Here is a 57671-nt window from a genome sequence, read left to right as displayed (position 1 = left end):
CTGATCCTGCGGGACTTCGCCGCGGAATCCTTCGGCATGGTGGTCCTCGCGTCGGTGACCTCGTCCGTGATCGGCAGAGCCGCGTTCGGCAACACCCCGTTCCTGGCCCTGCCCTCCTTCACGGTCCACCACCTGACGGAGTACCTGCTCTTCGCCCTGCTCGGGGTCCTCGCGGGCGCGGTCGGCGTGGTGTTCACACGGATCCTGTACCTGGTCGAGGACGGCTGCGACGCCGCGTGGCGGGGCCCGGAGTGGGCGAGGCCGGCGGTGGGCGGACTGCTGCTGGGCGGCTTGCTGCTGCTGCTTCCCCAGATGTACGGCGTCGGTTATCCGGTACTGGAGGACGCGGTGGGCGGTGCCTACGCCACCGGACTGCTGCTGGTCCTGCTGGTGGGCAAGATCGCGGCGACCAGTCTGACCATCGGCATCGGGGGTTCGGGCGGTGTCTTCGCCCCGTCGCTCTTCATGGGGGCCATGCTCGGCGCGGGGTACGGCAACGTCCTCCACCAGGTGCTGCCCGGCACGGCAGGCCCGGTTGGAGCCTACGGCCTGATCGGCATGGGGGCGGTCTTCGCCGGCGCCGCACGTGCACCCATCACGGCTGTGATCATCATGTTCGAGCTCACCGGCGAGTACTCGATCATCCTGCCGCTGATGGCCGCCATCGCCCTGGCCACGGGCGTGAGCAAGCTGCTCTCCCGGGACACGATCTACACCCTCAAACTCAGCCGACGGGGCGTCGACCTCGGCGAGGGCCCACCACGCTCGCCGTTCGCGGGGGCCACCGTGCAAACGGTCATGGAGCCCGTCCCCGACCCACTCGTCGGCACCATGCCGCTGGCCACCGCAGCGGACGCGCTGGTGCGCGCGCCGCACGGGGTCCTGCCCGTCCTCGACGCGTCCGGTGCCTATCTGGGCACGGTCACCGCGCGCTCGGCTGCAGAGACCCTCGCTGACACGGCCGACGCGATGCTCACCGTCAGCGATGTCGTCCACCTGCCCCGGCCCATCACGACGGAGACCGACCTCGACGAGGCGCTCTCGGCCCTGATGGCCGCCGAAGGCGCGGGACTGCCCGTCGTGGACGAGGACCGGAGCCGGCTCGTCGGCTGGGTCACCCACCAGTCCGTGCTGCACGCTCTGCACCGCACGAACACGGAGAGGCCCATCAGGCCGGCATCCGCCACGGGCCACCACCCCTGACCTGATGCGGTCCCGTACCCGGCCGGCTCTCGCCCCCTGCACACAGATCGGTTGAGTAGTGTGCGGCATTCACGGCGCGCCGACACCGGTCGCGGACATCGCCTACGCGCCGAAGGAAGTGCAGGGGCCGTCATAAAGGGGAGGCGGGTGTTGTTGGTGGAAAGAACGACCTGGCTGTCCAGGGCACCGGCTCGACGGGAACCGCACACCCCGGCCCCGGACGCTCGGGAGCGACGGGCGACAGGAGCCGCGGTGCTGGCCCTGCGACTGCTCCCGCCGGGCATGATGGCGCTCGTCGCGGCCGTCGACCTCGCCACCGGCCCCGGAACGGGTTTCCTCCCCCTCATCTCTCTCGGACCCGCTTTCGCCGGACTCGCCGGAGGATGGCGGCGTACCGCTGTCCTCGGTGCCGTGGCGCTCGCCCTGTGCTGTGTGCTCGGGTACTACGACGGGCTGCTGCAGTCCCGGCGCGGTTTCACGGCCATCGGCTCGGTCGCGGGGGTCACCGTGGCGGGGACGCTCGCGGGAGTCGCGCGCCGCCGGCACGAGGCCGAGCTGGCGAGTGTCCGCAGTGTCGCCGAGGCCGCCCAACGAGTTCTGCTGAGACCTGTGCCTGCCGCCGCCGGCCACCTACGGGCCTCGGTCACCTACACCTCCGCGACCGCCGAGGCACGGGTCGGCGGCGATCTCTACGAGGTCGTGATCACGCCCCACGGCGTGCGCGTCATCGTCGGAGACGTCCAGGGCAAGGGGCTGGAAGCCGTCGGAAGGGCCGCCGTCGCGCTCGGCGCGTTCCGCGAGGCGGCCCACGACGAGAAGGACATCGTCACGGTCGGCCAGCGGGTGGAACGCGCCATGGCCAGGGAACCGCACGACGAGAAGTTCGTGACCGCCGTGATCGCCGAACTGTCCCCCGCAGGCGGGGCCCTCTTCCTCAACTACGGGCATCCGGCTCCCATGGTGGTGAGGGCCGACGGCAGTGTGGAGTTTCCCGAACCCGTCCGCTTCGCTCTCCCCCTCGGCCTCGCGGCCCACGGGGCCGAGGGGCCCGCGCCGTTCACGGTGCGCTTCGGGCCCGGCGACCAGATCCTGCTCTACACGGACGGGGTGACCGAGGCCCGCGACAGGCACGGCGCCTTCTACCCGCTCGGGGCCCGCGCGGGGCTCCTGGATGACGCCGACCCGTCCGCCGCCCTCGCCCGGCTCAAGGCAGACCTGCAACGCCACATCGCGGGTCCGTTCCGCGACGACGCCGCCATGCTGCTGCTGCGCCACGAGCCGGACGGCAGCAAACGGGACGAGGGATTTACCGGTTCCTGACCGGTGCGGGTAAAAAGGAGTCATGACTGAGCGCGAGCAGGCGCCTGAGCCTGTGGACGACGTCGACGCCGTGACGCAGGCGGTGCTCACCGCATCCCGGCTCCTGGTGGCAGTCTCGGCACGGTCGCTGGCGACCGCCGAGGACCGGGTCACCCTGCCGCAATTCCGGCTGCTCGTGGTGCTGTCGACGCACGGGCCGGCGAAACTGGTCGCCTTGGCCGACCGACTGGGTGTGAACCCCTCCACCGCCATGCGCATGATGGACCGGCTGATCGCCTCGGGCCTGGCCGACCGGCAGGTCAACCCCGCCAACCGCCGCGAGACGGTACTGCGCGTCACCGATGACGGCGCCCGGCTGGTCGACGAGGTCACGGCCCGGCGCCGCGCCGAGATCGCCGCCGTCGTCGCGCGGATGCTCCCCGAGCAGCGCACCGCGATGGTCGAGGCACTCACCGCCTTCAACCAGGCCGGCGGCGAGCCCAAGGTGACCGAGACCGAGAGAGTCCTCTATCCCCTGGGCTGGACCGACGGCCAGGCCCAGGAAACGCGTAGCTAATAAACGCCCTTCGCACCCCCACGGGGTCATTGGGAGGTGTTCAAGCTGAAGTTGCTGGACACGGGGCTGGTGTGCGTGGGCATCGGGATGCTCGTGCAAGTCGTCGCCAGGTGGCTTTGGTGTCGGTCATCAGGCGACTTGGTGGTTCGTGAGGACTCGCAAGGCCCTGACCAGTGCGGTCGCCCAGGCGGGGGCGGTGCGCACCTTGCCGACGACGCGCCAGTTCCTGAGGTGGGCAAAGCCGTGCTCGCCGGACGCCCGGACGGCCGCCAGTGCCGTACTGGACGGCCTCCGGCCTCGCCTCAGGGGCCGGCAGCGGGCGGCCTTGTCATCGCAGATGTGACGCACCGGAATCGGACCAGGCCGGCGATACAGCAGCCGTGACGCACGGGATCCCTTGCCGCTCCTGCCAAGATCCTTAACAGCAGCCCTGGCCCGAAAACGCCAGCGGGGCTCCCCGCCGACAAGAACGGGAAGCCCCACCTGCCTGCCTGCGCCGGTCAACCGGCCATGGCCGCCACGACCAACGCAACAGCAGCACCGCACAGCAGCACCACGAGCGGCCATGCCAGCCGGCCGCGCCCGGTACGCCTGCGCCACAGCACCAGCCACAGCGCACACGCCGCCACGAACACGACCGTCACACCGCTCAGCTCGCCCTCCCGCCACGCCACCCGCACGGCGCCAGGGTCAGCACCCCATACAAGGAGCGCAACGAGGACGCCCACGGTCAGCGCACACACCGCTTCCAGCACCCTGCTCATACGGTGCCCTTCTTCTCCCGCGTGTCCGTCAGGTCAGTGCGCGGGCGGCACGGACGGCCTGACCTCGACGGTCTCCGTCCTGCGGCCTTCTGCATCCGTGCTCGTGGACCGCTTCTCCCCGGCCCGGGGACCCGCCACGGGCGCCTGCGGCGCACCGGACTGCACGAACTGGACCTGCGTCTTGACCATGAAGGTCTTGCCGTTTGCATCCCCCCGCGCACTCCCGCGTTCTCACGGCGTGTCGACCTGCTGACGGATCATAGGCGGGGCCGGTCATGGGCGCAGCCGAACCCGGCATCCCGCCAGAGCCGGACCCGCCCGAGGATCTACGCCATGGTCATCGGCCGCAGACCGGCACGAGCATCCGACTCGCCATCACACCCCACCTGTGAACTGCGACTTCACGATGCACCCCGCTCATTGTGCAGGCGCCGCGACCAACCGGACGAAGGGGATCAGCTCACCAGCCTGGCGGAACGACTCCACCGAGCCGTCCACCTCGAAGCCCATGAACGCGCACAGCCGACCGGCGACGCGCGGGTGCAGCGGTGCGTACCGGGCCATGATCGCGCCACCGTCCTCCGCGGCGAGGAAGTGCGCCGTCACGGCAACGTACCGGTTGCCGACCTGGATCGTGGTCTGCGGCTCACGCCTCAGGTTCTGGTACCAGTCCGCTTTCGGCCCGAATCCCGAGGCCAGCGTCCACGACGCAGGGCCGTTCTGATCGAAGGCGACGACTTCGAGAACCACCGTACGGTCCAGCCCCGAGATGCGGCCGGTGTGGTGCAGCAGGAGGAACCGCTTACCGAGGAGCGGCCCCAGACCCACCCGGTACAAGTGGACCGGCAAGCGCGCCAGACGCCGGCGCCAACCGGTCGGACGCGAGGGCCGCCAACCCTCTGGGTGTACGTGCGCCATCCTCGCCCTCTCCCTCCCGGATGCCCCACAGACCCACACCCGCACGAGTTCGACATCTTTCGCGGAGTCCGTCAGCCTGCCTACTGAATCGAACCTTTGCACAGAACAAACTTCGATGGAAGGCCAGGTGCAGCCGAGGGGGGCGCACGCCCGACCGCCGGAGAAGCCCGGCGCGCAGGACGCACCTGCGGCTCAGCCGTGCGTCACCCGGGCTTGGAGATGGACCAGGCCCACCACTGCGAACTCCAACACGATCGGCAGCGTCCCCGCCCGCGTCACCCCATGGCTGTGCACGAGGCGTATCCGCGGCCCACGGCCGGTACCGAAGCTGGTACGGCCTCCCGGCAGGAACGCGATGCCGGCGGTCGACAGAGCCCCGTTCCCACTGCCGCTCCCCCCGCTCAGGGTGCCCCTGCCACCTCCCGGTGTGCCCACCATGTCCAGGTGTTCCGCGACGCTGCCGGAATTCTCGACCGTCATGGACAGGCTGCCCGAGCCCGAACGGTCCAGATGCGCCACGGCACGGCCGACCCGCACGTCGACGCCGTTCGCCGCGACGTGCACCCCGCCGCGCGGCCCGGATCCAGCGCCGGAGGGCTCGGGCACGGAGGTGCTCGTCGGGTGCCCGCAGCCCGCCAGCAGGGCGGTCAGCGCGACCACGCCCGTCACGGTCCTGCAGGCACGGCCGCCCCGCGAGGTGCGGTGGGAGAAGCTGTCTGCACTCATCTTTGCATCATGCAACATTACGGTCTGCGCTCGGCAGGCGGGGCACCCACCACGGGTCTGTACGCAGTGCACGACCTGGAGCACCGCCGCCTGGACCGGCGCCCTCACATGGCTTCTTTGATGCCCTTGCGGATGAGCCACGTGTTGACGGGCCAGGCGGTGAAGAATCCGGCGATCATGCCGATCTGCATCAGGAACCAGTAGACCGGGCTGTCGGGACGGAGGTGGTGCGGCGCGGGGAAGAACACGAAGAACATCAGCGCCATCCAGCCGAAGAGCCCGACCTCAAAGGCCGTCAGCGACAGCACATCGGCCTTGCCCGCCTCGATCAGCCCCCTGCGCACGCCCAGCCCGCGCATCGGAGCGATGGCGAAGTACTGGAAGAGAACACCGAGGACCAGGGCGAGGACGTAGTCGCCGATGTACTCGGCGGGCAGCGCCAGGCCGGCGACAGAGGCGCCCAGGCCGAAGACGGTGAATTCGGCGATGACGTCCCCCAAGGTGCAACCCGCGCCACAGTGCGAGACACCGATCGCTGTGGTGGCGTACCCAGGCTTCTCGGGTGGAGCATCGTCCCCGCCTTGTCGACGGTCGGGACTCGGTCGACCCCAGGCACGGTAGGCGGCGAGAGCGACGGGACCGAAGTAGAGGGCCGTGATCGGCCACACCGCTTCCATCACGGCCATCTGCTGGCGGTGCCCGCGGACGTACATGTCGAACATGATCCAGCCCGCGCAGACGAAGGCGATGCCGAGGAATGTCCAGGCCAGAGCGGTCAACCAACTGGGCGGCATCGCGCGATCGAGCTCCTCCCGCCTCCGGCCCACCGGCAGAGCCACGGGCGGCGTGATGGGGCGGTCTCCTCCCAGTTACCCGCTCCACCTCGCGGATAACAGCCCCTGCCCAGACGGGCTCACCTCGGCCTCCTCCGCGCCTGACCCGCGAACGCGGCCCGGTCACCGATGATGTCCGTACGTCCATCCACCGACACCAGGAGGCTCCCGGATGTGCCCTGCTCAGCGCGAGCGTTCCGTCTTCCTGGGCCTGCTGCCGTGGCCCGAGCGGGTGCAGGTGGCCCGGGCCCTGCGCACGGAGACGGTCGGCGGGCTGGCGCTGCTCGTGGCCGCGACGGTGGCGCTGGTGTGGGCGAACACCCCATGGAGCGTCGGGTATGAGCACGTCAGCGACTTCCACTTCGGCGTCCCCCAGCTCGGCCTCGATCTGTCGGTGAAGCACTGGACGGCCGACGGTCTGCTGACGATCTTCTTCCTGGTCGCCGGGATCGAACTCAAACGTGAGCTGGTGCTCGGCGAGTTGCGCACCCCGGCAGCGGCGGTCCTGCCGGTGGTCGCCGCCGTCTGCGGCATGGCGGTACCCGCCGGGCTCTACCTGACCACGATCGCACTCGGTGGTGGCAGCACGACGGGATGGGCGGTGCCGATCGCCACCGACATCGCCTTCGCGCTCGCCGTCCTCGCCGTGCTCTCCACCCACCTCCCCTCGGCACTCCGGGCATTCCTGCTGACCCTTGCCGTGGTCGATGACCTCGGCGCGATCCTGGTGATCGCCATCTTCTTCACCGCGGACCTCAACCCCCTCGCACTCATCGGGGCGCTGGCCGGACTGATCGTCTTCTACCTGCTCCAGCGGCACCGGATCCGCGGCTGGTGGTGGTACGTGCCACTGGGTGTGGCCATCTGGGCTCTGACATACAACGGCGGAGTGCACGCCACGGTAGCCGGGGTGGCGATGGGCCTCATTCTGCGCACCACGCGTGACGCTGGTGAGGAGGCGTCGTCCGCAGAGCGGACCGAGCACCTGTTGCGGCCGGTCTCCGCTGGTGTGGCCGTCCCACTGTTCGCCCTGTTCGCCGCGGGAGTGAGCATCTCTGCCGCAGTGCTGGCAGAGGTCTTCACACGGCCGGAGCCACTGGGGGTCATGCTGGGGCTCGTCGTCGGCAAGACAGCGGGAATCTTCGCGGGCACCTACCTGGCGGCCCGGTTCACCCGGGCCCGGCTCAACCCGGAACTGGCCTGGGCAGACGTCCTCGCCCTGGCGGTACTGGCCGGAGTCGGCTTCACCGTCTCCCTGCTGATCGGCGAGCTCGCCTTCCCCGACCCGACCGAGGCAGAACACATCAAGGCCGCCGTTCTGCTCGGCTCGCTCATCGCCGTGGGGGTGGCCGCACTCCTGCTCAAGCGCCGTGACGCCATCTACCGCCGCCTGTGGGAGGAGGAGCAAGACGAGGGCACCGACCGCTACCAGCCAGACAGCCGAGGCGGTATCGCGGGCGACAAGTGATGACGATCGTCCTGCGCCGCCGAATGGGGTGGAACAGGTTAGGCGACGTGCACCCAGACGGCCTTGGACGGGGTGCCCTGCTTGTCCGTGGCGAAGACCATGTACCAGCCGGACGGCACCAGGGAGCGGTCCTCGGGAACCGTCACGGTCAGCCGACCATCGCCGTGCTGCACACGCAGCGCGATGGACCGCTGGTCGAAGTCGGTGACATGGGTGGCGGACCCGGGCCGCATCAGCCGCACCGTGGCCACGTCCCCTGCGTCCGGACTGCGCAGGACGAGCCGACCGCCGCGCCGCACCTTCGCCGTGCCGTCGAGAGCCAGCCGGGGCCGGTGGCCGTGGTACAGGTACGGCGGTGAGTAGACCTCCACGCGCTGCTCGAACCGGCCGAGCCGGGTGTTGGCCTTGTCCGAGTAGAGCGGGTCGGAGCCGAACACCGCCACACGCCCGTCCGGCAGTAGCAGCGCCTCCGTGTGGTAGTCGCGGCCCACGGTCGGCGCCGCCGCGGTGGTGAAGCGGTTGCGCACCGGGTCGTAGAACTGCGCCCCGAGGATGTTGCTGGCGCCCCGCCCCCGGTAGTCCCGGCTGCCGCCCGTGGTGAAGAGCGTGTCGTCCGGCATGATCACGCTGTTCAGGTAGCGGGTCTTCACCGGCAGCGAGGGCCCGTCCCGGAAGGCGGGGGTGCTCGACCTGAGGTCGATGATCGCCGTGCGCGCCGTCGCCTTCGACGACTCGCCGACGCCGCCGCCGCCGAGCACCATCACCCGCCGGTCCTGGGCGGGCGGCAGCAGCACGGAGGACGACGTCTCCATGATGTCCGGGTGGCTGAGGCCCTTCACCGGTGTGAACGCGTTGTCGGCCAGGTTCCACAGGCCGGGCCTGCGGCCCACGTCCGCGGGCCCGTATCCGGCGTTGGAGCCCGTGTAGAAGATCGTGTCACGGCCCGTCAGGAAGAAGGACGGGTACGTGGGGAAGAACCTGGTCGGCGCGGCCGACCAGGTCTTGGTCCACGGGTCGTAGATCTCGTTCTTGCCGGGCACCACCTGGCCGATGTCGTCCAGGCCGGAGACGGCCAGGACGCGGCCGTCGCTGAGCGTGGTCAGCGTCGGGTACCAGCGGGCCTCGCGCATCGGGGCGACCCGCTCGTACTTCTCGGTGACCGGGTCGAACTCGTAGGCATCCCTGATGCCCTGGAAGTCCTTCTTGTCGAGGCCGATCTTGTTCGCGATGCCGTAGACGTTGCGGGCGTCCTCGGCTTTCAGGCCGCCGATCGAGTACTGCTCGGTGGTGTTGGTGATGCCCCGGGGGCCGTCCTCGGTGGCCTCCACATAGACGCGGGACTCGCTGGCGCTGACGGTCACCGCACCGGCTCGCCCGCTGACGGCCTTGGTCGCGGGCGGCACCCGGATAGCGGTCTGCGTGCGGTACGCCACCCCAGAGGGCGACCGGAAGACAGTGCCCTTCGGCAGCACCCGTGCTCTGTCCGGATCCTCGTTCTTGACCAGCATCGCGCCCCCGGCCCGCTTCACGTCACCCTTCAATGTCTCGTACCGCCCCGTGCCGCCGGCGAACAGGATCTTGCCGTCCGAGAGCTGGACGTGCCCCGCGCAGAACATGTCGTCCGGCGTGTCGATCTTCCGGAAGCTGTTCTTCACCGGATCCCACAGGGTGCTGCGGAAGCTACCGCCCTTGAAGTGCTTGATGTCGTTGCCGGACCCCGCCACCAGCAGCACCTTCCCGGTGTGCAGCAGCACCGCGTGGATCGAGTTGAGCTGGTACGTCTTCGGCATCGACGCCAGCGCCCAGTGGCCGCGCGCCGCCTTGTACGCGGGCCGGTTGATCGCGTACTGGTGGTACTCCTCCTCCGCGAAGCCGATCACCGCGGGTGCGTTCAGCCCGAGCAGCACCAGCACCACACCGGTGCCCAGCCACGTCTTGCGAGCCTTGAGACGGGACGGGCGCGGTGTCATCGGCTGCCTCCGGTAGCGAACGGGCCTGACTACCGACGACTACCGCACCGACCGAACGGCTGGGCGCAGACACTCTGGGCGCCCCGGCGGCAATGGCCCGAAACGGGCAACAGGCTCCGGCCTGATGACCCGCTGTCCCAGGCGGGCGACCCCGGTGGCCGGTCGCCCTGCTCGACGACAGCATCCACGACGCCGCCGACGCCCTGACCGCGGTTCTGCTGAGGTGGTGTTCCTCCTCGGCCGGACGGCGGCGAACCGACGTTACGCCACCGGTACGGCCGAGCCGAGGACCTCGCCGGAGTCATGATCGGCTCACCATCGCGGCCTCGTCCGCGCTCCTGTCTACGAGCGTCGAGCGCCTGCTCAGTCCGCGCGGTATCGGCCATCCGTCGACGGTCGCGTGCACCGCCGTGGTCGTCTTCGCCGCCAATGAATGGGTGGCCCGCAGCATCCGCATCGGTCGCGCGATCGGCTCGGCCGCACTGGTCGCCGGCGGCTGCACGCACGCACCGATGGTCTCACCTCGCTGGCCGTCCTCCTCGACGACGGCGTGGACCGAACTCGGCTGGCGTCCGGCCGATCCGGTCATCGGCCTGCTCATCACAGCGATGATCCTCTCGATGCTGCACGACCCCGCCCGCGAGGTCCTCCGCCGGGTATGGACGCGGTGGCCCCGCATCTCGTCCGATCGGCCGAGGCCGCGCTGAAGGCGGCGGACGGGGTGCGGGGGGGGGCAGGTCCGCATGCGCTGGATCGGCCATGCGCTGCGCGCCGAAGCGGGCATCGTCGTCGACCCACACCTAACCGTGGCCCGGGCCCACTCCCCGGCCGTCGGCTGCTGCTGACGGGCTGCGGAGGCGATTCGCCCGGCGACGGCCGCCCGGCTGTCGTGACCTCGCCGTCCGCGTCGGCGCCGGCCGGCCCGGTCGCGTTCGACACCCCGTTCGCCAAGCCCCGGCTGGTCCTTACCGACCAGGACGGCAAGCCCTACGACCTGGTCCGGCGGACAGCCGGGCGGCCCCTGCTGCTCTACTTCGGCTACACCCACTGCCCCGACGTCTGTCCCACCACGATGGCCGACCTCGCGGGCGCGCTCCAGCGGCTCCGGCACGGCACCGCCCGGCCCCAGGTCGTCTTCGTCAGCACCGACCCGGACCGCGACACCCCGGCCGCGCTGAAGAAGTGGCTGGCCTCCTTCGACCCCCGCTTCATCGGACTCACCGGCGACTTCACCGCCGTGCAGAAGGCCGCCAGGAGCGTCGGCATCGGCGTGCCCCCTCCCGAGCGGCACGCCGACGGCACCGTCACCGTCAGCCACGGCGCCGAGGTCCTCGCCTTCTCCCCCGGAGACGACAAGGCGCACGCCATGTTCCCCTCCGGCACGTCCATGCGGACGTACACCGCCGATCTCCCCCGCATCCTCCGAGGAGCCTCGTCATGAGCCGCCGTACCGCAACGACCGCGACCGTCGCCGCCCTGGCCCTCGCGGGAGCCGCCGCGCTCAGCGGCTGCTCGGGCACGTGATGATGGCCGGCTCGCCTCTCGTCGGCTTCTTCAGGCACCCGCCCGCGGGCTGGCACGTATCCGTCCTCGGCGACCAGAACGCCGCCGGCGGCATCGCCTGGGCGTTCAGCGAGGTCCCCACCCTCCTGGTCCTGCTGGCGCTGGTGGTCCAGTGGGCCCGTGCCGACCGGCGCACCGCCACCCGCCACGACAGGCGGGGCCGCCGCGACGACGACGCCGAACTGGCCGCCTACAACGCCTACCTCGCCCGCCTCGCCGCCGCCGACCGCGCCACGAGCCGGTGAGAAGGACCGGACGGCCCCCCGTTCCGCAGCCCGGCGGCGCGCACCGCCTCCGGTGCGGACGCGGGGGCGGTGCCCGCCGGCCGGGGCGCCGGCCGCTTACGTGGCCTGATCTTCAGGCCGCATCCGCGCGGCGCCGCCCGAGGGGACGGGTTCGTCACCGTGCAGCAACCCGTGACGCAGCACCAGCCGGCGCCGTACGAAGGACCACGTCCTCGGCATGTGTGATCAGCAGCAGTACCGTCCCGTACGGTCGCCCTCCCGTCCCACATGGGTGAGGACCGGCGGGCGGTCACGGCGTCGAGGGCTAAGGTCACCTCGTCACAGACGAGCAGGGCCGGCCGGGCCGCCAGCGCGCGGGCCAGCGAGGCGCGTTGCAGTTGACCTCCGGAGAGTGCGCCCGGGCGCCTGCTGAGGTCGCCGGGGTCCAGGCCGAGGCTCCGGGCCAGGGCGGCGGCCTCGGCGAGCGCCTCTTCGTGCGGGCGGCCCCGCAGGTGGTGGGCGGTGTCCGCGATCTTGGCCAGCACGTCGCGGAACTCGTCGAAGGTGGCCCGGCGAGCCGGCCGTCACGTTCTGCTGGGTCCTTCTCGCCGTCGTCGGACCCGGAGCCGTCGCACTCGACGGGATCCTGCCCCGGCGATCGGCCCGGCGGACCTCAGAACGTCGCGAGCTGGCCACCGCCCGGGACTGACCTGGACCAGCCAGCGGATCCCCCGGTTCCCGCCCCCCCCCGCCGGGCGGGAACCGGGGCCCCCTTGACCACCCCGCGCACACCCGATGGTCCGACCGGCTCCCCGTCACACCCTTCAGAGGGTTCTGAGAGGTTGCCGTGCCAGGCTGACCGCGCTGCCACGGCGGCCATCAGGCCGCCGACCCCCCATGCGCACCGCACAGCGCACATCCCCTGGAGACACTTTCCCATGACCGTATTCAACGGCCTGCCTGCCCATGTCCTGTTCGTGCACGTCGTGATCGTGCTGGTGCCACTGAGTGCGCTCGCGCTCGTGGTGTGCGCCCTCTGGCCCCAGGGGGCCCGACGGCTCGGTGTGGTGCTTCCCGTGCTGGCTCTCGTAACGTTGTTGAGCGTGCCCGTCACGACGCACGCCGGGGAGTGGCTGGAGGCTCATGTCGCCAGCAACCCCCTGATACGCAGGCACACCCAGCTCGGTGACGGACTGCTGCCCTGGGCAGGTGGCCTGTTCCTGCTCGCAGTCGCCGTCTGGTGGACGGCGGGCCGCCGGTCCGACGGTGGGGAGCAGTCCTCCGGTGCTGCGGCCTGGGCGGCCTCGGTGCCGGTGCGGGTGGTCGCGGTGGTCCTCTCGATCGTGATCGCGACCGGGTCGGTGGTTGAGGTCTACCGCATCGGCGACTCGGGGGCGAAGGCCGCCTGGCACGGCAGCTTCTCCAAGACCGCGCTGCGCCACGGAGGCGACGACTGACCACACACCGGTGCCCCGGACACGGCTCACCCCACCGGCGGTGTCCTGTTCGGGCCCGGCAGGCTGATCCGGAATTCGGTGGCCCCCGGCCCGCTCTTGAGCGCGACGCCACCGCCGTGCACCGCGACCACCGCCCGCACGATGGCCAGCCCGAGGCCGCTGCCTCCGCCGGCCGCACGGGAGCGGCTGTGGTCGGCCCGGGCGAAACGCTCGAACACCTCGTCCAGGAACTCCACCGGCACGCCCGGGCCGTCGTCCGACACCGTCAGCTCCGCGCCCCCGCCGGGCCCGGTAGTCAGCCGGACGACGACCTCAGTGCCGGGCGGGGTGTGGACGCGGGCGTTGGCGAGCAGGTTGCCGATCACCTGGTGCAGCCGGTTGGTGTCCCCCGTGACGGTGACCGGTTCCTCAGGCAGGTCCAGCACCCAGTGGTGGCCGGGGGCCGCCGCCCGGGCGTCGTCACCGGCGTCCAGTACCAGCCGGGTGAGGTCCACGCTCCGGTGTTCCAGGGGCCGGCCCGCGTCCAGCCGGGCCAGCAGCAACAGGTCGTCGACGAGCGTGCTCATCCGCTCGGACTCGGCCTGGATCCGCTCCAACGCGCGCGCCACCCCCGCGGGGACGGGGCCGGGGTGGCGCAGCGCCAGCTCGGCGTGGCCGCGGACGGTGGCCACCGGGGTACGGAGCTCGTGGCTTGCGTCCGCGGCGAAGTGCCGCAGCCGCTCCTCACTGGCGTGCCTGCGGGCCAGCGCGTCGCCGACATGGCCGAGCATGCGGTTGAGCGCGGCGCCGACCTGGCCCACCTCGGTGCGCGGATCGGTGTCCGGTACGGGCGCCGGCATGGCCACCTCACCGCTGGCGAGCGGCAGCTCGGCCACGCTCGCGGCGGTCGCGCTCACCCTGCGCAGGGGGCGCAGCGACAGCCGCACCCACAGGGCGCCGGCCACGCCGCTGACGGCAAGTGCCGAGCCGAACACCACGGCCTCCACCATCTCAAGACGGTGCACGGTCTCGGCCACCGGCCGCAGCGGAAGCCCCGTGATCAGGACGTCACCGTCGTCACCCCGCACAGCGACGACCCGGTAGTCGCCGAGCGCGGAGAGTGTGATGCTGCTGCCGCGCCCGGTCAACGGCACATCCGCCAGCAACTGCCGATCGCCCCTGGTCAGCGGCACGGACCGGTCGTACTGGTCGTCGACCACCGCGGCCCGGGTGGGCCGGCCGGGCAGCAGCCGGGCGCCGAACGTGTGGTCGGCCTGGCCCCGGGTATCGGGTGCGTTGTCGGCGTCCGGGCTCTCACCGCGTTCGAGGCTGGAGGCGAAACGCCCTTCGGTGGCCGTCAGCTGCTGGTCCATGCGGTGCTCAAGAAAGCTCCGCAAGGCGAGGACCGTCGTCAGCCCCACCGCCAGGCTCGCCACAGCGAGCAGCACCACGAGCCCCGTGGTGAGCCTCGCGCGCAGGGTGCGAGGCAGCCGGTGCCGCGGTATCACGGCCCTCACCGGGGCTCCGGCTTGAGCACGTACCCCACACCGCGCATGGTGTGGATCATCGGGACGCGCCCCGCGTCTATCTTCTTCCGCAGATAGCTGACGTACAGCTCGACGACATGAGCGCGGCCACCGAAGTCGTAGGACCACACCGCGTCCAGGATCTGCGCTTTGGACAGCACCCGACGGGGATTGCGCATCAGGAACCTGAGAAGTTCGAACTCGGTCCTGGAGAGCTCCACCGCCTCGCCGCCCCGGGTGACCTCCCGGGCATCCTCGTGCATCACGAGATCACCGACCACGATCCGCGTCCCGTCCTCGGACGGTCGTGCCATCCCCGCCCTGCGCAGCAGGCCGCGCAGCCGCGCCAGCACCTCCTGGAGGCTGAACGGCTTGGTCACGTAGTCGTCGGCCCCCGCGGTGATTCCGGCGATGCGGTCCTCGACGGCGTCGCGTGCCGTGAGAAAGAGCACACAGACCTCCGCCAGCTCGGCACGCAGCCCACGCAACACCTCAAGACCGTCGGCGTCCGGCAGCATCCAGTCGAGCACCACCGCGTCCGGGCGGAACTCCCGTGCGAGGGACAGTGCCGTCGTGGCGTCGCCCGCGGTGCGGGCCTGGAAGCCCTCGTAGCGGAGGGCTCCGGACAGCACCTCCGCCAGGTCGGGCTCGTCCTCCACCACGAGAACCCGGACCGGGGGGACGGCACCGGCGGGGGCGTCGTCGGGCCGGTGCTGCGGGCGGCCCGTGCTGTGCGTGTCCATGATGCGTCCAGCATGCCTCGCCGCCGACGGCTCCGGTCGCTCCCTTCCTCTGAGTTCCCTCTGAGTCTGCCGGTCCCCTCGGCTCTCAGAGGATCCTCAGAGGGAGGTTTGTCACGCTGTGCGGGACCTCCACAGAAAGGAAGGTCTCGTGACGATGACGACGGCGGGGCCCGTCACACCCCACGAGCAGCGGCCCGGCGGGCGCCTGCCGGGCCTCGTCCCGGCGCTGGTCCGGCTGCTGATCGCGGTGGGCACGGCGGCGGTCCTGGCGCTGTGGTGGCGGCACACCGGATCAGTGACCGGAGCCGGCGACTGGATCACCGGCGCCGGCCAAATCACCGGGCTGCTGGCCGGATACGCCTGTGCCGTGCTCCTCCTGCTCATGGCGCGCGTGCCGCTGCTCGACCACGCGATCGGCACCGACCGGCTGGCACGCTGGCACGCCATGGGCGGCCGCTACACCGTCTGCCTGGCCTCGGCCCACGTGCTGCTCATCGTGTGGGGGTACGCGCTGACGTCCGGTACGGACGTCGTGAGCCAGGCCACCACGCTGATCCTGGACTACCCCGACCTCCTGAAGGGCGCGGCGGGGTTCCTGCTCCTGCTCGCGACCGGATGGCTGTCCGCCCGTGCCGTGCGCCGCCGGGTCTCCTACGAGACCTGGCACCACCTCCACCTGGCGACCTATCTGGCTGTCTTCCTCGCCTTCTGGCACCAGTTGTCGGACGGCGCCGACTTCGTGTCCGACCCTCCGGCGCGGTTCGCCTGGTACGGCCTGTACGGCGCGGTGGCCGCGGCGCTCGCCTGGTACCGCTTCGTCGTACCGGTGCGCCAGGCGCTGCGCCACCGGCTGCGGGTCGCCGAGGTGCGTCCCGAGGCGCCGGGCGTCGTGTCGGTCTACGTGACCGGTCGCCGGCTGGAGGCGCTGCGGGCCCGGCCGGGCCAGTTCTTCCGCTGGCGGTTCCTGACCCACGGGATGTGGTGGGCCGCCAACCCGTACTCGCTGTCCGCCCCCGCCCACCCCACCCACCTGCGGATCACGGTGAAAGCTGCCGGTGCGCACAGCGCGGCCGCGGCACGGCTGGCACCCGGCACCAGAGTGCTGGCCGAGGGGCCGTACGGAGCCTTCACCGCACGCCGTCGGCGCGACCGGAACGTCCTGCTGCTGGCCGGCGGGGTGGGCATCACACCACTGCGTGCGCTCTTCGAGACACTCCCGGGCGAGGTCACACTCATCTACCGGGCTCGACGGCCCGAGGACCTGGCCCTGCGGGGCGAGCTCGACGCGGTGGCGGCGGCACGGCATGCGACGGTGCACTACGCCGTCGACGAGCCCGGCGGCCCTGCGCTGCCCATGACGGCCCGGTCGCTGCGCCGGCTGGTCCCGGACATCGCCGAGCGCGAGGTGTACCTGTGTGGCCCACCCGGCATGACGCACGCCGCTCATCAGGCGCTCCGCGGCGCCGGAGTGCCGCGGCGGCGCGTCCACCACGAGTCCTTCGCACTGTGACGCCGCATCCCCGGACCGGCCCCACGAAAGGTGACACCAGCCCCCATGACGCAGACGCCGAGAAGGCCGACCATGCGCAGAGCCGTTCTGACCACGGTGACGACCGTGGCGGGCGTGATCGTGCTGCTCTCACTGAAGCCGCACGACTCCACACCGGCGACGGGGGCCCCAGCACCCCCTTCGCCGCCGGGTGCGGGCCCGTCGTCGGGGTCGTCGCGGGCCTCCCGCAGTCCCGTGACCGGCACCGCCACGGGCAGGGTGAGCAGCACCCCCTACGGGCCGGTCCAGGTGGCCGTGACGATGGTGAAGGGCAGGATCACCGGCATCAGGGCGCTACGGACCCCCACCGATGCCGCCCGGTCCCGGCAGATCGCGGCGATGGCCGTGCCACGGCTGACCCGGGAGGCCCTGGATGCCCAGGGCGCCGGGATCGACGCGGTCTCCGGAGCCAGCTACACGAGCCAGGGATACGTCCAATCCCTCCAGAGCGCGCTGGACCGGGCCGGTGCCCGAGCACACTGAACGCACACCGGGTCCCAGCCGCCCGGGTCTGCGCCACGTCGAACACGTCATGGGAACCGCCTTCTCCTTCGATGTCCGCGACCCTGTCACCCTCGCCGTGCGCCGCGCCCTGGCGGAGTCGGTCGCCTGGCTGCACCACGTGGACGAGGTGTTCTCGACCTACCGCCCTGACAGCGTGATCAGCAGGCTCGGCCGCGGCGAACTGCCCCGGCAGCGGTGCGGGCCCGAGGTGGCCGAGGTGCTGCGCCTGTGCGAGGCGGCAGAGCGCGCCAGCGGCGGGTGGTTCAGCCACACGGCCGGCGACCGGCTCGACCCGTCGGGCCTGGTCAAGGGCTGGGCCGTCGACCGGGCCTCGGACCTCCTGCACGAGGCCGGTGCGCACCGCACCTGTGTCAACGGCGGCGGCGACATCCGGCTTCGCGGCGAGCCGGCACCCGGCATGCCCTGGCGAATAGGGATAGCCGACCCGCTCCGCCCCGGCAGGCTGGTGGCCGTCGTCACCGGCCGGGACTGCGCAGTGGCCACATCCGGCACCGCGGAGCGGGGCCACCACGTGCTCGACCCACACACCGGCAAAGCCGCCACCGGCCTGCTCTCGCTGACGCTCACAGGACCCGACCTCACGCTGACGGACGCCTACGCGACGGCGGCCTTCGCGATGGGGGACGCGGCACGTGCCTGGACCACGTCCCTCAGCGGACACCAGGCCCTGGCGATGACACGCGCGGGCCACGTCTGGCGGACCCCGGGCTTCCCCGGTCCTCCGGTCATCAGCACCGACCGCGAGAGCGATCGCACGACAGGGCCCGCCTCGCTGCCACGGTCGTACCCCTGAGAATCCCCGGCATGGGTGTCGAGGGGGGTGGGCCTCGGCCGTGCCGGGGACGGTGACGGCCCCCTACTCCCATCGACGAGGTGCCGGCGGGCCGGGCCGTCTCACCTCCGCTCGACGGTGAGGTCCGGGAAGTGGGCCGAGCAGGAGATGCACGGGTCGTGGTTGCGGATGGCCTTCTCGCACAGGGCGGTCAGCTCGGCGTCCGTGGCCGAAGCGTGGTCGCGGCGCTGCTGGACCTGGCGACGCAGGTCGTCCTCGATCGCGCCCTGGTTCTGCGATGTCGGTGGGACGAGGCTCGCCTCGTTGACCGTGCCGTCGCCGGTGATGCCGTAGCGGTGGTAGTGCAGTCCGCGTGGCGCCTCGGTGGCGCCATGACCGGTACCCGCCCGCGGGGCGACGGCGGCGTGCGGCCACGGTGGTGGCCGGTAGGTGTCGATGAGGCGTAGGGCCTCGTCCACCGCGTAGAGCACCTCGACCGCCCGGACGATGATGCTGCGGTACGGGTTGCGGCACACCAGTCCCTCTCCCGGGTCGCCCAGTCCGGCCTCCGGGCGGCCTCGCGGGCGACCGGGGAGAGCCAGCGGCCGCTGATGGCGTACCGGGGAGCGGGCCGGTGAGGTGCCTGCGGCCGTCCAGCAATGCGTGCAGAGCTGTGGAATGCGGTTCCTGCCGTTCCACGACGTGGTCGCCGAATTCCCGGACGGGAAGGATGCGGGTGGGCAGCGCACGGTCGGAGTCGGAGGGAAGTCCCACGGTGCCGGGCGCGGTCATCACGGTCGGGATGCCCGATTCGATGGCGTAGCTGCCGGGTTCGGCCAGGGCGAGCAGTTCGTTGCCGCAGCCTGCCTCGGGGAAGTCGAAGCCGGCTACCCAGCGCACGGTCTCGTACGCGTCGTCGCGGGCGGTGCGCAGCTTTTCGGCAGGCCTTGCCTGGTGCGGCACTACAAGGCGAGCAGCAGGTCATTCGCCGCCCGTGTGCCGTGAGCACAGCCACCGCCGGAGCCGGGAGAGGCCGACCGCCAACGAGGTCGGGGCTCACCGCCTCACTCCGCGTCGAACACCTCCGGATGCCGGGAAAGCTCCTCGCGGGTCCGGCGGATGTGCAGTGTCAGCATGTGTTCCGCGGAGGCCGTGTCGCGGTCTCGCAGCGCTTCGACGAGCAGGCGGTGTTCGGCGTTGATGACCCAACTGCGGCGGGTCATGGTCAGCCGCGTGAAGGCGCGCCGGTAATGCTGGGTGGTGTCCCACAGCCGGGCGACGATGGCGGCGAGGTCCTCGGCGTCGTGGTGGCGGTAGGTCAGCCAGTGCAGCCGGCGGTCCAGAACGAGGAACTGCTCGACGTCGTCTGTCTGTTCGATCCGCTGTTGCAGGTCACCCAGCCGGGCGAGGTCGTCATCGGTCAGGCGAGGCGCGGACTCGCTCAGCAGCAGCGGCTCGATCCGCTCGCGGATCTTGTAGCTGAGTTCACAGTCGCGCATGTCCATGCTGGTGACCCAGGCGCCCTGGTTCGCCCGCAGCGTGACCAGGCCGGCCGACTGCAGAATCCGCAGCGCCTCGCGGACCGGCAGCCGACTGGCACTCAGTTCGGCGGCGATCTCGTCCTGCTTGATCCGCGTACCAGGCGGAAGGGCGCCCGACAGGATTCGGTCACGCAGCCCGTCGGCGATGCGCTGGCTGGCCACGGCGGCCCGCGTTCCGTCTCTGTCGGGCACCTCGCACACTCCCGTCCCTGTCAGGCGAAGGCGTCCGGGTCGCGGTCGTACGCCTTGCCACCGGGGTAGGACACTAGCTCAAACTGCATCCCCCACGGCGACAGGAAGTACACCCAGCGCTGTCCGGCATGGGCGCCGGTGCTGGCTGTCGGCGCGCCCAGGACGCGCAGGCCGCGCCGGCGCAGGTCGGTCACCGCCGTGTCGAGGTCCTCGACGTACAGCGCGATGTGGTGACCGCCCACGTCGCTGTTGCGCGGCGGCACCTCGTTGCGTCCGGGCGCCTCGTACTCGAAGACCTCGAACAGCGTGCGCTCGCCGAAGCGGAAGAAGCGGATGCGGTGGATCACCGCGCGGTCGTCCACGCCGAGGTGTTCGCTCATCCAGCTCCCGGCGTCGTCCCGGTGGGGGCCGAGCTCGTACAGGTAAGTGCACCCGAGGACGTCCACGAGGAAGTCCTGCGCCTGATCCAGGTCGGGAACCGTGAAGCCGACGTGATCGAGGCGGGTCAGTCCGGGAATGGGCACGAAAAATCCTCCAATGGATCCATTGCCTTGCCTTCCATGATGCCAGAGTGCATAGTTTACGGGCATTGGACCCCGTCAAGCGATGTGTCCTTGTAGAAAATGGATCCATAGCCCTAGCAGCATCAAGGAGTGCCATGCCCAGCCGTGAACATCTGACCCCGAGCGCGCCCTGGGTCGAACTGCGCACCTCGGCCGACGACTGGGACGCGGCGGATCCGGGCCTGCTGCTCGGCATGCTCGGCCAGGGACTGTGGATCCGCGCGTTCGAGGAGTACGTCCTGGAACTGGCCGGGCAAGGCCTGGTGCACGGTCCTGCGCACTCCAGCGTCGGCCAGGAGGGCGGCGCGGTCGGGTCGCTGATCTCCCTGCGCAGCGACGATTTCGTAAACGGCTCGCACCGCGGCCATCACCAGTTCCTGGCGAAAGCATTCGGTCATGTCCTGCCCGCGAAGAGTGACCGGCTACCCGAGCTGACGGATGAGGTCCGCACCGTGCTGCGCCGCACACTCGCCGAGATCTGCGGCCTCGCCGACGGCTTCTGCCGAGGCCGCGGCGGATCCATGCACCTGCAGTGGGCCGAGGCCGGCGCCATGGGCACCAACGCCATAGTCGGCGGCGGTGTCCCGCAAGCGGCCGGCTTCGCCCGGAACCAGCGCGCCTCCGGAACCGACGCGGTCACCGTCACCTACTTCGGCGACGGCGCGGTCAACATCGGTTCGGTCCTGGAGACCTTCAACCTGGCGGCCGCCTGGAAGGTCCCCCTGTGCTTCTTCATCGAGAACAACCAGTACGCCGTCTCCACGCCGGTCGCCGCCGCCACCGCCGAAACCCGGCTGTCCGCGCGCGGCTCCGCCTTCGGGATCCCGGCCTGGCGGGTGGACGGCATGGACCCGCTCGCCGTCCATCTGGCCATGGACGAGGCGCTGGAGCATATGCGCTCCGGCGGCGGTCCGGCCATCGTCGAGGCCGACCTCTACCGCTACTTCCACCAGAACGGCCCGTATCCCGGAAGCGCCTTCGGCTACCGGGACAAGGCCGAGGAGAAGGCGTGGCGCGACCGCGACCCGCTGGAGTTGCTGCGCTCCCACGTCCTGCGCCGCAAGCTCGCCACCGCCCGCCAGCTGACCACCGCGCAGAAGCAGGTCTCCGCGGTCATGCGTGAACTCGGCGACGACATCCTGGAACCCAAGCCCGGCGGCAAGCCCGGCGAACGGCGGATCAAGGCCTCGGCCTGGCCCGACACCGCGTTCGTCGACGTCGGCATACGCGGCGACCTGACCGAGCTCGACGGCAGCCGCTACGAGGAGGCCGACACCTTCTCCGGCGAACTGGCCGACCGCAGGTTCATCGACGTCGTCAGCGACGTCATAGGACGCCGAATGGAGACGGACGAGCGGATCGTCGTCCTGGGCGAGGACGTCGACAGACTGCGCGGCGGCACCAACGGCGCCACCCGCCGGGCCCTCGAACTTTTCCCCGACCGGGTTCTGGGCACCCCGATCAGCGAGAACGCCTTCGCGGGCCTCGGCGGCGGCATGGCGCTCGACGGCCGCTTCCGCCCCGTCGTGGAGTTCATGTACGCCGACTTCATGTGGGTCGCAGCCGACCAACTGTTCAACCAGATAGCCAAGGCCCGGCACATGTTCGGCGGCCGCAGCGCGGTGCCGTTCGTGCTGCGTTCCAAGCTCGCGGCCGGCACCGGCTACGGTTCCCAGCACTCCATGGACCCGGCGGGCATCCTCACCACCGCGCCCGGCCTGCGGGTGGTCGCCCCTTCCAATCCGTTCGACTACGCGGGCCTGATGAACACCGCGCTGGCCTGCGACGATCCGGTCGTGGTGCTCGAACACGTCGACCTGTACGCCTCCACTGGCACCGGTCCCGCCACCGATCTCGACTACCGCATACCGGTCGGCAAGGCCGCGCTGCGCCGCGAGGGGCGCGACCTGACCGTCATCTCCTACCTGTCGATGGTCAACCACTGCCTGGAGGCACTGGACCAGGTCGGGGAGATCGACGCCGACGTCATCGACCTGCGATGGCTGGACGCGGCCAGTCTCGACTGGGAGACCATCGAGGCCAGCGTCAAGAAGACCAACCGCGTCCTCGTCGTCGAACAGGGCGCTTCCGGCACGTCCTACGGGGGCCGGCTGGCCGACGAGATCCAGCGCCGCCTGTTCGACTGGCTGGACGCCCCCGTCGAGCGGGTGCACGGCGGCGAGGCCTCGCCCAGCATCAGCAAGGTCCTGGAGCGGGCGGCCATCGCCCGCACCGAGGAAGTCGTCACCGCCCTGCGCCGCATCGCCGCGTCCTCCTGAACGCACACCAGTCACAAGGAGCAAGAACATGGCAACGCTGCTGCGCGTGCCGGAGGTCGCCGCGGGGGCGACCGAAGCCGTCCTGGCCGAATGGCTGGTACCGGAGAAGGGCTCCTTCTCCACCGGCGACCCTCTCGTCACTCTGGAGACCGACAAGGCCCTGGTCGAGGTGGAGGCCGAGAACGATGCGATCCTGCTGCGCGTCCTCGTCCCCAACGGCACCACCATCGAGGTCGGAGCGCCGATGGCCCTGCTCGGCGACCCTGCCGAACGCGACGCCGACCCCGACCACCTGCTCGCGGAGCTCGGCGTCACGTCCGCGACCACACCGCCGGCGATCGAGCCGCCCGCCACCGGCCCCCTGGCGCAGGAACCGCCCACCACCCCGCCCACGCCGGTCCCGCCGGCCGCCCCTGCTGGCGGCGACCGTGTCTTCAGCAGCCCACTGGCCCGCCGAATCCTGCGGGAGGCCGGGCTGAGCACCGACCACGTGCGCGGCACCGGTCCCAACGGGCGGATCGTGCGGCGTGACGCCGAACGCGCCGTCGAGGAGGCGAGGCGGGCCAAGGCCACATCCGAGACGCAGGCGGCGCCCCCCTTGGCGGTGCCGACGGGGCCGTCGGCACCGCCCGTGACGCCCACCGCGGTCGCGGTGCCGACGTGGTCTGCCGGTGTCGAGCAGGTCCCGCACAGCCGGCTGCGCCGGGCCGTCGCCGAGCGGCTCACCGCGAGCAAGCGGGAGGTGCCGCACTTCTACGTCAGGCGTACCGTCGTCATCGACGACCTGCTGGGCCTGCGCCGCCGCCTCAACGAGGTCGCACCGCGCAAGGTCTCCGTCAACGACCTCGTGGTCAAGGCCGCCGCCTGCGCCCACGAGGCCGTGCCGGAAGCCAACGCCGTCTGGACCGATGAACACATGCTGCGCTTCACTTCCAGCGACGTCTCAGTGGCCATCGCGTCCGGACGCGGTCTGGTCACCCCGGTCCTGCGGGACGTCGGGGCGCTGGCGCCGAGTGCGATCGCGCGGCAGGTCAGGTCGTACGCCGAACGGGCCGACGCCGGGACCCTGCGCCAGGAGGACCTGGAGGGCGGCTCTCTGACGGTGACGAACCTGGGCATGTTCGGCGTCGAGGAGTTCTCGGCCATCATCAACCCGCCCCAATCGATGATCCTGGCGGTCGGCGCTGCCCGGCCCGAACCCGTCGTCGTGGATGGCGAGGTCACCGTGGCCACCCGGATGGCGCTGACCGTGTCGGTCGACCACCGCGCGATCGACGGCGCCCTCGCGGCTCGCTGGATGACCGCCTTGGTCGAGAACCTTGAGCAGCCGCTGCGTCTGATGGCCTGACGGGCGACCCCTCAAAGGCGGCGTCGGCCGGGGCGGCCCCTACCCGCCGGTGGACGTTCCCATGCGGACCGCGCATCGCGGTACGTGGCCCGACCCTCGCAGCGGTCGGAGTCGACTCCTCGCCGGCGTCTGCGCCTCAGGCTGTCACCGGTGAAGGCGCTGGCCCTGCTGCGCCAGTCGTCGTCGGCGAACGTGGTGTTCTCGTCAAAGCGGCCGGTCTACAGCCCGCTCCCCAGCGGGCTGTAGACGGGTACGCCGATAGCGTCACACGTCGCCAGGAGCCGCGGTCGAGGCTCGGACGATCAGCCGCACCGGCAGCAGGACGGTCTTGGGCAGCACCGGCGGCGAGTCGGCTCCGTCCGCAGCCTCCAAGCCGGCGAGAAGCAACCGGGCGGCCTCCGCACCAAGTGCGTGGTGCGGGACTCGGACTGTGGTCAGCGGCGGCTGAAACTCGTCGGCGAAGCGCATGTCGTTGAATCCAACGAGGGAGACGTCTCCCGGACAGTCCATGCCGCGGCGCCGCATGGCGCGCAGCGCCCCAAGGGCGATGAGGTCGTTGCCGGCGCATATCGCCGTGACACCGGGGTGCCTGTCGAACAGTGCATGGGCGGCACGTTCCCCGGCCTGTGCGGTGTAGGCGTCGGCGGCCACCACCGGAGCCCGCAGCGGGGGCAGTCCCGCGGCATGCATCGCCTCCCTGAATGCCCGCTCCCTGGTGGCGCTGGTGGACATCGTCTGCGGGCCGGCCAGGTGGGCCAGGGTGCGGTGCCCAAGCCCGGTCAGGTGTTCGACGGCAAGGCGCACGCCGTCGGCGTCGTCACCGGAGACCCAGGGGTGGAGCCGGCGGTCCGTCGTGCGGTTCACCAGGACCACCGACACCCCGGCAGCGTGGGCCTCCTCCAACAGCGGGTGCTCGCGCCGCGCGGTACCCACGATGAAACCGTCGACCTGGCGGCCCCGCAGCGCGTCGAACCGGGTGCGCTCCTTGGCCGGGTCATTGTCGGTGTTGGCCAGCAGCGCGGTGTACCCGGCGGCGGTGAGCACGTCCTCTATACCGCGCACGACCGGCGGGAAGAGCGGGTTGGTGAGGTCTGGGAGCAGGACGCCGACGGTGAAGGAGCGGTTGGTTCGCAGGCTGCGTGCCGCCGTGTTCGGGGTGAACCCCAGATCGGCGGCAGCGGCGCGGACACGTTGCGCGGTGTCGGCGTTCACCATGCCGCTCGTGCTCGGATTCAGCGCACGGGAGGCCGTCGCCTTGTGGACTCCCGCGAGTCGCGCCACATCGGACATGGTCGGGCGTCTGCTCACCCCGAGAGTCTAGGCAGTCCTGGCGACGAAGACAACAACCGATTGCAGTGGGCCTTGACACGCCTGCACCTCCGAGACAAGCTGATGCGATCGGTTGCAGAGGAGAACTTCACTCATCCGGCCGAAGTTTTACGCTGCGTCACTAAATCTCTCACATTCGGGCTTAAATATTTTTCCATGCGGACGATCCGCTTACGAATTTATGCAATCGATTGCACCATCAACCTGCCATGATCAAGGAAAGAACGATGACCTACACCACACTGGACCGTCCCCGCATCGGCTGGATCGGCACCGGCCGGATGGGATACCAACTCGCCGCACGGCTCCTGGCGGCCGGGCACGACGTGGCGGTCTACAACCGCACCCGCGCCAAGGCGGAACCGCTGGCCGGGCAGGGGGCCACCGTCGTCGACCGCCCCTGCGAGCTGGCCGACCGCGACGTCGTGTTCATCATGGTGTCCGCGTCCGCCGACCTGGAGGCGGTCACCACAGGTGAGGGCGGCGTGCTCACCGATCCCGACGCCTCCCCCAGCGTGCTGATCGACAGTTCCACCGTCTCCGCCCAGGTCTCCGCTCTCGTGCGCTCCCGCGCCGCCGACCGGGGTACCGGCTTCCTCGCCGCGCCGGTCAGTGGTAACCCCAAGGTCATCGCGGCCGGCAAGCTCACCGTGGCCGTCTCAGGACCGCGCCCGGTCTTCGACCAGGTCGAACCCCTGCTCGGCCTGCTGGGGCGCGGGGTCACCTACGTCGGCCAGGGCGAGGTCGCCCGGCTGGTGAAGATCGCTCACAACGTCTTCCTCGGCGTGGTCACCCAGTCCCTCGCGGAGATCACGGTCCTGGCCGAGAAGGGCGGAGTGAGCCGGGCGGCGTTCCTGGAGTTCCTCAACGACTCCGTCATGGGCTCGGTCTTCACCCGCTACAAGTCGCCCGCGCTGGTGAACCTCGACTTCCGGCCCACGTTCACCATGCCGCTGCTACGCAAGGACTTCGACCTCGGGCTTGAGGCCGCGCGGGAGCTGGAGGTGCCGATGCCCGTCGCCTCCGCCACCGCGCAGCTCGTGGCCGGTGCCATCGGTGCCGGCCAGGTGGACGAGGACTTCGCCACCTTGATTCTCGAACAAGCCCGCCGCTCCGGGCTGGACATCGAAGCCGAGGACGCCTCCATGGACGACGGTCTTTCCGCGTCCTGAGCCGGCCGCTGCCCCGCTTTCCGAGGCCCGTTCATCCCAGCCACGAAGGACGTTCCCGCAGCCATGAACCTCGACGAACCGCGCCCCGCCCGCCCCATCCCCGCATACGGCCACAGCGCAGTCGACTACGAGCGACGCGTCGACTACGACCGCCTGCGCACATACCGCCTCGACCGTACCCGCGCGGTCCTGGAGTCCAGTGAGTGCGGGGCGTTCCTGCTGTTCGACTTCTACAACATCCGCTACTCCACGCAGACCTGGATCGGCGGCGCCCTCGGCGACAAGATGACGCGGTACGCCTTGCTGACCCGCGGCGGAGAACCGGTGCTGTGGGACTTCGGTTCCGCCGCCCGCCATCACCAGATGTACGCGCCCTGGCTGCGGCCGGAGAATTCCCGGGCCGGGATGCTCGGTCTGCGCGGGGCGATCTCCCCGGACGCCGGGCTGATGCGCGCAGCGGTCACCGAGATCAAGGGCATGCTCCGGGATGCCGGGGTGGCCGAGCTGCCGGTCGGGGTGGACATCGTCGAGCCCCCGTTCCTGTTCGAGATGGAGCGCCAGGGCCTGCGCGTCGTCGACGCCCAGCAGTTGATGCTGGACGCCCGGCAGATCAAGTCGGAGGACGAGATCGCGCTGCTGTCGATGGCCGCGGCCATGGTCGACGGGGTCTACCAGGACATCACCGAGGCCCTCAAACCCGGCGTGCGCGAGAACGAGATCGTCGCGCTTGCCAACAAGCGCCTGTACGAGATGGGTTCCGACCAGGTCGAGGCGATCAACGCGGTTTCCGGCGAACGGTGCAACCCGCACCCGCACAACTTCTCCGACCGCATCATCCGCCCCGGCGACCAGGCGTTCTTCGACATCATCCAGTCCTACAACGGCTACCGCACCTGTTATTACCGCACCTTCGCCGTGGGCAGCTCCACCGCTTCCCAGCGTGACGCCTACGCGCGGGCCCGCCAGTGGATGGATGCCGCGATCGAGATCGTCCGCCCCGGCATCGGCACCGACCAGGTCGCCCGGGTGTGGCCGGCCGCCACCGAGTTCGGTTTCGCGAACGAGATGGCCGCCTTCGGGCTCCAGTTCGGTCACGGACTCGGGCTCGGCCTGCACGAACGCCCCGTCATCAGCCGCCTCAACAGCCTTGAGGACCCGGTGGAGATCCAGCAGGGGATGGTCTTCGCCCTTGAGACCTACTGCCCGGCGTCCGACGGCTTCTCCGCCGCCCGCATCGAGGAGGAGGTCGTTGTCACCGAGACCGGTGCCGAGGTGCTCACCCGCTTTCCCGCGCAGGAACTCTTCGTCGCCAATCGCTACTGATGATCTCGCCCACCCCACCGGTCCCGGGCCCTCGACGGCCCGCACAAGCAGGAGGACAAGACTGTGACCGCACACGCGCCGGGTTCCCCGGCCCGAGCCAGAGCCGGGACCATACCCACCGACCTGTTCGTCGGCGGTGGCTGGCGCCCTGCCGGGGACGGCGAACGTTTCGAGGTCCTTGACCCTGCCACCGGCGACACGCTGGCCCACGTCGCCGGCGCCACCCCGCAGGACGCACTCGACGCCGTCGCAGCCGCCGACGCCGCACTGCCCGGCTGGGCGGCCACCCCGCCCCGCGAGCGGGCCGAAGTGCTGCGCAGGGCCTTCGACCTGATCATCTCCAGGGCCGAGGACTTCGCCGAACTCATCGTGCTGGAGAACGGTAAGACCCTCGCCGACGCCCGCGGCGAAGTGGCTTATGCGGCCGAGTTCTTCCGCTGGTACGCCGAAGAGGCGGTACGGGTCCTCGGCACCGTGCAGACCGCGCCCTCCGGCACCAACAGGATCCTCGTGCTGCGCAAGCCCGTCGGGGTCTGCGTGCTGGTGACACCCTGGAACTTCCCCGCGGCCATGGCCACCCGCAAGATCGGCCCCGCGCTGGCGGCCGGCTGCACCGTCGTCCTCAAGCCAGCCAGCGACACCCCGCTGACCGCCCTCGCTCTCGCGGCTGTCCTGGAGGAGGCGGGCGTACCGGACGGGGTCGTCAACGTCCTGCCCTCACGCCGCTCCAAAGCGGTGGTCTCCACCATGCTGGACGACCCCAGAGTGCGTAAACTGTCGTTCACCGGGTCCACCGAAGTCGGCAGGACCCTGCTGGCCGAAGCCTCCCGCACGGTGGTCAACTGCTCGATGGAACTGGGCGGCAACGCCCCCTTCCTCGTCTTCGCCGATGCCGATCTGGACGAGGCGGTGGCCGGCGCCATGGTCGCCAAGATGCGCAACGGCGGGGAGGCGTGCACCGCCGCGAACCGCTTCTACGCCGAGCGCCCGATCGCGGCGGAGTTCACCCGCCGCCTCGCCGACGCCATGGCGGCGCTGCGCACCGGGCCCGGCCTGGAGGACGGTGTCCGCCTCGGCCCCCTCGTCAACGCCGAAAGCCGCGACAAGGTCGCCCAACTCGTCGATGATTCGGTGCGGGCAGGGGCGACGCTCGTCACCGGCGGCATCCTTCCGCAGGGCGTCGGCCACTATTATCCGCCCACGGTGCTGTCCGACGTTCCGCACGACGCATCCATCCTGCGCGAGGAGATATTCGGCCCCGTGGCACCGATCGTCGCGTTCGACACCGAAGACGAGGCGATCCGCCTGGCCAACGCCACCGAGTACGGCCTGGTCTCCTACGTGTACACCTCCGACCTCGCACGCGGCCTACGCGTCGGAGAACGCCTTGACTCCGGCATGGTCGGCCTCAACCGGGGTGTCGTGTCCGATCCCGCGGCCCCCTTCGGGGGCACCCGGCAGAGCGGCATAGGCCGTGAGGGCGGCCACGAAGGGCTGCTGGACTACACCGAGTCCCAGTACACGGCCCTGAACTGGTAGCCCTTCCGGCCGCCTCGGAACTGCCTCGGAACATGACGGGCCTCCCCACCGTCCCTTCCGGGGCTCGGGGGCCGCGGCGCCTCACGGAGCCGCGGCCCCTCGTCCACGACTCCACCCAGACCGTCCCTCCCCACCCGTCGGACGCCGATGTGCCGACGAAAGGACCCTTGCAATGCAGCTGAGTCGGCTTGCCCATCAGGCCCCGGACACCCTTTATGTCAACGGAAGCGTCTGGTCGGGCCACGGGGAATGCCATGGCCCGGGCGGGCACCAGGCGCTCGCCGTCTCGCGCGGCCGAGTGGCCGCCCTCGGCACCGATCACGACGTCCTTGCCCTGGCCGGGCCGGGCACCGAGGTCATTGATCTGCGCCGGCACCGGGTCGTCCCGGGCCTCATCGACGGTCACGCGCACGCGGTACGAGCTGGTGCCACGTGGGCGGACGAACTCCACTGGTCCGGGGTCAAAACGCTGGACGAAGCCCTTTCCGCCATCCGCGACGCCACCCGCGCCTCCGCGCCCGGCACCTGGATCCGCGTCATCGGGGGCTGGCACCCCACTCAGTTCGCCGAGCGGCGCTCACCGAGCCGCGCGGAACTCGACGCCGTCGCGCCCGACCGGCCGGTTTACGTGCAGGCGCTGTACGACCTGGCAGTCCTCAACAGCACGGCAGCGGACGCCGTGGGCCTGGACGACTGGGCCGAGAATCTCCCCGGTGGGGCGGTCGAACGCGATCCCGCCACCGGCCGCGCGACCGGTGTGATTCGGGGCATGGGGGCGTTCAACCGTGTCCTGGCCGCGATGCCGGACCCGAGCCCGGAGGCCCGGCGGGCATCCACCCGCGCGATGCTCGCGGACCTCAACGCCCTGGGCCTGACCGGCGTCCTCGACCCCGGCGGGTTCGGCATGGCGCCCGAGCGCTACGACACGCTGTTCGACCTGTGGCGGGCAGAGGAGTTGACCGCCCGTTTCCGGCTGTTCGCCTCAGCGGTGGACGCCGGACAGGAGATCGCCCAGTTGGAGGGGTGGCTACGGCACACGCAGGCGGGGTTCGGCGACGCCATGGTGCGTATGACCGGCATCGGGGAGGTCGTGCACTACGGCTGCCACGACTTCGAGGGGCTGGAGCCCTTCGAACTGGACCGCACAGCCCACGCGGAGTTGTCGGCCATCACCCGGCGCGTGGCCGAACGGGGCTGGCCCATGCACATTCACGCAGTCCTTGACACGACGATCGGCCGGATCCTCGACGTCTGGGAGGAGGTCGACCGGGACATCCCGATCCGGGACATGCGCTTCTCCCTCGCCCATGCCGACACCATCAGCTCTCGCAACCTCCACCGACTGGCCACCCTAGGGGCCGGGGTGATCGCCGACGACCACCAGGTCTTCAAGGCGGCGGCCAGCGCGGAGCGGTGGGGCAGCGACGCGATGGCGAACGTGCCTCCGCTGGGCGATCTGCTGGCGGCCGGCATCCCGCTCGGTGCCGGGACCGACGCTTCGCGGGCGTCCTCACACAACCCCTGGCTCGCGCTGTGGTGGCTGCACGAGGGCCGTTCCCTGGACGGGAGTACCCGGCGGGCGCCGCACCACCGGCTGACCCGGGCGAAGGCGCTGGAACTGTATACGCGCGGTAACGCCTGGTTCTCCTTCGAGGAGGCCGACCGCGGGCACCTGGCCCCGGGCGCACGCGCCGACCTGGCAGTCCTGAGCGACGACTACTTCTCCGTACCCGCCGGGGAGATCGCCGGCATCACATCACTGCTGACCCTCGTGGGTGGCAAGCCCGTGCACGCCACCGGCCCCTTCGACGCCTGACCTCCGTCGGGCGCACGACCCTTCGGCCGACCAATCGAGATGCGAAGGCTACGAAATGAGTGACACCCTTCTGATCCGCGGCGGCACCGTCATGACCGTCGATCCACACCTCGGCGACATCGACACCGGCGACGTCCTTGTGGAGGACGGCCGCATCTCCGCCGTCGGGAAGGACCTGCGAGCTGACGGCGCGCGGCTGATCGATGCCTCGGACATGATCGTGATGCCTGGCCTGGTGGACAGCCACCGGCATCTATGGCAGTCGTCACTGCACCAGATCGCCGCCGACTGGACACTGGAACAATACGCGGAACGGATGCTGGGCCTGATCGGTCCTCGTTTCTCCGCGGAGGACGTCCACATCGGCAACCTGCTCGGCGCGCTCGAAGCGCTGGGCGGCGGGGTGACCACGGTGATGGACTGGTCACACATCATGAACACCCCGGAGCACGCGGACGCGGCCGTGCAGGCCCTGACGGACGCCGGAATCCGTGCCGTCTTCGGTTACGGTTCCCCCAGTTCGCCCGTGAACACCTGGTACGAGCAGGACGTCGAGCGGGTCGCCGCGACGTACTTCGCGACCCCGGACCGACTGCTCACCCTCGCGCTGGCGAGCCTCGGGCCGGAGTTCTCCTCGCTGGAGCAGACCGCGGCGGACATCGCGCTCGCCCGCCGCCTGGGCGTCCGCACCTCGCTGCACGTGGGTGCCGGCGCGCTCGGCGCGGTACGGGCGGTGACCCGGATGGACGAGGCCGGGCTGCTCGGGCCCGACCTCATCCACGTACACTGCTCCACCTGCACGGACGACGAGTTGCGCCGCATCGCCCGGTCCGGCGGCCATGTGTCGGTCTCGCCGCGGGTGGAGATGCAGATGGGGCACGGCTACCCGGCCACCGGACGCCTGCTTGCGGCCGGCATCGGACCGAGCCTGAGCATCGACGTGGTCAGTGCGGTCGGCGGCAGCATGTTCGCCGAGATGCGCGGCACCCTGGAGGCCGAGCGAGGGCTGCGCAACCAGCGGGCCCTCGACCGCGGGGAGCGGATCACCGAGCTGGTGCCCACGACGGCCGACGTGGTGCGCATGGCCACCATCGAGGGCGCCCGCACGCTCGGCCTGGAGGACCGGATCGGCTCCCTGACACCCGGCAAGCAGGCCGACATCGTGTTGCTGCGGGTGGACCTGCCGAACCTCGGCCCCGTCAACAACCTACCGGCGGCGGTCACTCTCGCGGCCGGTGACAACGTCGACACAGTGCTCGTCGCGGGTCGGGTCGTCAAGGCAGAGGGCCGTCTGCTGGGACAGGACACGCGCGCCCTCCACGACCGCGCATGCTCCTCTCGGGACCGCGTGCTCGCCGGTTCCCCGTTCGCCGTCGTGCCCGCCGTCTGACGCGATCGGCGAACACCCTAGTGCCGGGACCGTCCGGATGTGGCCCCGGCACTCGCGCACGCCGTCAGCCCAGGGTGAACGGGTCGCGGGTGGCACCGCTCAGTTCGATCCAGACCGCCTTCGTCTCGGTGTACTCACGCACCGCTTCCACGCCGCTCTCCCGGCCCCACCCGCTGGCGCCGGTGCCACCGAACGGCACGTTCGGGGCGACCACCCGGTAGGCGTTCACCCACACGTTGCCAGCGCGTAGTTCGTGCGCCACGCGGTGGGCACGTCGCAGGTCCTCCGTCCACACGCCCGCGCCGAGGCCGTAGCGCGTGGAGTTGGCCAGTTCGACCGCCTCCTCCTCGGTGTCGAACGTGAGGACCGACAGTACGGGTCCGAATATCTCCTCTCGGGCGACCTCCATCTCCGGGCGCACGCCGGTCAGCACCGTCGGCCGGTAGAACAGACCGCCGAGGTCGGGGTCGGGCCGCCCGCCGGTGAGCACCGTCGCGCCGTCCGCGACGGCACGCTCGACGAAGCCGTTGACCGTGGCGAACTGCGCCGCGTTGGCCAGCGGGCCCATCTCGGTGTCCGGCGCCGCGGGGTCGCCCAGCACGATCCTCGCGGCCCGTTCGGCCACCCGCTCCAACAGGGCGTCGTGGACGTCGCGGTGGACCACGAGACGGGAGCCTGCCACGCAGGTCTGCCCGGTGGCCGCGAAGACTCCGGCGATCACGCCGTTGGACGCGGCCTCCAGGTCGGCGTCGGGGAAGACCAACTGGGCTGATTTGCCGCCGAGTTCGAGAGTGGTGCGGGCGAAGTGCCCGGCCGCGGCCTGGGCGACCTTCATACCGACGCCCGGAGAGCCGGTGAACGCGACGTGCCGGACACCCGGGTGCTCGACCAACGCGCGCCCGAGGTCGGCACTCTGCCCGGTCACGACATTGAACACACCGGCGGGAAAACCGGCTTCCTCCACGAGCCCGGCGAACTCCAGTGCGGAGACCGGAGTGTGCTCGGACGGCTTGAGCACCAGGGTGCAGCCGGCAGCGAGCAGCGGCGCCAGTTTCCACATCAGGAGCATCAACGGGGAGTTCCACGGGACGATGGCCCCCACGACGCCCACCGGCTCGTGCCGGGTGTACACCATGAAGTTCGGCCGGTCAGAGGGGATGACCTCGCCCTGTAGCTTGTCGGCGACGCCTGCGAAGTAGCGCAGCCAGGACGGGAGGTACTCCATCTGCCCGCGCATCTCGCGCAGCAGCTTTCCGTTGTCGCGGGTCTCGGTTGCGGCCAGCCGCTCCGCGTCCCGTTCCATGAGATCGGCCAGCCGGTGCATCAGACGGGCCCGTTCGAAGCCGGTGGTGCGGCCCCACACACCGTACTGGGCCTTCTCGGCGGCGCGCACCGCGAGATCGACGTCCTCGGGGCCCGCGTCGGGAACGCTCGCCCAGGGCTGTCCGGTGAAGGGGCTGACGGTCTCGAACCGGGCGCCGGACAGCGCTTCGCGCCATTCGCCGCCGATCCGCATCCGCAGCCCGGCCGGCCCGGGCTCCGTCGGCTCGGGGGTTGTCACGTGGGACCTCCTGTCGTGAGGGTGACGGTGGTGGGGTGGGCAGGGCGTCACGAGCGGGCGCGCAGCGTGGGGTTGTTGAGGTGCGACTGCGGTTCGCGGACGGCGGGCAGCGGCCCGGAGGCGGCGAAGTAGCGCTGCCCGGCGACGAGGAGTTCCTCCGCGGGAAAGCGCGTGATGACCTCACAGCCGTCAGCGGTGACCACCAGTTCCTCCTCGATGCGCGCGGCCGACCAGCCGTCCCGCGCCGGCCAGAAGGTCTCCAGGGCGAAGACCATGCCCTCTTTGAGCTCCTCCGGGTGGTCCAGCGAGGTCATCCGGCTGAATATCGGCTTCTCCCAGACCGACAGCCCGACACCGTGCCCGTACTGGAGGGCGAACGCGGCCTCCTCGTTCGCGAACCCGAAGTCCTGGGCCCGCGGCCACAGCGAGACGATGTCAGCGGTCGTCGCACCCGGCTTCACCGCGGCGAGCGACTCGTCCATGATGTCCCGGGCCCTCTTGTACGCGTCGTTCATCGCCGGGGAGGCGCTGCCGACGGAGAACGTGCGGTAGTAGCAGGTGCGGTAGCCCATGTAGCTGTGCACGATGTCGAAGTAGGCGGGGTCGCCGGGCCGGACCATGCGGTCGGAGTACAGGTGCGGGTGCGGGTTGCACCGCTCGCCGGAGATGGCGTTGATGCCCTCGACCCACTCCGAACCCCCGTCGTAGAGGATCTTGCTCACCAGTCCGACGGTCTCGTTCTCCTTCACACCGGGCCGCAGGAACCCGTACAGCTCCTCGTACGCCATGTCGGCCAGGCCGCAGGCGTGGGTGAGCAGTGAGATCTCATCACGGGTCTTGACCCGGCGGGCCTCCAGGAAGACCTGCTGGCCGTCGGCGATGTCCAGACCGGCCTGCGTCAGCGCCCGGTGCACCGGCATTTCGACGAAGTCGACGCCGACTGGTTCGTTCTCCAGGCCGTGCTTGCGCAGCTCCGCCAGTACTCGGGCGGCGACGTTCTCCGCCTGCCCACCGTCGGGGTGCAGGGCGCCGCGGAGCGTGGAGATGCCGGGGTACGAGCGGGAGGTGCCGGGAACTGGAGTGCGCACCCCGGTCTCCGAGTCGGTCTCCTCGTCGCCCAGCCAGGGGTTGTAGAGCTGATGGTGGCGGGCCGCGGAGCCGAAGTCCCAGATGACCGGCTCTGCGCCACGCACCAGCAGGGCGAACCGGACCAGTTTGTCCGAACCCCACGTGCCGATGTGCGTGGCCGTCATGTACCGGATGTTGGCGAAGTCGAAGGCCAGCAGCGCGCCGAAGCTGGAGGATTCCAACTGGGCCCGCAGCCGGGCCAGCCGCTCGCGGCGCAGCCGGTCCATGTCGATGCGCGCCTCCCAGTCGACGTTGGTCGAGCCGTAGGTGGCGATACCCATAGTGGTGCTTCCTTTCACGGTGTCCGTGGTGCGGTGTGTGTGTGGGGGGACGGCCGGCATCACAGCCGCGAGGTGACCAGCGGCGCGGGCTGCCAGCCGCCCCCGGTGTGCGCGTCGGCCAGGTTCGCGGTGTGCCGGGTGCGCTCGAAGAGCGAGTCGCGGCTGGCGATCGCCAGATTCCGGGCCCGCTCGGCGACATCGCCGTGCAGGTGGCCGGCGGTCTTCACGATCCGGCCCGCGACCACGACGGTGTCCACCAGACCGGGGTGCGCCGCGTACACGACCTGCCCCACCGGGTTGTTGACCGGTGAGAGCGAGGGATTGTCGGTGCGCAGCACGACGATGTCGGCCTGCTTGCCGGGGGTCAGGCTGCCGACGCGGTCTGCGAGGCCACAGGCCCGTGCGCCGTCGACGGTGGCGAAGGACAGCACGTCGCGCGAGGTGAGGGAGACGGCGGGGCGGTCGCTGGCGCCGGGCTCCTGGTTGTCCAGTGCGCGCTGGGTGGCCAGGCAGATCTGCATGGTGCCGAACATGTGCCCGCTGTTGGAGACGCAGGTGTCGATGGACAGGCTGGGCCGGATGCCGACCCCCGTCAGCCGTCCGGTGGCGGGCCAGCCGTGGCCCATCTGCATCTCGATGTCGGGGGCGATGGACACGCTGCCTCCGGAGTCGGCGATGTCACGCAGCTCGTCGTCGGCGAGGGTGTTGCAGTGCACGTACGTGATGTCCGGACCGAGCAGTCCGCGCTCGCGCATCCGGGTCACGGGACGGCTGCGCCCCCACTCGCCGTCGCCCACGTGCAGGGTGACGGGCAGGCCGAGCTCGCGGGCGAGCCGCAGATCGGACTCGGTGACGTCCATCGTGGCGAACTGCGGTCCGCGCAGGGCCATGGCCATCGTGCAGAGCTGAGCTCCGGAGGAGAAGTACCGGTCGCGGACCCGGCGGACGTCCTCGTCGTGCGGCACGGTGCTGGGCACCTGGTACATGTCGGCGCCGCCGCCGTGCGCGAAGACCGCTCGGATCCCGGCGTCGAACAGCCCCTGCACGGCGGCGTCGCTGTGTGCGGCGGTGTTCACGTTGTGCGACCAGTCCAGCATCGTCGTGATGCCGGAATCCAGCGCCTCGACGGCTCCCAGCAGGTTGCCGGCGTAGGTGTCCTCCGGGGTGAACAGCGCGGACAGACCCAGATGCAGGCCGGTCATGTACTGGCCCAGCGTCCAGTCGGCAGCGATCCCGCGCAGTGCCGCCTGCCAGGTGTGCCGGTGTGTGTCCACCATCCCCGGCATGACGATCATGCCTCGCGCCTCGATGACGCGGGCGTCCACCGCGCCCAGGTCGGGTGCGACGGCGTCGATCTTCCCGCCGGACACGAGGACGTCGGCCCGGTCGAAGTCGCCGAGCTCGTCATCCATCGTGATCACGGTGCCGTTGCGCAGGAGGAGCCGTTCAGCGCCGTTCATGTCCACTCCTTTGTGCACGTTTTTAATAAAGTGTAGAAAAATTCCCTAATTGACCAGGGGCGCCGTCGAGCAGGCCCGAGGCACGGGGCCCCCGTCAGGTGACCGCCGCCTCACACCCGCACCACGGCCTTGCCGCGCAGCCGGCCCGCCGCAAGCGGTGCGAGCGCCCCCGCCACGACCTCCTCCAGCGGCACGACGCGGTCCACGACCAGGCCGGCGATCGGCCGGGCGTCCAGCGCCGCGACCGCCTCGGGGAGGTCACTCGCGCAGACATGCGCGCTGGTGGAGATCAGGTCGACCTCCGCCACGACCGCGCCCCGGACGTCGACCTCAGGGGCGGTGCTCGGCAGCCCCAGCAGCACGACACGGCCGCCGGCGCCGGTGACGCGCAGCGCGTCGCGCAGGCCGGCCGCCGCACCCGACGCCTCGATCACCACCGGGGCGCCGGTCCGGCCGAGCGTCCGGACGGCGTCCAGTCCGGCCGCGTCCGCGATCCGCGCCGATGCCGCACCCAGCGCGACAGCGGTCTCCAGGCGCTCCGGGTCGACATCCAGGACATGGACCGGCGTGCCCCGGAAGGCCGCTGCGGCAATCAGCAGGGTGCCGATGCCACCGGCTCCGAAGACCACTACCGGATCGCCGGGTCCGGCACCCGAGCGGTTGAGGGCGTGCAGGGCGATCGCGAGGGGCTGCGCGAGGACCGCGTCCTCGTCGGCGCAGCCGTCGGGGACCACCGCGCACATGGCGGCGGGCACGGTGACGTATTCGGCGAGTCCGCCGTCCCGGTTCAGGCCGTGCGTGTTGTAGCTGTGGCACAGGTTGGTACGGCCCCCCGCGCATGCCGGGCAGCGACCGCACCAGCGGCCGGCCCCCGCCACCACACGCGTCCCCGGTGCGATCGCCGCCCCCCGCCCGGTCGCCGTCACCACGCCCATGAACTCGTGTCCGGGGACCATCGGCCCCAGGTGCCCGGAAGCCGGGTGACGAGTGTGCAAAGGGATCATGGCCGGACCGTGCGCGAACTCGTGGGCGTCCGTGCCGCACAGCCCGCACAGCCGTACCCCGATGGTCACCTCCCCGGGCCCCGGCGCGGGGGCGTCCGGCACCGTGCCCACCCTGACGTCGCCCGGCCCGTGGTAGACGGCAGCCCTCATGCCTCGCTCCCTTCGGCGGGCCCGGTCCCCCGGCAGTCCGCCACATGTCTCATCAGCTGTGCCGCCTCCCGGTCGCCGTCGCCCGCGGCACAGACCGCGTCGAGCAGCCGCAGCGCGAGGTCCCCGGAAGGGGTGCGACCGCCGGTGCCGCTGGTGGCGTAGGCGACGTCCTTGCGGAGCTGCGCGGCGCTGGCCCACACCTCGGCGGGCTCGCGCAGCAGGAAGGGGGCGCGGTAACGCAGCATCGGGGAGGCGATGACGCTGGCGAGCATGGCCTCGGTAGCCGCCGCCCGGTCGATTCCCGCGTCCTCGGCCACCACCATGGCCTCGCCCCAGGCGACCGCCTGAAGGGCTACCTGGAGGTTGACGGCGAGTTTCATGGCCAGTCCGAGGCCGTTGTCCTCACCGAGGTGGATGATCCGCTCGGCCAGTACCTCCAGCGTGGGACGCAGCCGGTCCAGGGCGCCGGACGGTCCGCCGGCCAGCAGGACGAGGGTGCCGGCTTCGGCTGCGTCCAGGCTTCCGGAGACCGGGCAGTCGAGCATCCGGCCGCCCCGCTCCCGTACGCGGGCCGCCACCTGGCGGCTGACGTGGGGTTCGACCGTGCTGAGGTCCACCAGGACGTGCTCGCCTGTCATCCCCGACAGCAGTCCGTCGGGTCCCTCCGTCACGGCGAGCAGTGCCTCGGAGTCCCAGACCATGACGAGCACCGTCCCGGCACGCGCCGCCACCTCGCGCGGGGTGGCGCAGGGTTCGAGGCCGGCGGCGGTCAGTGGTGCCAGACGGTCCGAGGAGCGGTTCCAGCCGTGCACCCGGTGGCCGGCCGCGAGCAGCCGGGCCGCCATCCGGCCCCCCATCGCGCCCAGGCCTATGAACCCCACGGCGCGGGAGTCGGGGCTCACGCGGCCTCCTCCGGCGCCGTGGCGGACACCCCGGTGTGGGCGAGGAAGGCTCTGGCGCGTGCCACCGTGCGGTCCACGAGTGCACCGCACGAACCCAGGTACCGCTCGGGTACGAGCAGTTCACCGAGTTCGTCGAGGTCGGCGCCGGACGCCGTGACCGCCGGGCTCTCCAAGAGCAGGTCCCGCAGCGGCCGGCCGGTCTCCCAGGCCGCCATCGAGGCCTCGTACACCGCGTCGTGAGCGGCGGTCTTGCCCATGGCTCCGGCGACGTGCATCATCGCCGCCTCGGACAGCATCAGGTCTCCGAGGGTGTGCAGGTTGCGGTACAGCGCCTCGGGGTGGACGACCAGACCGTCCAGGATCCACCCGGTCCGCTCCAGCAGCCCGGCGGCCAGGCAGAACGTCTCGGGCACCACGGCCCACTCGACACCCCACAGGCTCATGTCCCGCTCGTGCTCCTGGTGCATCGCCGCGAGCATGCTCGCCGGCGCCTGCCGGCACAGGATGGCGCTGGCGATGATGTACTCGCAGAACATCGGGTTGCGCTTGTGCGGCATCGTGCTGCTGCCGACCTTGCCGGTGGTGAACGGTTCTGCCAGCTCGGCGACCTCGGTGCGCTGCAGGACGCGTACCTCGTTGGCGATCTTCCCGCATGTGGCGGCGACCATGGCGACTACCCCGACCACTTCGGCGAGGCCGTCGCGTGCGCTGTGCCAGGGCACGGGGGCACTGCCGAGCCCGAGACGGCGGGCCATCGCGTCCTGCAGTTCGGGCCCCCGCCCGCCGAAGGCGGCCATCGATCCGACAGCGCCGCCAAGTTGGCCGACCAGCACCCGCGGGCGGGCGTCCCGCAGCCGGTCGGCATGGCGTTCGCACTCGGCCAGCAGGACGGCGAACTTGAACCCGAGGGTGATCGGCAGGGCGTGCTGTGCGTGTGTACGCCCGACCATCGGCAGGTCCCGGTGGCGCTCGGCCAGATCGGCGAGCTGCCGGATCAGATCGCGCAGCAGGCGTTCGGTCAGCTCTATCGCGGCCCGTACCTGGAGGACGAGTCCGGTGTCGGTGATGTCCTGGGTAGTGGCCCCGTAGTGCACGTAAGCACCCCAACGGGGACCGGCCTCCTCGGCCAGCCGGCGTACCAACGGCACCAGCGGGTGTGCTGTCCGTCCGACCTCGTGGCCCATGGCGTCGAGGTCGAACCGTCCGGCGTCGGCGGCGTCGGCGATGTGTGCGGCGGCTTCCGTGGGGATGATGTCCAGCCCGGCCTGTGCCCCGGCCAGGGCCACCTCGGCGTCCAGCCAGGACTGCACCATGGCCCGGTCGGTGAAGACGGCCCGCATGGCCTCGGAGGTGAACAGGTCGCCCAGGACGCGTGAGTCCATCAGATGCGAGCCGGAGATGTCGGGCATGGTGGGAAGACCTTCCGTCGGGTTGGGGGGCAGCCCCTGTGCGGGTGTGCCGCCGGGGCCGGGGAGTTCCGGTGCGGGCGCTGACGTCATATGCGGCTGCCCAACGGCTGTTCGCGTCCGTAGGTGGCGACGACGGCGAGGATGACCGCACCGAGAACCGCCTGCTGGGCGGCGGAACCCAGCGAGTAGCCGACGAGCAGCGTCGTCAGTTCGGTCAGGGCGACGGTGCCCAGCACGCAGCGCAGGATGTTGCCGCGCCCGCCGAGCAGCGAGTTTCCGCCGACGACGACGGCAGCGATGGCACTGAACAGATACGGGCTGCCCACATCGAAGAGCCCTGAGCCGGTGAAGCCGGTCAGCAGGGTGCCGCTGAGGGCGGCCAGCAGGCCGGAGCAGGCGAAGGCGAAGGTCGTCACCCGGTGGTCGCTGACCAGCATCAGGCGGGCGACATCCGGATTGACGCCGTGCACGTACAGGCGGCGGCCCACGATGGTACGGCGCAGGGCGAACTCGGCCACGGCCGCGAGCAGCAGCCAGGCCACGACCACCGGTGCGATCGGCAGCGGACCGGTGTCGGCCGCCGATGAGGTGAAAGAGGCCAGCCACGCCGGTGCCTGACCGGAGAGCGAGGCATCGGTCCACAGCAGGACGGCACCGCCCACCACCGAGGCCGTGGCGAGGGTGACCACGAGTGCGGGGGCCCGCCACCTGCTGGTGACATACCCGTTGACCGCGCCAACGGCGAAGCCCGCTGCCAGCGTCGACGCGATGACCGGCGGCGAGGACCATCCCTCGCCGGTGAGCCGGGCCGTCATCACGTTTCCGGCGCCGATGAGGGCGGGCACCGACAGATCGATGCCGCCGGCCAGCACGACCAGCGTATGGCCCATGGCGGCTATGCCGAGGAAGGAAGCGAGGACGGCCATGGCCCGCACCGAGGCCCAGTCGCTGTAGCCGACGACGGTGGAGCGGCCGACGAGGAAAACGGCTGCCACGGCGAGCAGTTGGGCGGGGCCGGAGCCCGCGGACGACCGCAGACGGGAGAGGAGGGCACGCATCGTCACGCTCCTTGTCGCGCGGTCACGGCATGTGCGCGGAGGCCGTTCGGGGCACGGGAGTTGAGGCAGATCGCGGCCAGCAGCACGGCCCCGTAGACGACCTGGATCCACAGGGACGACATGTGCAGTGCCGACAGCAGCAGTTGGATGAGGAAAAGGGTCGCGGCGCCCAGCGCTGGGCCGGTGATACCGCCGGTTCCGCCGGCCAGCGAGTTGCCGCCGAGGGCGACGGCGGCCACCGCGATCAGCGTGTACTGCTTGCCGACCCCCGGGTCGCCGGAGTCGATCAGCGCGGTCAGCGCCATCCCGGCCAGCGCTGCGAGGAGGCCTCCGAGGGTGTACGCGCCGATCCGGACCAGGCCGACGTCGACGCCCGCGGTGTACGCCGCCCGCTGGTCGCTGCCGACGGCTCGGATCAGCCGTACGAGGCCCGTCCTGCACGCGGTCCACCACACCAGGAGCGCGGCGGCGGGAAGCAGCAGGACGTTCGGGACGTGGCCGCCGAATGACCCGGCACCGAGGGTCGCCGCCCACGCGGGTGCCCCGCCCCTCGGCTGTGGAAGCACGACCAGAGACAGACCCGCCAGCACCAGGTAGCTGCCCAGCGTGGCCACGATCGGCTGCAGACGCACATACGCGACGAGCACACCGTTGACGGCACCGACGGCCGCGCCCAGCAGCAGGCACAGGGGGATTCCGTACCAGGCGGATCCCAGCCCGTGCGGGACGAGGACGGCGACCGCCAGCACGTTGACGAAGCCCAGCAGCGGCCCGACGGACAGGTCCAGGCCACCGCCGCCGGACAGGATCGCGGGCACCCCGGCCATCGCGGCGAGCAGCAGGGGGACGAAGAGGGTCACCAGCCCGGTGAGGCGAGGGCCGGTCAGCAGGGCCGGGGCGATCACGGTGTTCGCGATGGCCAGGGCGACCGCCAGGACCGCGACCCGGCCCAGGGGGGAGCCCCGCAGGAGGGAACGAGCCCGGCTCATCTGGCGGCCTCCTTCGACGAGTGCTCCGCGTCGCGGCCGAAGTAGGCCGACACGAGGGCTTCGCGCGACGCCTCGGTGACCACCGCCGCGAGCCCGCCGGGGTGGGTGGACAGGTACTGGAGCGTGACCGTCTTCGCGGTCGCCTCGCTCCACTGCCCCTCCAGCGAACCGGCGACCCTGATGCCGGGACAGGAGCCGAAGGCGTCGGCATATCCGCCGTGCAGCACCGTCGATGCGGGCGAGCCGTCGATACCGTCGATGACGAGCACATTGCCGGAGCCCTTGATGACCTTCGCGATGCCGGCTCCGACCAGTTCGCCGGTGAGGTGGTAGTTCGTGTCCACGTTGATCGCGTACGGCGAGGTGACGTGGGAGTTGAGCGTGATGAACGGGATACCCGCGGCGTACGCCTGCTTGATGACCCCGTTGAACGCGGTGGGCGAGTTCGGGATGGCGATGATCGCGTCGACGTGTTGGTTGATCATGCTGGTGATCTGCTGGATCTGGAGGCTGTTGTCGAGGTTGGAGTTGCTCGTCGTCAGCCCCGCCACGATTCCCGATCGTTTCAGCGCCGCGGTGTCGGCCTTCATGCGTGCCAGCGCGTCGCCACGCCAGGAGTTGGCGGAGAACGAGTCGCTGTACCCGATGCGATAAGGCCCCTTGACCCCTTTGAAGGACTCGTACGCCGAGCGGTTCACCGGAGCGAAGTAGCCGTTGTAGCCGGCCCGGATCGCCTTCGGGAGTGCCGTGAGGTCGGCGGTGCCGCCCGGATCGCGGTAGGGGACCGCCCCACATGAGCCCATGGCCTTCCCCTCGGATGAGGCGGGCGTGTCCGAGGCGGGAGCTGCCTTGGCTGCGCAACCCGCCGCGCAGGCGAGAGCCAGCACGGCGGCGAGCGTGCGAGCGGGGATGAAGCTCCGACGTCTCATCGGCTCCTCCGAGGTGGAAAGCTTTCCATCGCGATGACGCGATGAGCATGCGCGCCAAGGGGGTGACATGTCAATGGATGACGACAAGCGGATTTCCGGACGATGACGCAGGATCCGGCGCAGCGCCTACCCGGCACCAAAAGTGCAGGTAAATGGCTAGGAGTGCATGCTGACCCGGCGCGCCGAGCTCGGCGGGAACGGGGGCACTCAAGGCGTCAAGGGATGCCGGATCGATGCGGAAAGCATTCCACATCAGATAGAGCCGCCATGGAGAACTCAGGGGATCGATCCCCGAGTTCGCCCCTCTGATGCAACAAATCGCACGATTGTCCTGTCGAGTGGGACGGTTCGTTGAGGGGAGAGATGTTCACGGCTATCCACGACGGATCGTCTCCCTGGCAGGGTCGAGGGCAAGGCGGTGCCGGGGTGAGGGCTGCCCTATGACACCTGCGGCGTTTTACTCTGCGGTATCGTTTCCATGTGGCGAACCTCAAGGACATCGCGAAGGAGACGGGCCTGGGTCTGGGCACGGTCTCCCGGGCACTGAGTGGCGCCCCGCGGGTCAGCCCGGCGACACGACGCCGGGTCGAGGAGGTCGCCGAACGCCTTGGCTACCGGTCGAACGGGCTGGCACGCGCCCTGCGCCGTTCTCAGACCAACGTGATCGGCTTGGTGATCCCGGACATGGAGAACGAGTTCTACACGTCCGGCGCGGCCATCCTCCAGGGCGTGCTCGCCTCCCAGGGCTACCGGCTCCTGCTCGGCTGCAACAACAGCGACCCCGAGACGGACCGGGAATTGCTCGCCTCCCTCGTCGAACAGCGCGTCGACGGCATCGCCCACACCCCGTGCGACCCGGACGGCTCGCGTGTTGCCCGGGAAATGAGCCCTGGTATGCCCGTGGTCGAGTACGCCCGTCGTTCCGCCCTGGACACGGTCGACTCGGTGACCGGCGACGAGCAGCAGGGCAGCGCCCAGATCGTGGCGCACCTCGCCGCCCTGGGGCACACCAGGATCGCGATGGTCTCCGGGCCGCCCGGCCTGAGCACCACCGTGGCCCGGGTCGCCGGCTTCGAGGAGGCATGCCGCCGGCTGCGGCTGCGCAAGCGCGACTGCCCCCAACTTTCCGGGCGTTACGACGCGGAATGGGGAAGCGACGCCGTCTTGCGCATCCTGCGCGACCATCCCGAGGTGACCGCCGTCTACGCCTCCAGCTCGCGCATCGTCCTCGGCGTACTGGAGACACTGCGGCGGGCCGGCGTGTCCGTCCCTGGCCAGATGTCGGTGGCGGGTTTCCTCAACCCGCAGTGGTTCCGCATCGCCGGCCCCCCGCTGACCACCTACGAACTGCCACTCAGAGAGATGGGGGACATGGCCGCCCAACTGCTCCTCCAACGGCTCGGAGAGGAGGACGCCGCACAGCGGCACGCTCCGCGCGCGGTTCGCTTCGAGGGCCGCCTCGTCGTGCGTGAGTCCACGGCCGCCCCCCGGACGGCGCCCCTGCCCCGGTCCGTGGCGTCAGGGGCCTGAGGGGTCCTTGCACTATGCCCGCCCGGGTCGCGCGGCCTGGCACCGCACCTCGCCGCGTTGCCGAAAAAGCCCTGGTAGCTCCTCCCCCACTCTCGGCTTCGCTCGCGCGGGGGGACCCCCATCGAGGACTCTCCGGCGCCTTGCGATGCTCCAGTTCGACCCGCACCCAGCCGCGCCGCCGCCACAGCCCCCCATCGAGGACTCTCCGGCGCCTTGCGATGCTCCCCCACAGCCTGAAAGGCGTGGGTGGGGGTACCTCCCACGCCCGTTCAGGGCAGTGGGGGAGTGCCCCCAGCACCAGACCACGCGCCCTATCGGACGCTCATAGTGCAAGGACCCCTGAGAGGCTCCGCCATGTGGTGCGGCCTGCCGGACCATCGCGGGCAGCGGCCGGCGGGCAGTGCGCGTCGCGGAGGGCCTGGGCGGCCGCGGCCGCGACGGGCACGGCCGGATCCAGCTCGGGCTCCCGGCCGGCGGGGTGCCGTCGACCGGTCGGCAGCGCCGGTTGCAGCGCCGGCCCGCCGGGGTCGTCCGCAGGGGCGCCTCGGCCAGTGGCAGCACCCGGGCGCGCACCGAGCGCTTGAGATCGAGGGTGACCGCACGCGGCACGCTCTCGGCGGCTGCGCTGATGGACGAGGCGGACCCCGGAGCCGTGCCGGGCGCAGGCGTCGCCCACCGCGTCGGACAGCCCGACGTTGCCTGTGAGGCTGCGGACCGGTCGCCTCGGCCCGCTGAAGCGGATTGCCCCGTGAAACGTCACCGGCGGATCGACCGGTGCATCGGGCGCTGGTCAGACCCGCGCGGTCACTCGGTGTGCTCGCCCGGCCCACTCCGGGTGTGCTGCGCGGCCAGGACGCGGCCGCATCCCACCACGGCGACAGCCGCGATCACCACGAACCCCAGCATCACCGTGGAAGCGGACACGTATTGGGTGGCAATGCCCAGGCCCACCACCGGAACCGAGAGTCCGATGTAGGCGCCGAGGAAGAACCCGGCGAGCACCTCGGCGCGTGATGCGGCGGGCGCGGTCGACCCGGCGGCGGTGAGAGCGCCCCGGAAGGCCAAACCGCCACCGGCGCCGGTCAGCACTCCGCCGAACACGAACATCATCAGGCTCGGCAGCCACATTCCGCCCACGAGGAGCGCGAGCCCCGGAACGAGGATCAGCGGCCCGGCATTGAGCGTGCGCGGCAGACCGGCCCGGCTCATGGCGATCTGTGCGACGGCACCTGCGGCGAAGGCGGCGAACGCCACCGCCCCGGCCACGGCGTGCGAGTGCTGATGCATGGTGCCGACCAGGAACGACGGGGCGAGGGAATTGAACACACCGTAGACGGCAAAGGAGGCAATTCCCGCACCTGTGGCGACGAAGAACTTCCTGCGGGCATGACCCGGCACCACGATGCGCTGCGGCCGGTACCGCGGCGCCGGCTCCGGCCGGCCGACGGTCTCCGGCGAGAGCACGACGAGGACGGCCAGCACGAACAGGACGGCGGCGAACAAGATGTAGGGCAGCCGCAGCGGTTGCGGCGCGTACTGGGCCAGGAGCCCAGCGACGAGTGGCCCGACGCCGATGCCGCCCAGATTGGCCGCGGTGGCCACGACCTGCGCACGGCGCGGCGAGTGCTCAGAGCCGAACACCCCGATATGCAGTTCCGCCAGGTAGGCGGTCGCGGTCGCGGTGGTCAGCCCCACGGATATACCGCTGACAACCCGGGCCGCCACAAGGCCCGGCAGGCCGGGAGCGAACAGAAAGATCATCGCACTCACCACATTGATCAGGAGGGCGGGAACAAGGACCCCCTTACGACCCACCCAGTCCGACAGGTGGCCACCGAAGAACAGGCTGGCGATCACCCCCACCGCGTACACCGCGTAGACGACGGTCAGCATGACCGTGGAGAAGTGGTCGCGCTGCTGATACAGCACGTAAAGAGGGGTCGGTACCGCCGAGAAGCCCATGTTCACCAGAAAGGCCGTGGCGGCGACCCAGAACCCGAAGGAGTGATGCCGGCGTCGCCACGCGTGCGCGGGATGCGCAGCATCCTGCTTCTGCCCGGCGCTGATGAGAGAAGACATGCGTTGGTTCCTTGTCGCACAGCCCGTGGGAGAGGGCGCGACATGGCCGCCGCGCCCGGCCTCATCAGCGTCCACCCTGGTCAGTTATGCCGTCCAACGAAAAATGGCGATAACATTGATGAAAAGGAGGCATGAGCGTGGAACTACGGCACCTGGAACACTTCATGGCGGTCGCCGAGGAGCGCAGTTTCACTCGTGCCGCCGCACGCCTGCACCTCGTGCAGTCGACCCTGTCCGTCTCCATCCGGTCGCTGGAACGCGAGCTCGACGGCCGGCTGTTCGAGCGCACCACCCATCACGTGGAACTCACCGATGCCGGCTGGGCGCTTCTCACCGAGGCGCGCAACGTGCTGGCCTCGGTGGAGACCGCCCGCGACGCCGTCGCCGCAGCGCACGGCGGGCTCCGAGGCACGGTACGCGTCGGCATCATGCACTCGCTGACGCTGATCGACCTGGCCGCCGTGCTCACCCGCTACCACCAGGAACGCCCGCACGTGCGCATCATCCCGAGCCCCGCCCAGGGCGGCTCCATGGAACTGGTCCACCAGGTGATCGACGGCGCGCTCGACCTGGCCTTCGCAGCCCTGCCCGCCGACTACCCTCCGGGCCTGACGGTGCACCCGCTGGCCTCGGAACCGATGCGGCTGGCCTGCCCGGTCGACCATCCGCTCGCCCGGCGCCGCGTGGTACCGCTCACCGAACTCGACGGCGAGTCCTTCGTCGACGCTCCGCCAGGCTGGGGCACCCGACTCAGCGCCGACCGGATTCTCCTGGAATCCGGAGTGCGCCGGCGCATCGCCGTGGAGGTCGCCGACGTTCCCACAGTCGTCGAACTCGTCAGGGCGGGCTTCGGCTTCGCCTTCCTGAGCGAATCGCTGACGGCGGGCACCCGCGCGGTCGCTCTCCTGCCGGTGCACCCGGAGCCGGTGTTCGAGATCTCCCTCATCACGGCGGCAGACCGCCACCCGACCGCCGCCGCCCAAGCACTCATCAGCCTCGTGCTCGCCACGTTCGCCCCCCGCCCGAACGCCTGATCAGGCGATCGCCCGCCGCGAGCCCGGCACAGTCCCGGCGGTGTGCGGCGGTCGCCCCAACACGGTAGTGCACCACCACCGTGGGCCCGCCCTGATCAGCAAGTGGATCAAACCGCTGTATTCTGGACACATGGGTGGCGAGTCGACCATGCGTACGAACGTCCCCGTCATCTCTCGGGACGCGGGACGCGATGCATGCCTCGGCTCCTCCCTGCGCCTCATTCATGCCCAACTGCGTCCCAGTACGACCACGGCGTACCTTCTCGCGGCCCCCTCTGGAGGCGACACCGCTTCCCTGGCCGCCGCGATGACCGTCGACAGCCCCCTCAGCTTCACCATCACTCCGGGCATGGCAGCGGACGACAAGCGATTCTCGACCGCGCTCGCCTACTCCACCGGGCATCCGGTGACCTGGGGTTTCGAGCGGATCCGCATGCTGATCCAGGACAACCCGGCAATGATCCAGCATGTGCCGTACACCATGATGGCCGTCTCGGTTCCGCTGCGTACGCACCGCCGGCGCCTGGGCGCGCTGACCCTGCGCTGGGCCCCGCCCCGGGACCTGGCCCCGGAATCCCTGGAGTTCCTGGTGCGCGAGGCCGACCGACTCGCCATCGACCTGGAGCGGGAAGCCGAGCAAGGCGCGTCCGTGGAAGCACCCTCGGCACCGGTGTTCATCCCGGAGACTCCCGGCGAAGACGGGTGCGCGAGCACAGCCTTCCTCTACTGGTTCCAGCGGCTCGCCACCGAAATCGCCGCCGCGAAGACCCAGGGTGACATCGTCTCCACCACCCAGACCCAGGTGGTGCGCCCCTTCGGCGGGCACGCGATGGCCTTGTGCCTGGCCGACAACGGCCGACTGCGGCTGGTGGGCGCGGCAGGGCTCTCCAAGGAGGACCTGCGCAGCGTCGACGGGCTCCTGCTCACACGCGGCGCCCCCGAAACGGACGCAACGCTCCGTATCCAGCCCCTGTTCTTCGCGACAGGGAAGGAGCTGCGCGCGGCATACCCCGATCTCGACCGGTACGACGACGACGAAGCCCGGTTCTTCCTTCCGCTGATCGCGGACGGCCAGGCGGTCGGATGCTGTGTTCTGGCCTCCGACCGGCGCCGCGGGTTGAGAGACGAGGAACTCGCTGTACTCATGAGCATGCTGGGGCAGGTCGGCCAAGCGCTCCAGCGGGCCCGGGCCTACGAGCAGGAGCGCGGCATCGCCCGGAGCATGCAGCAGGGTCTGCTTCCCCGGGCTCTGCCTCATCTGAAGGAGATCGTCTCCACCGCGCGCTACCTCACGGCCACCGCGGGTGCCGAGGTGGGCGGTGACTGGTACGACGTGATCGGCCTACCCGGAGGAGGGATCGGACTCGTCATCGGCGATGTCGAGGGACACAGCCTGGAGGCCGGCGGCACCATGGGACAGCTACGCAGCGGGGTGCGCGCCTATGCGACAGAAGGACATGATCCCGCCACCGTGCTGGAGCGCAGCAGCCGCCTCCTCGCCGAGCTGGACACCGACCTCTTCGCCACCTGCTGCTGCCTCTGGCTGGACCTCGACACCGGGACAGCCACCCTGGCCAGCGCGGGCCATCCCGCGCCGATGGTCAGTGTCCCCCGGGAAGAGGTCGTCACCCCACAGCTCCAGGTCGGCCCGCCTCTGGGAGTCGGCCCCGGGACCGTCTACGACCAGACGGAAACGATACTGGCGCCCGGCTCGATCGTCGCCCTCTACACCGATGGGCTGCTGGACCCGAGCCGCTACGGCGTCGATGCCGGCCTCAAGCGGCTTCAGCGCATCCTCATCGATGGCCGGGCCCAGGACCTGGAGGTACTGGCCGACCGGCTCGCCGGCGGTTCCCGTCCCGAAGCCCGGCGCGGCGATGACATGGCCCTGCTGCTGGTGCGGTACGACGGCCCGCAGGAGGCCCACGGCCGGGTCGCCCGGGTCCTGGTCCACCGCCACGACCTGCAACACGTCCGGCGACTTCGGCAGCTTCTCCACAAGCTGCTCCCTGACTGGGGGCTCGGCGCACTGCTCGACGACCTGGAGCTCCTGATCACCGAAGTGGTCACCAATGCCCTGGTCCACGCCGACACCGAAGTGGACGTGCGACTGCGGGAGTATCCCGACCACGTTCGCGTCGAGGTCCGCGACAGTGACCCGCGCTCACCCATACTCCTGGCCAACCTTGGCCCCGGGGAGGCGGGAGACGCCGAGGCGGAGTCCGGACGGGGCATGCTCATCGTCGACGCCCTGGCATCAGCCTGGGGCAGCTCACCCGCCGGCCGGGGCAAGACGACGTGGTTCGAGCTGGGCGTGGAGCAGCGTCAGCCTCGATGACGTGATCGCCAATCCACGGTCCGACCCTGCCTCGGTCAGGACATCAAGCCGGATGGCTCAGGGCAACGACAGGCCAACCACAGTGTCCTCACAACAACGCCCAACAGGCTCTGCGTAGTTGTCCACACGTGAGGAGCCACCATGAACGACTGCGCATACCCGCCCAGCCGCTCGGAAGCCAGGGTTGCCGCGCCGGCCGCAAGCGTGCACGTCCGGGAGCACGGAGTGCGAAACCTGCCATCGACGAAGAAGGGTGGATGGATCCTGGCAACCGGACTGGCGTGCGCACTGGCCGGACTCACCGGCCTCGGCACGTCGGCCGCAGCGGACTCGGCATCGTCCGCATCGCAGGCGTCGTCCCTCTCGGGCACGGCCGCGTCCGCACCGACCGGGGCGACCAAGCCGCCCACCGGTGGAGGCGGGCCTGCGGCCGGGCCCTCCGACGGGGGTGCGACCGGCATCGTCGAGAGCACGTCCGCCTCCGGCTTCACCATGACGACTGCAACAGGTGTGGTGGTGACCGTCGACGAGACATCCGCCACGGCCTACGACAAGAACACCCACCGTGTCCCGGCGAGGTCCGTGCGGAAAGGAGCAAGTGTCCTCGCCCTGGGGGTGGTCGACAGCACGACCATCACGGCTGCCCGGGTCATCGTCCAGCCCGGGGGCGACGGCGGAGCAGCGGCTGCCGGGGCCGCGGGAGTGATCCCCTTCCAGCAGGGAACGCCGTCGCCGGTGAAGACGCATGGTCAGGTTCCGTCGGACTACACCGAAGGAGACGGGACGATCGTCAGCGGGGAAACGGCGTACGAGGCGACGAGGGCCGCGCAGGCCGTCGTCCCCGGAGGCGTCGTCGACCGCGTGGTGGAGCTGAGCGACGGCGAGTACGAAGTCCACAACATCAGCGTCAACTGGCCGCATCACGTCTTTGTCGGCAAGGACTTCAAGGTCCTCGGCTGGGAGTAGCCGCCATGTGAGAGCACCGATTCAACAGCGGCTCGGGACAGCTCTCACGGAATCGCGCACGGAACGCTCCTCCTGCCCGAGCAACCGTCCGGCCTCCACACCTTCGCGCGCGGGGCCGCGACCGGAACGAGAGGGGGTCGGTCGCGGCCCGGCGCCGCCCTGCCCGCCCTCTGCGCCACGCAGATCGTGAGCTGGGGCATCGTCTACTACAGCGCTCCAGGGGCGATCCAGGGACCGTTCCTGCCCGTCGTCGGGGCAGCTTCAAGGGACCTGCGGCGTCGCCTTCGTCGGCATAGCCGCCGCCCGCACCGGCTACCGTCGACTCACCAAGTGAATCGACGTCAGAACACCTACTCCATCGCCTCGACGCCATAGCTCCCGTCCACGCCGAGAGGCCGGACGTACCGGTGCCGCGCTACCCCTGGCACGTCCAACATGGCCTTGCCAGGAGGGGCACTCTCGCTGGCTATAAGCCGCCGCCAGCCTCGCCGGGCAGGGCTGTTTGCCACATCAGTCTTCGCCGTCTCCCCCAGTCGTAAGGATGTGGTGGATGTCGTCCAGCATGTCCTCCGACAAGATCGGCGCCCGTGACAGCCAGTACTCAAGCCACTCACCGTCCGTCATACGTGCAGTTCACCACCCTGATTGAGGTACCACTCTCCTCAAAGAGGAGAGTGCATGTCTTCGACTGTTTCGCCTGCGCGATCCACCGCACGGCGCCCCTCTGCGAGCACTGCCGGGTGCAGATCATCGGACAGGGCGTCGAGGCGGACGGGCACTTGCACTGCGGGGCCCACTGCTCCCGGGCGGAGGGGCGCCCGGGGATCATCGACAAGGCGTGAGGGGACCGCCCGTGCCAGGCGCGAAGGACCCTGACCACGGCGGCCCGGGCCCCCGGGGGTACCGTCATGGGGTGTACCGCTTCCTGTTGTCCCGGCAATGGGTGATCCTCACCCTTGTCGGCCTTGTGCTGATCCCGGTGATGATCCGGCTGGGCTTCTGGCAGCTCCACCGCCACGAGCACCGCGTCGCGCAGAACAAGGTGATCAGCGACGCACTGCACCACGCGCCGGTGCCGGCGGAGCGGCTGACGTCCCCCGGCCACAAGGTCTCGGACGCCCAGTTGTACGAGCGGGTGGCGGCGACGGGCAGGTTCGACACCGCCCACGAGGTCGTCGTACGGCGCCGTACCAACGCCGACGAGCAGGTCGGCTACCACGTGCTGACCCCGCTGGACCTCGACGACGGCAGCGTGCTGCTGGTGAACCGCGGCTGGATTGCCTCGAACGGCTCCCAGACCGCGTTCCCCAGGATCCCGGCGCCCGCCCGGGGCGAGGTGACGGTCACGGGGCGGCTGATGCCCGACGAGACCACCGCGGAGAGCGGGATCAAGGACGTCAAGGGCCTGCCGCCGCGGCAGATCATGCTGATCAACAGCCGTGAGCTGGCCAAGCGGCTGGGACGGCCGGTACTTGGCGGGTACATCGAGGAGATCTCGCCGGCTCCGCACGGTGGGTCTCCGGAGCTGATCCCGGAGCCGGATCACAGCAGCATCGGGCCGCACATGGCGTACGCGGTGCAGTGGTGGCTGTTCTCGGCGGGCGTGCCGGCGGGGTGGATCGTGCTGGTGCGCCGCGAGCGGCGGGACCGGCAGGAGCGGGCGGCCCGCGCCGCCGAGGCGGCTCCCGCGGCGGACCTGGCGGACGTCGGCTCCTGAGCCGCGGTCCACGGCCGCCCGCGCAGGGCCGACGGTCGGCCTGGGAGCCGTTTCACCCGGCCGGACCTGCGGCGGATTGTCGCGCGCCCGAGGCGGGAACCCGACCTCAATGCACCGACGTATCGAGGACTACGCGATCATCGGCGACCAGCAGACCGCCGCTCTGGTGAGCCGCAGGGGCTCGATCGACTGGCTCTGCCTGCCCCGCTTCGACTCGGCCGCATGCTTCGCCGCTCTGCTCGGCACGGACGAGAACGGCCACTGGACACTCGCTCCGAAGGGCGCGGGCAACTGCACCCGCCGTGGCTACCGCCCCGACACGCTGATCCTCGACACGGAGTGGGACACCGACGACGGCAGTGTCCGCGTGACCGACCTGATGCCGCAGCGGGACCGCTACCCGGACGTCGTACGCATCGTGGAGGGCCTCTCCGGCCGCGTCACCGTGCGCAGCAGGCTCCGGCTGCGTTTCGACTACGGATCGGTGATCCCCTGGATGCGCAGGGTGGACAGCCACCGCGTCGCCGTCGCCGGCCCGGACTCGGCCTGGCTGCGCAGCGAGCCGGAGGTGCGGAGCTGGGGGAAGAACTTCGGCACCTACGCCGAGTTCAGCGTCACCGAGGGCGAGAAGGTCGCCTTCGTCCTCACCTGGCACCCCTCCCACGAACCTCGCCCCGAGCTGGTCGACCCGTTCGAGGCCCTGGAGGGCAGCATCGAGGACTGGCGGGGCTGGGCCACGCACTGTGCGTACCGGGGCCCTTTCCACGAGCAGGTGCTGCGGTCGCTGATGATCCTCAAGGCCCTCACCTACGCCCCCACCGGCGGCATCGTCGCCGCGGCCACCTCCTCGCTCCCCGAGGAGCTGGGGGGCGTGCGGAACTGGGACTACCGGTACTGCTGGCTGCGGGACTCCACCCTCACGCTGGACGCCCTGCTCACCGCGGGCCACCTGGACGAGGCGAGAGCCTGGCGGGACTGGCTGCTGCGGGCCGTCGCGGGCGATCCGGCCGACCTCCAGATCATGTACGGGCTCTCCGGTGAGCGGCGCATCCCCGAGTTCGAGCTGCCGTGGCTGCCCGGATACGAGAACTCGGCGCCCGTGCGCACCGGCAACCAGGCCGTGGAGCAGCTCCAGCTCGACGTGTACGGCGAGGTCATCGACTCCCTGACGCTGGCGGCGCGCGCGGGGCTCGGCTCCCAGCCGCACGCGTGGCGGATGCAGAACGCCCTGCTGGAGTTCCTGGAGTCCGCCTGGCACCAGCCGGACGCGGGCCTGTGGGAGGTGCGCGGCCCCCGCAGGCACTTCGTGCACTCCAAGATCATGTCGTGGGTGGCGGCCGACCGCGCGGTCAAGACCATGGAGGCCAGCCCGGAGCTCGGCGGGGACGTGGACCGGTGGCGCAGGATGCGCGACGCGATCCACCGCGAGGTGCTGGAACGCGGCTACGACCCCGACCGCAACACGTTCACCCAGTCCTACGGCTCCAGCGACCTGGACGCCGCCCTGCTGCTCATCCCGCGCACCGGGTTCCTGCCGCCGACCGACCCGCGGGTCATCGGCACCATCGACGCCGTCTCCCGCGAGCTGTCGCACGGCGGCTTCCTGCGCCGCTACAGCATGAGCGCGGAGGAGGTGGACGGGCTGCCGGGTGGCGAGGGCGCCTTCCTGGTGTGCTCGTTCTGGCTGGCGGACGCGCTGTTCCTGGCCGGCCGCAAGCAGGAGGCCCGGGACCTCTTCGCCCGGCTCGTGGGCCTGTGCAACGACGTGGGCCTGCTCGCGGAGGAGTACGACCCGTCAACCGGCCGCCAACTCGGGAACTTCCCGCAGGCGTTCAGCCATATCGGCCTGGTGAACACGGCGTTCGTGCTGTACGGGGACGCGGGCACCGACGGGGCGGAGGACGGCGGGGACGGGGAGAGCGGACCGGAGCGCGCCGCGAAGGGCGGGGTCGGGCACCGGTACGACGTCGAGGCCGAGCCGGGCCCCTGAGTCGCCGCCCCGACCGCGGCTGGCAGGATGTCCCGCATGGATCTGGGACTCAAGGACCGCGTGTACATCGTCACCGGAGCCACCCGCGGGCTGGGCAACGCCACCGCGCGGGAGCTGCTGGCGGACGGCGCCAAGGTGGTCATCACCGGGCGCGACGAGCAGCGGGTGGCCGAAGCCGCCGAGGAACTCGGCCCGGACGCCGTGGGCGTCGTCGCCGACAACTCGGACCCGGCGACCCCCGACCGGCTGATCAGCGCTGCCTACGAGCGCTTCGGCGCCCTGCACGGGCTGCTGATCAGCGTCGGCGGTCCCGCGCCGGGCGCGGCCACGGACAACACGGACGAGCAGTGGACGTCGGCCTTCGAGTCCGTGTTCCTGGGCGCGGTGCGGCTGGCACGTGCGGCGGCGGCACGGCTCGGCGCGCCCGGTGCCGGGGCCGGGGCGGAGGGCCCGGACGGGGACGCGGTGATCGCTTTTGTGCTGTCCGGTTCCGTTCACGAGCCGATCCGCGGGCTGGCGGTCTCCAACGGCCTGCGCCCCGGCCTGGCGGGCTTCGCCAAGACTCTCGCCAACGAGCTGGGGCCGCGCGGGATCCGCGTCGTGGGGTTGCTGCCGGCCAGGATCGACACCGCCCGGGTGCGCGAGCTGGACGGCCTGGCGGCCGATCCGGTGGCGGCGCGGGCGGCCATGGAGGCGTCGATACCGATGCGGCGTTATGGGACGCCGCAGGAGTTCGGGCGGACCGCGGCGTTTCTCATGTCGCCCGCCGCGTCGTATCTGACCGGGGTCATGTTGCCGGTGGATGGTGGGGCTCGGCACGGCTTCTGAGGGGGCCGGCCTTTGGCCGGGTGGGGCCGGGGGTGCGTTCAGGACGGTGGGCAGTCGTCCGTCTCGTGATTGCGCAGTTCCCCGCGCCCCTTTCAGGAGCGCTCCGGTCCTTGGCCGGATACGGCCCGCCACTGCCCCTTCAGGACGGTGACCAACCGTCCCTCTCCTCGTGGCCTGTCGCGCAGTTCCCCGCGCCCCTTTCAGGGCACTTCGCGCATCCGCCCCCGTGCCCCTTTCAGGGCCGCTCCGGTCCTTGGCCGGATACGGCCCGCCACTGCCCCTTCAGGACGGTGACCAACCGTCCCTCTCCTCGTGGCCTGTCGCGCAGTTCCCCGCGCCCCTACCAGGGCGCTTCGCGCATCAACCCCAGCGACCCCTTCGGTGCGCTTCCGCGCATCCGCCCCCGCGCCCCTTTCTGGGGGCCCTGGTCAGAGGACCCGTTGGGCTCTGTGGCGCATGGGGCGCATGTGTACTGTCGCTGGGAGGCGGGGGAGGCCGGCGGACTGGCGGGCCAGGTTCAGGGGGCCCGTCGTCAGGCGGTGGAGGGTGTCGCCCGGGGCGGCCTGGGGGGCCAGGAGCAGGCGGATGCGGGTGTGCGGCTCGTTGCGGCGTCCGGAGAGTGTCACGTCCGCCTCCTCCACGCCGTTCACCGCGGCCGCCTCGGCGGCCAGCACCGCTTCCATGGCCCGGCCGCGCAGCAGCGCCTCCTCGCCGTCGCCGGTGTCCACCAGTACCTCGGCGAGCCGGTGGCGCCGCAGCACTGAGGCGAGCCACCACAGGGCGAGCACCAGGCCCAGGGCCAGCGCCGCGATGACCGTGGGCCACCACCAGTTCGAGCCCTGCCAGCGGGTGCGCTCGTGGTGGGTGAGCAGGACGTCGTGCTCGCCCTGGTGGATCCACCAGCCCGGCGGCTTGACGCCGAGGCCGATCACCAGCACCGGGCCGCCCAGGGCTACCAGGACCAGCCCGGCCAGGGCGAGCAGCACGCGGTTGAACGTTCTCAGCACCGTGTCACCCCTTCCTGCTCGCGCGCGTGACGTGCACCGTCAGGGCGGGGGGCCGGGCCAGGGCCAGGTCCCGGATGCCGTCACTCAGGGCGGCGTACAGGTCGGACCGTACGTCGTCGAGTTCCCGGAAGTGCGAGACCGCGCGGACGCGCACCCCGCGCCGCCGGGTGCGCACGCCCGCGGACTGCACGCCGGGCACCTCCATGGCCCGGTCCCGGAGCACCAGCGACACCGCCCGCCGGTGCAGCGCGGCACGGACGTCGGCGTGGGTGCGCACCATCGGCAGCAGCCTGCGCTGGCCCGGCGTCACGGCGAGCAGCAGCAGCCACAGGCCGAGCGCGGTGGCCGCGGCGGCGCCTGCCAGTACCGCCGTGTCGTCGAGGTGGCTGGTGGCGAGGTCGCCCGCGAACGACTTGCGCCACTGCAGCGCGGAACGCCCGGCGCGTACCGAGACGATGTCGTAGAGGAACAGGCCGGAGATGGCGAAGACCAGCACGGCGACGATCCCGGCGGGCACCCGGCGCGACGACCAGAAGCGGCGCGCCTTGGTGGCGGGGTCCAGCGGGTTGTACACGGTCGCGGAGGGCGGGCCGCCCGGTCCGTCCGTCGTCTTCTCCAGGACCGGCAGCCGTTGCGTGCTGCCGGTCTCCCGGGACCCTGGCCCCACCGTGGCGCCCGGACGCCCGGAGCCGCCGGGCTCGCTCATCGTGTCCTCCCCTGTCC

The 57671-nt window shown here is 71.0% G+C and carries 49 protein-coding genes and 3 pseudogenes (2 of these 52 cut by a window edge); 26 read left to right on the top strand and 26 right to left on the bottom strand.

Annotated features, from left to right (window positions below; genetic code table 11):
- The 3 genes from Sm713_RS19810 to Sm713_RS19800 form a co-directional block, all read left to right on the top strand.
- Window positions 1-1203, top strand: the 3' portion of a protein-coding gene (locus tag Sm713_RS19810; RefSeq protein ID WP_249416402.1) for a chloride channel protein. 555 nt of this gene lie to the left of the window's left edge; 1203 of the gene's 1758 nt are visible here — the last part of the coding sequence; its start codon lies beyond the left edge, outside the window; the stop codon is at window positions 1201-1203.
- Between the two features lie 282 nt (window positions 1204-1485).
- Window positions 1486-2523 carry a PP2C family protein-serine/threonine phosphatase gene (locus tag Sm713_RS19805; protein WP_212912134.1) on the top strand — a complete coding sequence of 346 codons (1038 nt, stop codon included), beginning with the start codon at window positions 1486-1488 and terminating at the stop codon, window positions 2521-2523.
- Between the two features lie 22 nt (window positions 2524-2545).
- On the top strand, window positions 2546-3079 hold the full coding sequence (locus Sm713_RS19800) for a MarR family winged helix-turn-helix transcriptional regulator (protein ID WP_212910915.1): 534 nt from the start codon (window positions 2546-2548) through the stop codon (window positions 3077-3079).
- Window positions 3080-3579: 500 nt separating this feature from the next.
- On the opposite strand, the gene Sm713_RS19795 is transcribed toward Sm713_RS19800, so the two are convergent.
- From Sm713_RS19795 to Sm713_RS19775, 5 genes are all read right to left on the bottom strand, one after another.
- Complete coding sequence (locus Sm713_RS19795) at window positions 3580-3843, bottom strand: hypothetical protein (protein WP_212910914.1); 264 nt, start codon at window positions 3841-3843, stop codon at window positions 3580-3582.
- Between the two features lie 33 nt (window positions 3844-3876).
- Entirely contained in the window at window positions 3877-4032 is a 156-nt protein-coding gene (locus Sm713_RS19790) for a hypothetical protein (RefSeq protein WP_212910913.1), read from the bottom strand.
- A 228-nt stretch (window positions 4033-4260) separates the two neighbouring features.
- Window positions 4261-4761, bottom strand: a complete 501-nt coding sequence (locus Sm713_RS19785) for a nitroreductase family deazaflavin-dependent oxidoreductase (protein WP_212910912.1) — start codon at window positions 4759-4761, stop codon at window positions 4261-4263.
- A 192-nt stretch (window positions 4762-4953) separates the two neighbouring features.
- Window positions 4954-5487, bottom strand: coding sequence for a hypothetical protein (locus Sm713_RS19780; protein ID WP_249416401.1), 534 nt, complete (start codon window positions 5485-5487; stop codon window positions 4954-4956).
- A 104-nt stretch (window positions 5488-5591) separates the two neighbouring features.
- The gene (locus tag Sm713_RS19775; RefSeq protein ID WP_249416400.1) at window positions 5592-6326 is read right to left on the bottom strand and encodes a DUF4396 domain-containing protein; all 735 of its coding nucleotides are present in this window, start codon (window positions 6324-6326) and stop codon (window positions 5592-5594) included.
- A 166-nt stretch (window positions 6327-6492) separates the two neighbouring features.
- On the opposite strand from Sm713_RS19775, the gene nhaA reads away from it, so the two are divergent.
- Window positions 6493-7788, top strand: a complete 1296-nt coding sequence (gene nhaA / locus Sm713_RS19770) for a Na+/H+ antiporter NhaA (protein ID WP_212910911.1) — start codon at window positions 6493-6495, stop codon at window positions 7786-7788.
- Window positions 7789-7826: 38 nt separating this feature from the next.
- On the opposite strand, the gene Sm713_RS19765 is transcribed toward nhaA, so the two are convergent.
- Window positions 7827-9758 carry a galactose oxidase early set domain-containing protein gene (locus Sm713_RS19765; RefSeq protein ID WP_212910910.1) on the bottom strand — a complete coding sequence of 644 codons (1932 nt, stop codon included), beginning with the start codon at window positions 9756-9758 and terminating at the stop codon, window positions 7827-7829.
- Window positions 9759-9919: 161 nt separating this feature from the next.
- On the opposite strand from Sm713_RS19765, the pseudogene Sm713_RS40510 reads away from it, so the two are divergent.
- From Sm713_RS40510 to Sm713_RS19750, 3 genes and pseudogenes are all read left to right on the top strand, one after another.
- Window positions 9920-10591, top strand: a pseudogene (locus Sm713_RS40510) (cation diffusion facilitator family transporter); the annotation flags it as partial.
- Between the two features lie 56 nt (window positions 10592-10647).
- Complete coding sequence (locus Sm713_RS19755) at window positions 10648-11199, top strand: SCO family protein (protein WP_249416399.1); 552 nt, start codon at window positions 10648-10650, stop codon at window positions 11197-11199.
- A 79-nt stretch (window positions 11200-11278) separates the two neighbouring features.
- Window positions 11279-11566: pseudogene (locus tag Sm713_RS19750) on the top strand (cytochrome c oxidase assembly protein); the annotation flags it as partial.
- On the opposite strand, the gene Sm713_RS41195 reads toward Sm713_RS19750, so the two are convergent.
- Complete coding sequence (locus Sm713_RS41195; protein ID WP_212910908.1) at window positions 11521-12090, bottom strand: ATP-binding cassette domain-containing protein; 570 nt, start codon at window positions 12088-12090, stop codon at window positions 11521-11523. The pseudogene Sm713_RS19750 and the gene Sm713_RS41195 sit on opposite strands and share 46 nt — an antisense overlap.
- A gap of 393 nt (window positions 12091-12483) precedes the next feature.
- On the opposite strand from Sm713_RS41195, the gene Sm713_RS19740 reads away from it, so the two are divergent.
- Entirely contained in the window at window positions 12484-13002 is a 519-nt protein-coding gene (locus Sm713_RS19740; RefSeq protein ID WP_212910907.1) for a DUF2231 domain-containing protein, read from the top strand.
- 26 nt (window positions 13003-13028) lie between these two features.
- On the opposite strand, the gene Sm713_RS19735 is transcribed toward Sm713_RS19740, so the two are convergent.
- The gene (locus Sm713_RS19735) at window positions 13029-14498 is read right to left on the bottom strand and encodes a sensor histidine kinase (protein WP_374196009.1); all 1470 of its coding nucleotides are present in this window, start codon (window positions 14496-14498) and stop codon (window positions 13029-13031) included.
- Window positions 14495-15250, bottom strand: a complete 756-nt coding sequence (locus Sm713_RS19730; RefSeq protein ID WP_212910906.1) for a response regulator transcription factor — start codon at window positions 15248-15250, stop codon at window positions 14495-14497. The genes Sm713_RS19735 and Sm713_RS19730 overlap by 4 nt, the downstream gene beginning before the upstream one ends.
- Window positions 15251-15404: 154 nt before the next feature.
- Between Sm713_RS19730 and Sm713_RS19725 the strand changes: the two genes are divergently transcribed.
- The 3 genes from Sm713_RS19725 (at window position 15405) to Sm713_RS19715 (ending at window position 18117) form a co-directional block, all read left to right on the top strand.
- Window positions 15405-16760, top strand: a complete 1356-nt coding sequence (locus tag Sm713_RS19725; RefSeq protein WP_212912128.1) for a ferric reductase-like transmembrane domain-containing protein — start codon at window positions 15405-15407, stop codon at window positions 16758-16760.
- Window positions 16761-16832: 72 nt separating this feature from the next.
- Window positions 16833-17282: an FMN-binding protein gene (locus tag Sm713_RS19720; protein WP_212910905.1), complete on the top strand. Its 450-nt coding sequence runs from the start codon at window positions 16833-16835 to the stop codon at window positions 17280-17282.
- A gap of 49 nt (window positions 17283-17331) precedes the next feature.
- Window positions 17332-18117 carry an FAD:protein FMN transferase gene (locus Sm713_RS19715; RefSeq protein WP_212910904.1) on the top strand — a complete coding sequence of 262 codons (786 nt, stop codon included), beginning with the start codon at window positions 17332-17334 and terminating at the stop codon, window positions 18115-18117.
- 101 nt (window positions 18118-18218) lie between these two features.
- Here Sm713_RS19715 and Sm713_RS19710 read toward each other — a convergent pair.
- The 3 genes and pseudogenes from Sm713_RS19710 to Sm713_RS19700 all read right to left on the bottom strand — a co-directional run.
- Window positions 18219-19050 (bottom strand): annotated as a pseudogene (locus Sm713_RS19710) (Ni/Fe hydrogenase subunit alpha); the annotation flags it as partial.
- A 110-nt stretch (window positions 19051-19160) separates the two neighbouring features.
- The gene (locus tag Sm713_RS19705; RefSeq protein WP_212910903.1) at window positions 19161-19829 is read right to left on the bottom strand and encodes a GntR family transcriptional regulator; all 669 of its coding nucleotides are present in this window, start codon (window positions 19827-19829) and stop codon (window positions 19161-19163) included.
- A gap of 20 nt (window positions 19830-19849) precedes the next feature.
- Window positions 19850-20353, bottom strand: a complete 504-nt coding sequence (locus Sm713_RS19700; protein ID WP_249416398.1) for a VOC family protein — start codon at window positions 20351-20353, stop codon at window positions 19850-19852.
- A 134-nt stretch (window positions 20354-20487) separates the two neighbouring features.
- Here Sm713_RS19700 and Sm713_RS19695 point away from each other — a divergent pair, with 134 nt between their 5' ends.
- Entirely contained in the window at window positions 20488-22671 is a 2184-nt protein-coding gene (locus Sm713_RS19695) for a thiamine pyrophosphate-dependent enzyme (RefSeq protein ID WP_212910901.1), read from the top strand.
- Between the two features lie 28 nt (window positions 22672-22699).
- Complete coding sequence (locus Sm713_RS19690; protein WP_212910900.1) at window positions 22700-24019, top strand: dihydrolipoamide acetyltransferase family protein; 1320 nt, start codon at window positions 22700-22702, stop codon at window positions 24017-24019.
- Window positions 24020-24283: 264 nt separating this feature from the next.
- On the opposite strand, the gene Sm713_RS19685 is transcribed toward Sm713_RS19690, so the two are convergent.
- On the bottom strand, window positions 24284-25327 hold the full coding sequence (locus Sm713_RS19685; protein ID WP_212910899.1) for a LacI family DNA-binding transcriptional regulator: 1044 nt from the start codon (window positions 25325-25327) through the stop codon (window positions 24284-24286).
- A 230-nt stretch (window positions 25328-25557) separates the two neighbouring features.
- On the opposite strand from Sm713_RS19685, the gene Sm713_RS19680 reads away from it, so the two are divergent.
- The 5 genes from Sm713_RS19680 (at window position 25558) to Sm713_RS19660 (ending at window position 32588) form a co-directional block, all read left to right on the top strand.
- Window positions 25558-26520, top strand: coding sequence for an NAD(P)-dependent oxidoreductase (locus Sm713_RS19680; protein WP_283249783.1), 963 nt, complete (start codon window positions 25558-25560; stop codon window positions 26518-26520).
- 63 nt (window positions 26521-26583) lie between these two features.
- Window positions 26584-27843 carry a Xaa-Pro peptidase family protein gene (locus tag Sm713_RS19675; RefSeq protein WP_212910897.1) on the top strand — a complete coding sequence of 420 codons (1260 nt, stop codon included), beginning with the start codon at window positions 26584-26586 and terminating at the stop codon, window positions 27841-27843.
- Between the two features lie 63 nt (window positions 27844-27906).
- Window positions 27907-29382 (top strand): NAD-dependent succinate-semialdehyde dehydrogenase, encoded by a 1476-nt coding sequence (locus Sm713_RS19670; RefSeq protein WP_249416397.1) that lies wholly within the window; start codon window positions 27907-27909, stop codon window positions 29380-29382.
- A gap of 172 nt (window positions 29383-29554) precedes the next feature.
- Window positions 29555-31198: an amidohydrolase gene (locus tag Sm713_RS19665; protein WP_212910896.1), complete on the top strand. Its 1644-nt coding sequence runs from the start codon at window positions 29555-29557 to the stop codon at window positions 31196-31198.
- A 55-nt stretch (window positions 31199-31253) separates the two neighbouring features.
- Window positions 31254-32588, top strand: a complete 1335-nt coding sequence (locus Sm713_RS19660) for an amidohydrolase family protein (RefSeq protein ID WP_212910895.1) — start codon at window positions 31254-31256, stop codon at window positions 32586-32588.
- 64 nt (window positions 32589-32652) lie between these two features.
- Here the strand turns inward: Sm713_RS19660 and Sm713_RS19655 are convergent, their stop codons facing one another.
- From Sm713_RS19655 to Sm713_RS19615, 9 genes are all read right to left on the bottom strand, one after another.
- Window positions 32653-34149, bottom strand: coding sequence for an aldehyde dehydrogenase (locus Sm713_RS19655; RefSeq protein ID WP_249416396.1), 1497 nt, complete (start codon window positions 34147-34149; stop codon window positions 32653-32655).
- A gap of 47 nt (window positions 34150-34196) precedes the next feature.
- Window positions 34197-35558, bottom strand: a complete 1362-nt coding sequence (locus Sm713_RS19650; RefSeq protein WP_212910894.1) for a Xaa-Pro peptidase family protein — start codon at window positions 35556-35558, stop codon at window positions 34197-34199.
- Window positions 35559-35617: 59 nt separating this feature from the next.
- Window positions 35618-37018: an amidohydrolase family protein gene (locus Sm713_RS19645; RefSeq protein ID WP_212910893.1), complete on the bottom strand. Its 1401-nt coding sequence runs from the start codon at window positions 37016-37018 to the stop codon at window positions 35618-35620.
- A 110-nt stretch (window positions 37019-37128) separates the two neighbouring features.
- Window positions 37129-38172, bottom strand: coding sequence for a zinc-binding dehydrogenase (locus tag Sm713_RS19640; protein ID WP_212910892.1), 1044 nt, complete (start codon window positions 38170-38172; stop codon window positions 37129-37131).
- Window positions 38169-39074 carry an NAD(P)-dependent oxidoreductase gene (locus Sm713_RS19635; RefSeq protein ID WP_212910891.1) on the bottom strand — a complete coding sequence of 302 codons (906 nt, stop codon included), beginning with the start codon at window positions 39072-39074 and terminating at the stop codon, window positions 38169-38171. Before Sm713_RS19635 ends, Sm713_RS19640 begins: the two co-directional genes overlap by 4 nt.
- Window positions 39071-40483, bottom strand: a complete 1413-nt coding sequence (locus Sm713_RS19630) for an adenylosuccinate lyase family protein (protein WP_212910890.1) — start codon at window positions 40481-40483, stop codon at window positions 39071-39073. The genes Sm713_RS19635 and Sm713_RS19630 overlap by 4 nt, the downstream gene beginning before the upstream one ends.
- Before the next feature lie 86 nt (window positions 40484-40569).
- Window positions 40570-41541, bottom strand: coding sequence for an ABC transporter permease (locus Sm713_RS19625; protein ID WP_212910889.1), 972 nt, complete (start codon window positions 41539-41541; stop codon window positions 40570-40572).
- 2 nt (window positions 41542-41543) lie between these two features.
- Window positions 41544-42530, bottom strand: a complete 987-nt coding sequence (locus Sm713_RS19620) for an ABC transporter permease (RefSeq protein WP_212910888.1) — start codon at window positions 42528-42530, stop codon at window positions 41544-41546.
- Window positions 42527-43459, bottom strand: coding sequence for a substrate-binding domain-containing protein (locus Sm713_RS19615; RefSeq protein ID WP_212910887.1), 933 nt, complete (start codon window positions 43457-43459; stop codon window positions 42527-42529). Before Sm713_RS19615 ends, Sm713_RS19620 begins: the two co-directional genes overlap by 4 nt.
- Before the next feature lie 480 nt (window positions 43460-43939).
- Here Sm713_RS19615 and Sm713_RS19610 point away from each other — a divergent pair, with 480 nt between their 5' ends.
- Window positions 43940-44989 carry a LacI family DNA-binding transcriptional regulator gene (locus Sm713_RS19610; RefSeq protein WP_212910886.1) on the top strand — a complete coding sequence of 350 codons (1050 nt, stop codon included), beginning with the start codon at window positions 43940-43942 and terminating at the stop codon, window positions 44987-44989.
- A gap of 804 nt (window positions 44990-45793) precedes the next feature.
- Here Sm713_RS19610 and Sm713_RS19605 read toward each other — a convergent pair.
- The gene (locus tag Sm713_RS19605; RefSeq protein ID WP_212910885.1) at window positions 45794-47068 is read right to left on the bottom strand and encodes an MFS transporter; all 1275 of its coding nucleotides are present in this window, start codon (window positions 47066-47068) and stop codon (window positions 45794-45796) included.
- A 131-nt stretch (window positions 47069-47199) separates the two neighbouring features.
- Between Sm713_RS19605 and Sm713_RS19600 the strand changes: the two genes are divergently transcribed.
- The 7 genes from Sm713_RS19600 (at window position 47200) to Sm713_RS19570 (ending at window position 55941) form a co-directional block, all read left to right on the top strand.
- Window positions 47200-48102: a LysR family transcriptional regulator gene (locus tag Sm713_RS19600; RefSeq protein WP_212910884.1), complete on the top strand. Its 903-nt coding sequence runs from the start codon at window positions 47200-47202 to the stop codon at window positions 48100-48102.
- Between the two features lie 130 nt (window positions 48103-48232).
- Window positions 48233-50440 carry a SpoIIE family protein phosphatase gene (locus Sm713_RS19595; protein WP_212910883.1) on the top strand — a complete coding sequence of 736 codons (2208 nt, stop codon included), beginning with the start codon at window positions 48233-48235 and terminating at the stop codon, window positions 50438-50440.
- A gap of 225 nt (window positions 50441-50665) precedes the next feature.
- The gene (locus Sm713_RS19590; RefSeq protein WP_212910882.1) at window positions 50666-51406 is read left to right on the top strand and encodes a hypothetical protein; all 741 of its coding nucleotides are present in this window, start codon (window positions 50666-50668) and stop codon (window positions 51404-51406) included.
- Window positions 51407-52050: 644 nt separating this feature from the next.
- Window positions 52051-52248 (top strand): hypothetical protein, encoded by a 198-nt coding sequence (locus tag Sm713_RS19585; RefSeq protein ID WP_212912125.1) that lies wholly within the window; start codon window positions 52051-52053, stop codon window positions 52246-52248.
- Window positions 52249-52319: 71 nt separating this feature from the next.
- A complete protein-coding gene (locus Sm713_RS19580; RefSeq protein ID WP_212910881.1) occupies window positions 52320-53123 on the top strand; it encodes an SURF1 family protein in 804 nt (267 codons plus the stop codon).
- Between the two features lie 109 nt (window positions 53124-53232).
- Complete coding sequence (locus Sm713_RS19575) at window positions 53233-55113, top strand: glycoside hydrolase family 15 protein (RefSeq protein ID WP_212910880.1); 1881 nt, start codon at window positions 53233-53235, stop codon at window positions 55111-55113.
- A gap of 36 nt (window positions 55114-55149) precedes the next feature.
- A complete protein-coding gene (locus tag Sm713_RS19570; RefSeq protein ID WP_212910879.1) occupies window positions 55150-55941 on the top strand; it encodes an SDR family oxidoreductase in 792 nt (263 codons plus the stop codon).
- Between the two features lie 428 nt (window positions 55942-56369).
- Here the strand turns inward: Sm713_RS19570 and amaP are convergent, their stop codons facing one another.
- The 3 genes in view from amaP to Sm713_RS19555 are tightly spaced (at most 4 nt apart) and all read right to left on the bottom strand, a layout consistent with a single transcriptional unit that may run on beyond the window.
- On the bottom strand, window positions 56370-56948 hold the full coding sequence (gene amaP / locus Sm713_RS19565) for an alkaline shock response membrane anchor protein AmaP (RefSeq protein ID WP_212910878.1): 579 nt from the start codon (window positions 56946-56948) through the stop codon (window positions 56370-56372).
- Window positions 56949-56952: 4 nt separating this feature from the next.
- Complete coding sequence (locus Sm713_RS19560; protein WP_249416395.1) at window positions 56953-57654, bottom strand: DUF6286 domain-containing protein; 702 nt, start codon at window positions 57652-57654, stop codon at window positions 56953-56955.
- Window positions 57651-57671 carry the 3' end of an Asp23/Gls24 family envelope stress response protein gene (locus tag Sm713_RS19555; RefSeq protein ID WP_212910877.1) on the bottom strand. 327 nt of this gene lie beyond the right edge of the window, so 21 of the gene's 348 nt are visible here — the last part of the coding sequence; its start codon lies off the right edge, out of view — the gene reads right to left on this strand; it ends in the stop codon at window positions 57651-57653. The genes Sm713_RS19560 and Sm713_RS19555 overlap by 4 nt, the downstream gene beginning before the upstream one ends.

Source organism: Streptomyces sp. TS71-3 (assembly GCF_018327685.1).
Classification (GTDB): Bacteria; Actinomycetota; Actinomycetes; order Streptomycetales; family Streptomycetaceae; genus Streptomyces.
This window is presented reverse-complemented; position numbering and strand designations above follow the sequence as displayed.

What these genes read in the sequence shown, in the direction of transcription:
- Sm713_RS19765 (WP_212910910.1), bottom strand. Translation starts at nt 9,758, where the DNA reads ATGACACCGCGCCCGTCCCGTCTCAAGGCTCGCAAGACGTGGCTGGGC.
- Sm713_RS19790 (WP_212910913.1), bottom strand. Translation starts at nt 4,032, where the DNA reads ATGGTCAAGACGCAGGTCCAGTTCGTGCAGTCCGGTGCGCCGCAGGCG.
- Sm713_RS19720 (WP_212910905.1), top strand. Translation starts at nt 16,833, where the DNA reads ATGCGCAGAGCCGTTCTGACCACGGTGACGACCGTGGCGGGCGTGATC.
- Sm713_RS19715 (WP_212910904.1), top strand. Translation starts at nt 17,332, where the DNA reads ATGGGAACCGCCTTCTCCTTCGATGTCCGCGACCCTGTCACCCTCGCC.
- nhaA (WP_212910911.1), top strand. Translation starts at nt 6,493, where the DNA reads ATGTGCCCTGCTCAGCGCGAGCGTTCCGTCTTCCTGGGCCTGCTGCCG.
- Sm713_RS19780 (WP_249416401.1), bottom strand. Translation starts at nt 5,487, where the DNA reads ATGAGTGCAGACAGCTTCTCCCACCGCACCTCGCGGGGCGGCCGTGCC.
- Sm713_RS19795 (WP_212910914.1), bottom strand. Translation starts at nt 3,843, where the DNA reads ATGAGCAGGGTGCTGGAAGCGGTGTGTGCGCTGACCGTGGGCGTCCTC.
- Sm713_RS19730 (WP_212910906.1), bottom strand. Translation starts at nt 15,250, where the DNA reads ATGGACACGCACAGCACGGGCCGCCCGCAGCACCGGCCCGACGACGCC.
- Sm713_RS19785 (WP_212910912.1), bottom strand. Translation starts at nt 4,761, where the DNA reads ATGGCGCACGTACACCCAGAGGGTTGGCGGCCCTCGCGTCCGACCGGT.
- Sm713_RS19665 (WP_212910896.1), top strand. Translation starts at nt 29,555, where the DNA reads ATGCAGCTGAGTCGGCTTGCCCATCAGGCCCCGGACACCCTTTATGTC.
- Sm713_RS19640 (WP_212910892.1), bottom strand. Translation starts at nt 38,172, where the DNA reads ATGAGGGCTGCCGTCTACCACGGGCCGGGCGACGTCAGGGTGGGCACG.
- Sm713_RS19695 (WP_212910901.1), top strand. Translation starts at nt 20,488, where the DNA reads ATGCCCAGCCGTGAACATCTGACCCCGAGCGCGCCCTGGGTCGAACTG.
- Sm713_RS19615 (WP_212910887.1), bottom strand. Translation starts at nt 43,459, where the DNA reads ATGAGACGTCGGAGCTTCATCCCCGCTCGCACGCTCGCCGCCGTGCTG.
- Sm713_RS19660 (WP_212910895.1), top strand. Translation starts at nt 31,254, where the DNA reads ATGAGTGACACCCTTCTGATCCGCGGCGGCACCGTCATGACCGTCGAT.
- Sm713_RS19740 (WP_212910907.1), top strand. Translation starts at nt 12,484, where the DNA reads ATGACCGTATTCAACGGCCTGCCTGCCCATGTCCTGTTCGTGCACGTC.
- Sm713_RS19595 (WP_212910883.1), top strand. Translation starts at nt 48,233, where the DNA reads ATGGGTGGCGAGTCGACCATGCGTACGAACGTCCCCGTCATCTCTCGG.
- Sm713_RS19600 (WP_212910884.1), top strand. Translation starts at nt 47,200, where the DNA reads ATGAGCGTGGAACTACGGCACCTGGAACACTTCATGGCGGTCGCCGAG.
- Sm713_RS19625 (WP_212910889.1), bottom strand. Translation starts at nt 41,541, where the DNA reads ATGCGTGCCCTCCTCTCCCGTCTGCGGTCGTCCGCGGGCTCCGGCCCC.
- Sm713_RS19650 (WP_212910894.1), bottom strand. Translation starts at nt 35,558, where the DNA reads ATGGGTATCGCCACCTACGGCTCGACCAACGTCGACTGGGAGGCGCGC.
- Sm713_RS19605 (WP_212910885.1), bottom strand. Translation starts at nt 47,068, where the DNA reads ATGTCTTCTCTCATCAGCGCCGGGCAGAAGCAGGATGCTGCGCATCCC.
- Sm713_RS19805 (WP_212912134.1), top strand. Translation starts at nt 1,486, where the DNA reads ATGATGGCGCTCGTCGCGGCCGTCGACCTCGCCACCGGCCCCGGAACG.
- Sm713_RS19725 (WP_212912128.1), top strand. Translation starts at nt 15,405, where the DNA reads ATGACGACGGCGGGGCCCGTCACACCCCACGAGCAGCGGCCCGGCGGG.
- Sm713_RS19560 (WP_249416395.1), bottom strand. Translation starts at nt 57,654, where the DNA reads ATGAGCGAGCCCGGCGGCTCCGGGCGTCCGGGCGCCACGGTGGGGCCA.
- Sm713_RS19575 (WP_212910880.1), top strand. Translation starts at nt 53,233, where the DNA reads ATGCACCGACGTATCGAGGACTACGCGATCATCGGCGACCAGCAGACC.
- Sm713_RS19630 (WP_212910890.1), bottom strand. Translation starts at nt 40,483, where the DNA reads ATGCCCGACATCTCCGGCTCGCATCTGATGGACTCACGCGTCCTGGGC.
- Sm713_RS19680 (WP_283249783.1), top strand. Translation starts at nt 25,558, where the DNA reads ATGATCAAGGAAAGAACGATGACCTACACCACACTGGACCGTCCCCGC.
- Sm713_RS19675 (WP_212910897.1), top strand. Translation starts at nt 26,584, where the DNA reads ATGAACCTCGACGAACCGCGCCCCGCCCGCCCCATCCCCGCATACGGC.
- Sm713_RS19620 (WP_212910888.1), bottom strand. Translation starts at nt 42,530, where the DNA reads ATGAGCCGGGCTCGTTCCCTCCTGCGGGGCTCCCCCCTGGGCCGGGTC.
- Sm713_RS19645 (WP_212910893.1), bottom strand. Translation starts at nt 37,018, where the DNA reads ATGAACGGCGCTGAACGGCTCCTCCTGCGCAACGGCACCGTGATCACG.
- Sm713_RS19800 (WP_212910915.1), top strand. Translation starts at nt 2,546, where the DNA reads ATGACTGAGCGCGAGCAGGCGCCTGAGCCTGTGGACGACGTCGACGCC.
- Sm713_RS19570 (WP_212910879.1), top strand. Translation starts at nt 55,150, where the DNA reads ATGGATCTGGGACTCAAGGACCGCGTGTACATCGTCACCGGAGCCACC.
- Sm713_RS19690 (WP_212910900.1), top strand. Translation starts at nt 22,700, where the DNA reads ATGGCAACGCTGCTGCGCGTGCCGGAGGTCGCCGCGGGGGCGACCGAA.